Genomic DNA, 57671 nt, shown 5'->3' with positions numbered 1-57671 from the left:
CGGGAGGGGTCCTGCGCGAAATGGCGGGTCTCCGCCACTGCCCAGCCGTCCCAGAAGGCGGATTGCCCTGTTCCGTCCCGGTCTCGTCCCCGCGACCAGGACTCCTCGCGCCCCTTGTCCATCCACATCAGCCACGTCAGCCACGGCCGTAGTGCACGCCGGCCCGCACCCACGCCCTCGATGAGGACGACGGGCGCGGGCGGCAGCGGGCGCGCCGGACCGAAGCGGCGCGAAATCCAGTCGTACGGGTGAAACCGAGCCGTCCGGTCATGACTCAGCGGTTCGAGTACCTCGGCCCGCAGCCGGCCCGTCCAGTCGAAGAGCTCGTCGTGCGTCGCGATGTCGTCGAGATGGAGGACGGGGGCACCGCCGAGCGCGTCGGCGAGCCGCGCCGCGAAGGTCGACTTGCCCGACCCCGCGTGGCCGTCGACGGCGACCAGTCGCACGCGGCCGCAGGACGGGGGAAGGGTGCGCAGACGTGCGGCCAGGCGCTCGAGGTCGTCCATACGGCCACCCTACAGAGCCACTGGTCGAGACCAATATTGGTGCGACGACGCGCCCTGTTCGTTGCTGGCGATCGTGACGGCGCACCGGCGATAGTGGCCCAGCACCCACACCACACCACCCCACCTCACCCGACCCACCTCACCCGACCCACCTCACCCCACCGCACCCACCCCCACCACCCGACCCCACCTGACCACCCCACCACACCCCACCCCACCCACCTCGGACTGACGGGGGTCACCGAAATGACCAGCTCCACGCCGCGCAGAACCGTTCTGGCGGCGGCACTCGCCGTCGCGGGCACCGCCGCTTCCTCCGCCCCGGCCGCCGCCTCCACGGCCTCCACCGCACCCTCCGCCTCCACCGCACCCTCCGCCTCCACCGCACCCTCCGCCTCCCCGGCTCCCGGCGAGCGGCGGGGCGGGCACGCGCCCGAGGCCGGCTTCGTGGACAACCGGTTCTGGACCACCTACACCGACTGGCGCTCCGGTACGGCCGCCGGAGCCCGAGCTGTCGCCGGCCGGCGCGCCGGGCTGGTGATCGACGTCCCCGCCGGCCGTGTCGACCACACCGACCCGCACACGGGCGCGACCGCGACCTGGGAGTACGCGACCTGGGTCTCGCCGCACCACACCCCGGCCGTCCCGGCGACGGAGCTCGTCGCGTCCTGGAACGCCGACACGCCGCCCGGCACCTGGATCGCCGTCGAGCTGCGGGGCCGCTACTCGGACGGCACCGAGACCCCCTGGTACGTGCTCGGCCGCTGGGCGGCCGGGGACGGCGACATCCGCCGTACCTCGGTCGACGGCCAGCGCGACGGCAGGAGCAGCGTCTGGACGGACACGTTCTCCATCGACGCCCCGGCGAGCGGGCTGCGCCTGGAGTCGTACCAGCTGCGCCTGAGCCTGTACCGCAGGCCCGGCGGCGGGGTGACGCCGACGGTGTGGCGCGTCGGGGCGATGGCCTCGGACGTCCCCGACCGCTTCACCGTTCCCGCGTCGGAGCCCGGCCCCGGACACGAGCTGATCGTGCCGCGCTACTCCCAGAACACCCACATCGGCCAGTACCCGGAGTACGACAACGGCGGCGAGGCGTGGTGCAGCCCGACCTCATCGCAGATGGTCATCGAGTACTGGGGGCGCCGGCCCACCGCCGCCGACCTGGCCTGGGTGAACCCGGACTTCGCCGACCCGCAGGTCTGCCACGCCGCCCGGTCCACCTACGACCACGCCTACGAGGGCTGCGGCAACTGGCCCTTCAACGCGGCGTACGCCGCCACCTACGACGGCCTGGAGGCCGTCGTCACCCGGCTGCGGTCGCTGACCGAACTGGAGCACCTCGTCCGAGCGGGCATTCCCGCCATCACGTCCCAGTCCTTCCTGAAGGAGGAGCTGACGGGCGCCGGTTACGGCACGGCCGGCCATCTGATGACGGTGATCGGTTTCACCGACGCGGGCGACGTGATCGCCAACGATCCGGCCGCGCCGAGCAACGAGGCCGTCCGCCGGGTCTACCGCCGCCGCGAGTGGGAGAACATCTGGCTCCGGACGAAGCGCCGCGACGCCTCCGGGAAGGTCCTCTCCGGCACCGGCGGCGTCTGCTACCTGTACTGGCCGGTCGAGGCGACCGCCGAGCAGTGCCGTGCCCTGGAGTCCGTCGGCCTCTGCTGACCGGCAGAGCAACCTACCGGGATCCGGTCGGAGAGGTCCGCGGAACCCGCCGGAACCCGCCGGGGACCGCCCGGGGCCCCGGGGGCGTGACGAACGTCTCGTCCCCGGACGCCCTTCTCGCTGGCACTGTGGAACGCACGGGGTTTTTCCGCGGCCCCCCGGACCGCGACCGCACTGCATCGCGGTGCACCGCACTGCACCGCGATGCACCGCACAGCACCGCGACCGCACCGCGATGCGCCGCACCGCGATGCACCGCACCGCGCCGGGGCGTCACCCACCGAGCGACACCAGAGCGAGACGCCATGACGACGACCACCGCAACCGCCACCGCTGCCCGGGTCCGTACCGGAGGCCCCACGGACGACGGCCCGAAGATGCTGGAGCACCTGCTCGGCTGGGTGCTCGTGGTCGTCCTCGCCATGTTCGTCACCCAGATCGGTCTGCTCTGACCCCGCACCGCCGGGCGAAGTGAACGAGCGTTATCGAAGGGTGTCCTTCCTCCAGTGACGCACGCCCGCCGATCGGGCATACTCAAGCCGCCACAGCCGCTGGTCAGCCATTTCCGTGATCCGGAGAGGCAGCATCGGTGAGGCAGTGAGACCCCGGCGGCGCCGCCCAACCCTTCGCGCGCGACCGTCGTAGCGCCCGACAGGGAGGAGAGCGCCGCAATGCCCGACCGCGCCCCGCAGCCGGTGGAACGTCAGCTGCCCACGGAGGAGTCCAGGGATCTGATCGCCCTGGTGCGCGACATCGTCCAGCGCGAGATCGCACCGCGCGCGGCCGAGGAGGAGGACACGGGCCGCTTTCCGCGCGAGATCTTCGGGCTGCTCTCCGAGTCCGGTCTGCTCGGACTTCCGTACGACTCCGCTCTCGGCGGCGGTGACCAGCCGTACGAGGTGTACCTCCAGGTCCTGGAGGAGCTTGCCGCCGCCCGGCTCACCGTGGGCCTCGGCGTCAGCGTCCACTCCCTGGCCTGCCACGCCCTCGCCGGGTTCGGCACCAAGGAGCAGCAGGCGGACCACCTGCCCGCCATGCTCGGCGGCGGGCTGCTCGGCGGGTACTGCCTGTCCGAACCGTCCTCCGGTTCCGACGCCGCGTCGCTGCGCACGAAGGCCGTCCGCGACGGTGACGACTGGGTCATCACCGGCACCAAGGCGTGGATCACGCACGGCGGCATCGCCGACTTCTACACCGTGTTCGCCCGCACCGGCGGCGAGGGCCCGCGCGGCATCACCGCCTTCCTGGTCCCCGGTGACGCCGACGGCCTCTCGGCGGCCGCGCCGGAGAAGAAGATGGGCATGAAGGGCTCGCCCACGGCGCAGCTGCACTTCGACGGCGTACGCGTCCCCGACGCCCGCCGCATCGGTGACGAGGGCCAGGGCTTCACCATCGCCCTGTCGGCCCTGGATTCGGGGCGCCTCGGCATCGCGGCGTGCGCCATCGGTGTCGCCCAGGCCGCCCTGGACGAGGCCGCGTCGTACGCGACAGGCCGGCAGCAGTTCGGCCGTCCCATCGCCGACTTCCAGGGGCTGCGGTTCATGCTGGCCGACATGGCCACGCAGATCGAGGCGGGCCGCTCGCTCTACCTCGCGGCGGCGCGCCTGCGCGACGCCGGTCGCCCGTTCTCGCGCGAGGCGGCGATGGCCAAGCTGTTCTGCACGGACGCGGCGATGAAGGTGACCGTCGACGCGGTACAGGTGCTCGGCGGCTACGGCTACACCGCGGACTTCCCGGTCGAGCGTTACATGCGGGAGGCGAAGGTGCTCCAGATCGTGGAGGGCACCAACCAGATCCAGCGCATGGTCATCGCCCGTCACCTCGTGGGCCCCGAGAGCCGCTGATCTCACCGGGGAGTGCCCATGCCGGGGCCGCCGTGAGCCGGGTCCACTCCTGGTCGCGGCGGCCCGGCAGGGTCCTGCCGCTGTTCGCCCAATGGCGCAGCAGGGCGCGGTAGATGGGCGGATCGGCGGGACGGGGAACCGATTCTTCGTAGGGTCTCGGCACACCCGGCACACCCGGCGTACCCGGCACACCTGGTGCCGCCAGGCCGCCCCGTGCGTAGCCACTCGTCGTGTAGAGCGAGGTCATACCAGGGCAACGCCCGCCGCCGCGAGCGGGTCACCGCCGGGCGCATTCGGGCGCCAGTTCGTGCCCTCCCCCGCGCGCCGCCCCCGCCCCCCGTACGCCCCACACCCGCCCCGCCGCACTCACCCGCGCCGCCCGCACTGGCCGCCGTGCGCCGGGCGGCGCGTCCACCCTCGCTGTCCCTGTCACACCCGCCCCGGCGGGGGATATGCGTCGGCCGTGTCGGCACTCGCGCCGACACGGCCGGGAAGTCGTCGTGAACCGTTCGCGAACCCCTTCGCGAACCCGTTCGTGGAGTGGTCCTGGAATATGGTCGTGATGTCGTCGTCAGGCCGCCGTGGGCCGGCTCAGGCCGCCCGTCGCATCTGCGGCACCTTGATGGGGCGCGAGCCGGGCCCGCCCACGTGCGAGAACGGCTGCGTCCGCCAGTCGAGCCCCTGAGGGAGCGTCAACAGCAGTCCCATGTCCTGCTCCTGGGGCTCCAGGGACTCGTCGGCCGGACGGGCGTCCGACGCCGGGCGGCCCGTACCGCCGCACACCGACAGCACGAACGGGTTCCACGGAGTGGGGCACAGTGCGTGCTCGGGCAGGACGTCCTCGTCCGCGAGCAGCGCGATCGGCTGTGCGCAGTCCGGGCAGACGACCCGGAACATCTCGAAGGTGTCGTAGGTGTCGAGCTCTTCGGTCTCGACGGAATCAACAGGCTCCTGCATGGAGAATCTCCCCCTCAGGCGGGCCGACCAGGCATGCGGCCCCGACCACAGCAAGCAATTCCCTTCCGCCCGGTCGGGTAACCGTCCGGTATCGAACGACCCGGTCGGCAAACCTGTGGTCTTCGTCACATGCCGCTCGCAGGTGCCTGTACGAGGTGCCGCCGACTGTCCAGTGGGGTGTCCTGGGCAATAGGTTGATCGCATGGAGGAGCTGGATCGTCAGATCGTGGAATTGCTCGTCAAGGACGGGCGGATGAGCTACACCGACCTGGGCAAGGCCACGGGCCTGTCCACCTCGGCCGTGCACCAGCGGGTGCGCCGCCTCGAACAGCGTGGCGTGATCCGCGGTTACGCCGCCGTGGTGGACCCCGAAGCGGTCGGCCTGCCGCTGACCGCCTTCATCTCGGTGAAGCCGTTCGATCCCAGCGCCCCCGACGACATCGCGGACCGGCTCGCCGACATCGCGGAGATCGAGGCGTGCCACAGCGTGGCAGGCGAGGAGAACTACATCCTGAAGGTGCGGGTGGCCACCCCCCTCGAACTGGAGCACCTGCTCACCCGGATCCGCTCGCAGTCCGGCGTCTCCACCCGGACGACGGTGGTCCTGTCCACCCCGTACGAGGCGCGGCCCCCGCGCGTCTGAGCCGGCCTCGGGGCGCGTAGGGCGCGCGCGGGCGTGTGCGGGCGCTGTCTACGCTGGTCACCATGACCGAGCGCGAACACCGCCCCCAGGCTCTCGACCCCGTCGGCGCGGGGGCGACCCCCACCGTGCTGCTGCGCGGTGGAGAGGTCCACAGCCCCGCCGATCCCTTCGCCACCGCGATGGTCGTCGAACGGGGGCACGTCGCCTGGGTGGGTTCCGAAGGCGCCGCCGACGCCTTCGTCTCCGGCGTCGACGAGGTGATCGACCTCGAAGGGGCCCTCGTGACGCCCGCGTTCACGGACGCCCATGTGCACACCACCGCCACCGGGCTTGCCCTCACCGGCCTCGACCTGTCCGGCGCCGGCACGCTGGCGGAGGCCCTGGAGCTCGTACGGGCGCACAGCGCCGCCCGGCCCGCCGACCGGGTCCTCCTGGGCCACGGCTGGGACGCCACGCGCTGGCCCGAGCGGCGCCCTCCGACCCGTACCGAACTCGACGCGGCCACCGGCGGACGCCCGTTGTACCTGCCGCGCGTCGACGTCCACTCCGCCGTCGTCACGACCGCGCTGCTCGACCTCGTTCCCGGCGTCACCGCCCTCGACGGCTACCGGCCGGACGAGCCGCTCACCGGCGCCGCCCACCACGCCGTCCGCGCCGCCGCCCATGACGCCGTCACCCCGGGCCAGCGCGCCGAGGCGCAGCGCGCGGCGCTGCGGCGCGCCGCCTCCCTCGGGATCGGCACCGTCCACGAGTGCGCGGGCCCCGAGATCAGCGACGAGAACGACTTCACCGCCCTGCTCGCGCTCGCAGGCGAGGAGGCGGGGCCCCGGGTCGTCGGCTACTGGGCGGAGCGCGTCGAGGGGGAGAAGGACGCCCGGCGCGTCCGTGAACTCGGTGCGATCGGCGCCGCCGGCGATCTGTTCGTCGACGGCTCGCTGGGCTCCCACACGGCCTGCCTCCACGCTCCGTACGCGGACGCGGCCCACACGGGCGCCGCCCACCTCGACGCGGCCGCCGTCGCCGCCCATGTCACGGCCTGCACCGAGGCGGGCCTCCAGGCCGGGTTCCACGCCATCGGCGACGCGGCGGTCGCCGCGGTCGTGGAGGGGGTACGGGTCGCCGCCGACACGGTCGGCCTGCAGCGGATCCGCGCCGCCCGGCACCGGGTCGAGCACGCCGAGATGCTCACCCCCGAGACCATCGCCGCCTTCGCCGAACTGGGCCTCACCGCCTCGGTGCAGCCCGCGTTCGACGCGGCCTGGGGCGGCGACGACGGCATGTACGCCGAGCGCCTCGGTGTGGAGCGGGCCCGCACCCTCAATCCGTACGCGGCGCTCCTGCGCGCCGGTGTGCCGCTCGCCTTCGGCTCGGACAGCCCTGTCACCCCGCTCGACCCGTGGGGCACGGTGAGGGCGGCGGCGTTCCACCGGACGCCCGAGCACCGGATCTCCGTCCGTGCCGCCTTCACCGCCCACACGCGCGGCGGCTGGCGGGCCACCGGCCGGGACGACGCGGGCGTCCTGGTCCCCGGCGCCCCGGCCGACTACGCGATCTGGCGCGCCGCGGAACTGGTGGTCCAGGCCCCCGACGACCGGGTGGCCCGCTGGTCCACCGACCCCCGCTCCGGCACCCCCGGTCTGCCGGATCTGACGCCGGGCGCGGACCTTCCCGTCTGCCTGCGGACGGTCGTCGCCGGGCACACGGTCTTCGTACGACCGAACGAGTGACATAGAGGTGTTCCGTGCCCGGACGCCGGGCCCCGGCCTTCGTCCGTCACCTGCGGATCTCCGTCGTGACCTGGCGGTTTACCACAGAGGCGCTGGTGGCGGGGGTGTTGACAGCGAGCGGTCGGCGGCCGGTAGGTTCGGCCGGGTCCACCACGGACGTCCGACCGGCCGAGCTGCCCGCAGTCGCCGAACGCTCGCTGGACCATGGGGTGGTGTGCCGCACCGGCGCCCCACCACTGGGAGCCAGGTTCAGCGCCCGTGCCCTGCGGCGAGGGAAGGTTTTTCCGGAAGGGTGTCCCTCCCGCTCGTCATGAGCCCGGGGGACGGTGCGACCCGGGTGGGGCCCGGACGTTCAGTAGACAACGGCTCTCGGTCGACCCGCAGCCAGCGGGCCCCAGGTCGGCCCGAAGGACGCCGGGCCCCAGGCCGCGGCCCCTTTCCTGCCCTGTTCCCGGCATCTCATGCCCCTGCCGCCGATCTTCCCGGTCGGTGGCTCGCTATGGTGGGAATCTGCGTACAGGACGTAAGGGGCAGCAGTGAACGACGGTGGCCAGAGGCGATACGGCCCGCTCGGCAGAGCCTTGGTGATCATTCCGACCTACAACGAGGCGGAGAACATCAAGCCGATCGTCGAGCGGGTGCGGGCCGCCGTGCCCGACGCGGACGTTCTCGTCGCCGACGACAACAGCCCCGACGGCACGGGCAAGCTCGCCGACGAGCTGGCCGCCACGGACGACCACGTCCATGTGCTGCACCGCAAGGGCAAGGAGGGCCTCGGCGCGGCCTACCTGGCGGGCTTCCGGTGGGGCATGGAACACGGCTACGGCGTCCTGGTCGAGATGGACGCCGACGGCTCCCACCAGCCCGAGGAGCTGCCCCGGCTGCTGACCGCCCTCAAGGGCGCCGATCTGGTGCTCGGCTCGCGCTGGGTGCCGGGCGGGCGGATCGTGAACTGGCCCAAGTCCCGCGAGATCATCTCGCGCGGCGGCAGCCTCTACTCCCGTCTGCTGCTCGACGTGCCGATCCGTGACGTCACCGGCGGCTACCGGGCCTTCCGCAAGGAGACCCTGGAGGGCATCGGCCTGGACGAGGTGGCCTCCGCCGGCTACTGCTTCCAGGTCGATCTGGCCCGCCGGGCCGTCGCCGCCGGCTTCCATGTCGTGGAGGTCCCGATCACCTTCGTCGAGCGTGAGCACGGCGACTCCAAGATGAGCAAGGACATCCTCGTCGAGGCGCTGTGGCGGGTCACCGCGTGGGGCGTCGGGTCACGGGCGGGCCGTCTGATGGGCCGCAAGCGCCGCTGAGGACCGGCCGCCGACCCGGGCGGGGCCGACGATCCGGGCGGGGCCGACGATCCGGGCGGGGCCGCCGATCCGGGCGGGGCCGTCGAGCGGACCCCTGACCTCTGGGTCCCGAGTCCGGGGCCGTGTTCGTACGCCGTACGCCTTTACGCCGTCCTGTCATGCGCCCAGGCACACTGGGAGCATGACGACCGGCGCACCGCCCCCTCTCGCCCGTAAGCGCTCGCGCGCCCGCACCTTCGCCCCGCTCGCCGTCGCCGCCTGGCTGGTGCTGGAGATCTGGCTGCTGACCGTCGTGGCCGACACGGCCGGCGGTCTCACCCTGCTGGCCCTGCTGGTCGGCGGCGCCGTCCTCGGCGGCGCCGTCATCAAGCGGGCCGGGCGCCGCGCCTTCCGCACGCTCACCGAGACCCTCCAGCAGCAGCAGTCGGGCGCCGCGCCGCCCCCCACCGGGCGGGGGAGCACCGGCAACGGCTTCCTCATGCTGGCCGGCCTGCTGCTGATGCTGCCGGGCCTGGTGTCGGACGCGGCCGGCCTGCTCCTGCTCGTACCGCCCGTACGGTCGGCCATCGGCCGGTACGCGGAGAGGTCGCTGGAGCGGCGGATGCGCGCCGCGACGCCCGGGTCGCTGGGCGACGCCTTCCAGCAGGCGCGCATGCACCGGCCCGACGGAAAGGTCGTGCAGGGTGAGGTCATCCGTGACGGCGCCCCGGGAGAGCCGCGCCACCACGAGAACGAGACCGACCGGCCGCCGCTGACCTCCTGAGACCCGCACCTTTCCCTGGCCCCCGGCCCCCGCCCCCCGGCCGGGGGCCGTCGCGTCCCCGTACGCGGGAACCCGGGGCGTGAGCCCGGGGCGGGCCGCCAGGACCGGGGGCCGACGCGGAAAGCCGCAGGGCGCGGTACACACGAGGTGTACCGCGCCCTGCGGCTGTTCGGCGTGCGCGCTGTCAGACAGTGGTCACGCGGACTTCCTGCTGTCGCGCGGGTGCACGGCGATGTTCATGGCGCCGGAACGCAGGACCGCCAGCCGTTCGGCCAGCACCTCCTCCAGTTCCTCGCGGGTGCGCCGCTCCATGAGCATGTCCCAGTGCGTACGCGCGGGCTTGCCCTTCTTCTCCTCGGGGCCGTCTCCGTCCACCAGAAGCGCCTGGCTTCCGCAGACCTTGCACTCCCACTCCGGCGGGATCTCCGCCTCGACCGAGAAGGGCATCTCGAAACGATGGCCCTTCTCGCATGCGTACTCCACCGCCTGGCGCGGGGCCAGATCGATGCCGCGGTCGGTCTCGTAGCTGGTCACCACGAGGCGCGTGCCGCGAAGAGCTCGCTCACTCATGAATCGTGCCTCCCGGGCTTGTCGCCCACAGGACAGGTGTCGCTGTCGTCGTCATCCGGTCAACGTCCGGTCGGCGGTAAAGATTCCCGTTCCGGGTCATGCGTCGCCCGTCGTGCCGCCCCTTTTTGTACCCACCAGTGCCCGGTTTGTCACATCTGACAGCAGATGTCACCCAGCGTTTTCGCTGTGAGAACACGCAGTAACGGTCCGCCTGGCAGGCCAAAGGCGTACACTACCGGCCTTTCAGTTCGACGTCTAAACCCGACCCCCGCTCGGCCCGGTCGGGAGGGCTAGATCCGGTCCGGAACCGGGTTCCCGGCGGCCGCCACGGCGCGTCGCACCGGGACCCGCGCGAGCAGGACGAACCCCACCGCGAAGAAGACCACCAGCGAGATGATCGCATCCCGGTAGCTGCCCGTCAGCTGGTAGGCGAGCCCGAACACCAGCGGCCCCAGCCAGCTCAGACCCCGGTCGCTCATCTCGTACGCCGAGAAGTACTCGGCCTCCTTGCCGCGCGGCACCATGTGCGAGAACAGCGACCGGGACAGCGCCTGGCTGCCGCCCAGCACCAGCCCGATCGCCCCGGCCAGTGCGAAGAACCACACCGGCGCCCCGGCGGGCAGGAAGTACCCGGCGCCCAGGATCAGCGTCCAGACCGCCAGCGAGCCCAGCACCGTGCGCTTCGCCCCGTAGACCCGCGCGAGCCGCCCCATCCCGAGCGCACCCGCGACCGCCAGCACCTGCACCAGCAGCACGGCCGTGATCAGTGTCGTCTGATCCAGGCCCAGCTCCTCCGAGCCGTAGATCGACGCCTGGGAGATCACCGTCTGCACCCCGTCGTTGTAGACGAGGTACGCGAGGAGGAACGACAGCGTCAGAGGGTGGCGGCGCATGTCGCGCAGCGTGGACACCAGTTGCCGCCACCCCGACCCGACAGCGCCCTCGCCGCTCGGGGGCACCTTCCGGTCGCGCAGGCGCCGCAGCGGTACCAGCGTGAAGGCGCCCCACCACACGCCGGCCGAGGCCAGGCAGATCCGCACCGCGGCCGACTCGGTGAGCCCGAAGGACTCGTGACCGGAGTACAGGACCAGGTTCAGGACCAGGACGAGCGCCCCCGACGTGTAGCCGAACGCCCAGCCGCGCGAGGAGACCGCGTCCCGCTCGTCGGGCCGGGCGATCTGCGGCAGGTAGGCGTTGTACAGCACCATCGACACGGCCAGCGAGGCGTTCGCCACGATGAGCAGGAACGCGCCCAGCAGGTAGCGGTCACCGTCCAGCAGGAACATGCCGGCCGTCGCGCCCGCCCCCAGGTACGCGGCGGCGGCCAGCAGCGGCTTCTTGCGTCCCGTACGGTCCGCGACCGCGCCCGCGAGCGGCATCACCAGCACCGCGACCACGATCGACAGGGACACCGAGTACGCGAAGACCGACCCCGCGCGGACGGGGATGCCCAGCGGATGGACGAAGCCCTCCGCGTCGGCCGCCGTTTTCGCGACCGCCGTCAGGTACGGGCCGAGGAACACGGTCAGCACGCTCGTGGAGTACACCGAGCACGCGAAGTCGTAGAAGTACCAGCCCCGTTGTTCACGTCTGCGGTCGTCGTCCGACCTGTCGTCGGTTGCCCGGCCGGCGGTTTCGGCGGTCACGCACGTCCCCCTCGTTCGCTCCCGTGGCGAGTCCGCGCGGTCAGGACCAGGCCCCTCGTTCGGTCAGCACCGTGCGCAGCGTCTCCAGATGATCGGTCATGATGCCATCCACCCCCAGGTCCAGGAGAGCCCTCATCCGCTCCGGATCGTTGACCGTCCACACGTGCACCTGGAGCCCCCGCGCGTGCGCGGCCCGGACGAACCGACGGTCCACCACGCGGATCCCGCCCTGGCTCTCGGGCACCTGCGCCGCCACCGCACCCGACCGGAGGGCCGCCGGGATCCCGAGCGAGCGCAGCCGCAGACCCAGCACACCCCGCACGCCGTACGAGGTGGCGAGGCGTGGCCCGGCGGCCCGCAGCGCCCGTGCCACCCGCCCCTCGTCGAACGAACCCACGCACACGCGGTCCCAGGCGTTCGTCCGGCGGACCAGGTCGACCAGCGGGACGAGCGCCGACTCGGCCTTGAGGTCCACGTTCCAGCGGGCGTCGGGGAACTCCTCCAGCAGCTCCTCGAAGAGCGGCAGCGGCTCCTTGCCCGCCACCCGTGCCTCGCGGACCGCGCTCCACGGCAGCGCGCCGATCCGGCCCCGGGCGTCGGTGACCCGGTCCAGGGTCGCGTCGTGGAACGCGACGAGCCGTCCGTCGGCGGTGGTGTGCACATCGGTCTCGAAGTACCGGTAGCCGAACGCGGCCGCGCGCCGGAACGCGGCCGTGGTGTTCTCCAGCCCGTCCGCCGTCCCGCCCCGGTGGGCGAACGGTATGGGTGAGGGGTGGTCCAGATAGGGGTGGCGTCGCTGAGTCACCGCCGCAGTATGGCCTGCCGCGGTGTCCCCGAAGCGACCACGGTGCCTCCTTCGCCCTGCCCCGGGATGGCGAAGCGGCGCAGGAAGAACTGGGCGAGGGGGCCGATCGTCAGCGCGTACAGCACGGTGCCGACACCCAGTGACCCGCCGAGCAGGAAACCGGTGACGACGACCGCGACCTCGACCAGCGTGCGCACCAGGCGGATCGAACGGCCGGTGACCCGGTGCAGCCCCGTCATCAGTCCGTCGCGCGGGCCTGGGCCGAACCGGGCGGCGATGTAGAGGCCGGTGGCCACGCCGTTGAGGACGATCCCGGCCGCCAGCAGCGGAACCTGGACGAGCAGCCCGCGCGCGTCCGGCACGACGGCGAGCGCACCGTCCATGGCGGCGCCGATGACGAGGACGTTCGACACGGTGCCGAGGCCCGGCTTCTGGCGGAGCGGGATCCAGAGCAGGAGCACCGCCGCGCCCACGACCGTCAGGACGACACCCATGGAGAGGCCGGTCAGCTTCGCCAGGCCCTGGTGCAGGACGTTCCAGGGCTCCAGCCCGAGACCGCTGCGGACGAGGAGGGCGGAGCTCGCGCCGTACAGGGCGAGCCCGGCGTAGAGCTGGAAGAGCCGGCGGGCCAGCCGCCGCTCCGGCGGCCGGGCGCCGCGCGGGGCGTGCGGGGCGTCGGTCGCGGTGACGGACGGGACGTCGAGCGTGCCCGTGGACGAGGCGCCGGATGTGCCGCCGGGCGTACCGCCGGGTGTGCCCCCGGCGGTGCCCGTGGGCGAGGCGCCGGATGCGCCGCCGGGCGTACCCCTCGATGTGCCGCCGGGCGTACGCGCCGATGTGCCGCCGGACGTGTCCGTGGCGGTGTCGGTGGAAGTGCCGCTGGACAACTTGTGCCCCCCAGGTGGTGGTGTTGGACTGACTCATGACACTCTGAGGCGGGGAATTGGATGCCAACCATGGCCAATCCGAGGAAGGTGGACTGAGTTCCATGGCTTCGTGGACTTCGGCGGTGGGCGCCGCCCAACTCGCCCGGCAGCTGAACGCCCAGCAGACCCGCCCGGCGGGGCCCGGCACCCGCAGGCCGCCCGCGTACCGGGCGCTCGCCGACGGCATCCGGCTGCTCGTCCTGGAGGGGCGCGTCCCCGTCGCCGCCCGCCTGCCCGCCGAACGCGAACTGGCCCTCGCGCTCTCCGTCAGCAGGACCACCGTGGCGGCGGCCTACGAGGCGCTGCGCACCGAGGGGTTCCTGGAGTCCCGCAGGGGCGCCGGCAGCTGGACCGCCGTCCCGGCGGGCAACCCGCTGCCCGCCCGCGGCCTCGAACCCCTGCCGCCGGAGGCGCTCGGCTCGATGATCGACCTGGGCTGCGCCGCCCTGCCCGCCCCCGAGCCGTACCTGACGCGGGGCTTCCAGGGCGCGCTGGAGGAGCTGCCGCCCTACGCCCACACGCACGGCGACTACCCGGCCGGGCTGCCCGCCCTGCGCCAGACGCTCGCCGACCGGTACACCGCGCGCGGCATCCCGACCATGCCCGAACAGATCATGGTCACGACCGGTGCGATGGGCGCCATCGACGCCATCTGCCACCTCTTCGCGGGCCGTGGCGAGCGCATCGCCGTCGAGTCCCCCTCGTACGCCAACATCCTGCAGCTGATGCGCGAGGCCGGCGCCCGGCTGGTGCCCGTGGCCATGGCGGAAGGGCTGACCGGCTGGGACCTGCCGCGCTGGCGGCAGGTGCTGCGCGATGCCGCGCCCCGCCTCGCGTACGTGGTCGCCGACTTCCACAACCCGACCGGTGCCCTCGCCGACGAGGACCAGCGGCGCGCCCTCGTGGACGCCGCGCGCTCCGCCGGGACGGTCCTCGTGGTGGACGAGACCATGTCGGAGCTGTACCTGGACGACGACCTGGAGATGCCCCGGCCCGTGTGCGCCTTCGACCCGGCGGGCAGCACCGTGCTCACGGTCGGCTCCGCCAGCAAGGCGTTCTGGGCCGGCATGCGCATCGGATGGGTGCGCGCGGCACCGGATGTGATCCGCTCGCTCGTCGCCGCCCGCGCCTACGCCGACCTCGGCACGCCCGTTCTGGAGCAGCTCGCCGTCAACTGGCTGATGGGCAGCGGCGAATGGGAGCGGGCGGTCGCCCACCGCAGGGAGCAGGCCCGCGAGAACCGGGACGCGCTCGTGGCCGCCGTGCGCGGGGAGCTGCCCCGCTGGGAGTTCGAGGTGCCGCGGGGCGGGCTGACCCTGTGGGTGCGCACCGGCGGCCTGTCCGGTTCACGGCTCGCGGAGGCGGGCGAGCGGGTGGGTGTCCGGGTGCCGTCGGGGCCGCGCTTCGGCGTGGACGGGGCGTTCGAGGGGTACGTACGGCTGCCGTTCACCGTGGGCGGCCCGGTCGCCGAAGAGGCCGCCGCGCGGCTCGCGGCGGCGGCCCGCCTGGTCGAGTCCGGCGCGAGCACGGGCGCGGTGGCCGACGAGCCCCGCACCTTCGTGGCCTGACGGAACCCGGAAGCGGCCGCCTGCCGCGGCCCGGGTGCGGCCTGTGGTCTGACGGGACCCGGGTGCGGCCGTCTGGCGGGACTCGGGAGCGGCTGCCTGGTGGAACCCGGGTGTGGCCGTGTGACGGGGCCGGGAGCGGCCGCCCGGCGGGGCTCGGGAGCGCCGTCGGCGGGAGCGGGCAGACAGGTCCGCGTATCGGCCGCTCGCCGGGAGGGCCCGTGCCCGCGCGGCGAGCGGCGCCCGGTCAGCCCGGGGCCATCCCGGGGGCGAGGGGCTCGCCCGCCGAGGGGAGCTGCTGGGTCGTCACCGCGTCGGCGGGCGGCCGGGCCGCGGTGTCCTGCCGTTCGGGCAGCAGCTCCAGCACGGCCTGCCGGTGCGCCTCGGACGTCGCGTCGTCGTACGGGTCGGGGGTCGCCGGGACCTGGAGCCTCAGCACCGGCCCCGTACCGAGCCGGGCGTAGCCCCGACCGGGCGGGACGTCCGGCGGGGGAGTGGTGTGCGGGGCCGTGCCCAGGACGGCCGCCACCTGCTCCGGCGAGACCTGGCCGAGCACCACGCGGGCCCTGGTGTGCGACCGTACCGTCGCGCTCAGCGCCTCCAGGCAGTCGACGCTGTCCAGGCCGTCGAACTGCTCGGCCACGACCACCGTCACATGGGCGGCCCTGCCGTGCCGCAGCGGCACCTGGAGCAGCTCCTGCGGGTCCTGGCGGCCGCCCGCGGAGGCCAGGTGGCCGAACACGCTCGGCCGGTCCAGCAGGATCCACAAGGGGCGCTTCGTGTCGTCCGGCGGCGGGTGCCCGGCCTGCCGGGAGCGGTTCGCGGCGATCAGCCGCCGTTCCGTCTCGTGTGCCGCCCACTCCAGGCTCGCCAGCGCGCCGGCGAGGCCGCATTCGACGCCCAGCACCCCGGCCCGTCCGGCCAGACAGGCGTACTCGCCGGTGCCGCCGCCCTCGACGATCAGCACGTCACCGTGCTGGAGCGCCTGGAGCGCGATGGAGCGGAGCAGCGTCGTGGTGCCGCTGCCGGGCCTGCCCACCGCCAGCAGATGGGGTTCCGTGGAGCGCGGTCCGGTGCGCCAGACGACCGGCGGCGCGTCCCGTGACGCGTCGCCGTCCCGTACGGGTACGGTCCGCCGCACCGCGTCGGCGTCCGTGAACCCGAGCACGGTCTCACCGGGGACGGTGACGAAGCGCTGCGCGGCGATGGACGTCGGCAGGGCGGACAGCACGCTCATGACGAGCTGGTTGCCCTCCTCGTCCCAGTCGAAGCGGTACTCGCGGCCACGCCCCGACTTGGCGTGCAGCAGCTGCTCGATCCGGGCCCGCGACGCGGCCTCTCCGTCGGTGAAGTAGGCGGGGTACGTCACCCGCAGCCGGACGAGCCGGCCGTCGCCGTCGAACACGAAGTCGCTCAGCGCCTTGCCCCACTCCCCGCCGTGCGCGAAGAGCGGATCGGGATCGTCGGGCACCGAGAAGTAGGGGACGAGCGCTTCGTACAGCGCGCGGAGCCGCTCGGTCTCCGCGTCGTCCGGCCCGGTCCTCACGACCGGGCGCTCCCGCCCCTTCCACGCGGCGGCGCCCATCACCGAGATGAGGGCCAGGAGCGGCCCGTACGGGACGAGGACGACCACCAGGACGCAGGCCGCGGCCAGGAACAGCGTGGGACCGCGCCGTTCCTTGGGGGTCGCGGCCCACTTGGCCCGCCCGGTCGCCGCCAGTCTCCGCAGACCACGCGTGATGGTGATCAGCGGATGGAGGACGTCCGTGGCACCGTCGGCCGCCGTGCGCGCGATCTCTCGACCACGAGCGATCCGGTCACTGCCGCTGCTGAGAACGCGGGGAAGAGGTCGCCGGGCCACGTCGTAACTCCTGCTCCTGAAGTCGTGGAAGGGGACGGAGGGGCGGCGTCAGAAGTTGATGCCGCCGAGCAGGCTGGCGAGACTCTGGCCGCCCGCCGTGATGCTCGGGGCGATGGCCGTCCCGGCGAGGTAGAAGCCGAAGAGGGCGCAGACGAGGGCGTGGGAGGCCTTGAGCCCGTCCTTCTTGAAGAAGAGAAAGACGATGATGCCGAGCAGTACCACGCCTGAGATGGACAGGATCATGTGGATTCTCCTGGTTGAAGGGACAGTCACCATGAGTCATTCCAGGCTCACAGTAAGCATCTATGCGACAAAAGGTGCGAATGGGTGAATCCCTGGCGTTTTCACTTGACCGGCGCACGTCGGGCCCTGCCCGGGTGGCGCCGTCGATCGAGGCGGGGTTCTGTCCGCGTCAGGGCAGTACCCTGTCGGTTCACTCGTACGGCTGACCTTGTCGTGCGGGCGTGTGGAACGAGCAGCAGCAGTCAGGAAGGCGGTCCGTCCGATGAGTGAGACTCCGGACTCCGAAGTGGTCGAGCTGGCGTCGAGGATCTTCGACCTGGCGCGACAGGGGGACGCCGAGGCGCTCGCCGCCTACATCGACGCGGGCGCCCCCGTGAACCTCACCAACGACAAGGGCGACTCCCTCGTGATGCTCGCCGCGTACCACGGCCACGCCGCCGCCGTGGCGGCACTCGTCGACCGGGGCGCCGACCCGAACCGGCCCAACGACCGGGGGCAGACCCCGCTCGCCGGTGCCGTCTTCAAGGGCGAGGACGCCGTCATCCGCGCACTGCTCGCCGCCGGCGCCGATCCGGAAGCCGGGACTCCGAGCGCCGTGGATACCGCGCGGATGTTTGGGAAGGCAGACCTCCTGGAGCTCTTCGGCTCCCGGTGAACGTCCCCGGAACGGGGATCGCACGGGGACTGGACGGGGACCGAACGCCAAGGGGGAACCGCGTCGTAAATGTGGTCGCGGTGGCGAAATGGCTGGGTCATCATGACGTCGGGCCCGCAGGGGGCCACCGACGAGAGGCAGAGGAAGATGGTCGACACCGAGCGAATGACGACGACGGGCGGCTTCACATGGTGCTGCGCGGCCTAGGCGATCACCGGCAATCACCCCACCCGGTCACCCCGGCCGGCCCGGTCACTCCGGGCACCACCGGGGCGCGTCGACAGCTTGATGTGAGGCAACTTCCATGTTCGAACCAGTCATAGCGCCGAGCGGCACCCTGCTCGGCCTGCTCCAGAGGGGCCGCGGCGACGGCACGCTGCACGCCCTCGCGGCGCCCCGCGCGGAGGCCCTCGCGGCCCTCGACCACTGCGTGCTCAACGACCCCCGCCATGACTGGCAGGTCGAGAACCGCTCCCTCTACTACGCACGCCTCTACCTCGACCTGCACGGCGGGCTCCGGGCCATCGAGGAGCACCTCTTCGGCCCCGACGACCACCTCGACACCGACGAGGCGCGGACCGGGCTCGCGCTCGCCGTACTCGGCCACCTCGCCTCGTACGGTCGCGACGACGCCCTCGCGCTGCTGCGCCGGTACGCCGCCACCGGGTCCAACTGGCCCTGGGCCCTGGACGAGCTCGCCCTGCGCGACGACGACTCAGGACTGCGCGGCCTCGCCGTGCCCGTCCTGTCCCGTTTCCCCGCCACACCCGAGGGCGATGCCCGCCTGGCCGCCGCCGTCCGCGACTCCTTCGAGCCCCGGCCCTGGCGGCTATGGGCGGAGGACCGGCGCCAGGCCATCGGCGCCCGCGTGCGCGCCGCATCCGAGCAGGGCTCCTTCGACCGCTGGCAGCGGCAGCTGCGCCCCACGGGGCCCCGGCCCGGCTGGAGCGTCCAGGCCGTCTTCGACTGGGCCCAGCAGGGCCTGGAGCGCGGCAGCGCCCTCCACGTCCCGGCCGCGCGCTGTCTCGCCGCCGTCGCGGGACCGGACGACCGGCCGCTGATCCTCGACGCCGCGCGCGGCGGCCCCGACGGTGCGCGCTGCGCCGCCCTCCACTACCTCGCCGAGGCCCGCGACCCGGCCGTCCTCGACCTGATCGAAGGCGCCGCCTCCGACCCCTCGCGCACCGTGGCCGAGGCCGCCGTCGCCGCGTTCGAGCGGATGTGCGGCGAGGCCGCGGTCGACCGGGCCCGCGCCTGGGTGCACCGGCCCGACGCCCTCGGCGCGTCGGCAGCGGGCGTGCTCGCCGCCCGGGGCGGCGCGCAGGACGCCCCTCTCGTGCTGGGCGCGCTGCGCGAGGCCGTCCGCTCCGACGGCCCCGACGCCCTGTCGCTCTACCCCCTCGTGGACGGCGCCGGCCGGCTGGGCATCGCCTGCGCCGCACCCGTCCTGCGGCACATCTACCGGGAGACCGCCGCCTCCCAGCTGCGCGGCCGCACGGCCCGCGCCCTCGCCGCCACCGACCCCTCCTTCGCCACCGGCTTCGCCGTCGAGTGCCTCTGGGACTGCGAGGAGACCACCCGCGAGATCGCCGCGCTGCACGCCGAGACCGGTGACGCCCGCGTGGCCGAACGACTGCGCAGGCTCGCCGCCGACCCCGCCGAGGAGGACGAGGTGCAGACGGCGGTACGGAGCAGGATCGGCCCCGACGCCCCCGCCGTCTGACGTCACGGCGATGACCGCCCGGGGCCGCCCCGGGGCCGCCCCGGGCGTACGCGGTCCGTGCGGGGCCGGGCCCGCGGTTCGCGCGAGGCGAGAAGTGCGGTCCGTGCGGGACCAGGCCCGCAGTCCGTGCGGATTACGAGGGCGCACACGCGGTGGCCGGGAGCGGCGTCGCCCCGGCGTACACGCGGCACGCCGTGTCCACGGAGGCACCCGAGCCGTACACGCGTCACGGAGACGTCCGGACGGAGGCGTCCACGGCGGCACCGGAGGCGTACACGCGGCACGGCGTGTCCACGCGGGACGGAGGCGTCCACGGCGGCACCGGAGGCGTACACGCGGCATGGGGTGTCCACGCGGGACGGAGGCGTCCACGGCGGCACCGGAGGCGTACACGCGGCACCAGAGGCTCCACCCGGCGCCCGAGGCGTACCGGCGGACGGGCGCCGACGGGCGTCCCGGGCGCGCGGGCAAACGCTCATGGGACGTTCCCCGCGGGGAAAGATCCAAGTCGGCCGGGCCACGCCGGACGGGACGACAACACCCGTATGCGAGCCAGCAGCCGTATACGTGTCGTCATCGTCACCGAGTCCTTCCCACCCGATGTCAACGGAGTCGCGCACTGCGCCCTCCAGACCGCCCGGCACCTCGTCGCGCGCGGCCACGAACCGCTCGTGATCGCTCCCGCCGCCGCAGGCACCCACGCCTCGCGGGACGCGCGCGACGCGAGCGGCGCGCCGGACACGGCGGCGCCCTGCCCCGTCGTACATGTCCCCTCCCTGCCCCTGCCCGGCTACCCGCAGGTCCGCGTCGCCCTGCCCAGCCGCCGGGTGGCCGCCGCCATCACCGCCCACCGCGCCGACCTCGTCCACCTGGCCGGCCCCTTCGTCCTCGGCGTACGCGGCATGGCGGCCGCCGCCAGGCTCGGTCTGCCCGCCGTCGCGGTCTACCAGACCGACCTGGCCGGCTATGCCCGCACCTACGTGGGCACGGGGGAAGGCACCGCCTGGCGCCGGCTCCGCGCCGTGCACAGCGCCGCCGACCGGACCCTCGCGCCCTCCACCGCCGCCCTCCACGACCTCCGGGCCCACGGCATCCCGCGCGTACGGCTGTGGCCCAGGGGCGTCGACACCGAGCGGTTCCGGCCGGAGCCACGGGACGAGACGCTGCGCCGGCGGCTGGCGCCCGGCGGCGAGGTGCTCGTCGGATACGTCGGACGGCTCGCCCCCGAGAAGCACGTCGAGCTGCTCGCCGGGGTGTCCGCCCTGCCCGGCGTACGCCTGGTCGTCGTCGGCGACGGGCCCAGCGAACCCGCGCTCAGATCCGTACTGCGGGGCGCCGCCTTCCTCGGCCGCCGCACCGGCGACGACCTCGCCCGGATCTTCGCGTCCCTCGACGTCTTCGCGCACACCGGCCCGTACGAGACGTTCTGCCAGACCGTCCAGGAGGCCATGGCCGCGGGCGTCCCCGTCGTCGCCCCCGCCGCCGGCGGCCCCCTCGACCTGGTCGACCACGGCCGCACCGGGCTCCTCGTCACCCCGCACGACGCGGACGCGATCCGCGCGGCCGTGGCGGCCCTGGCCGCCGACCCGGACCTGCGCACCGTGTACGGACGGGCCGGGCGGGCCACGGTGGAGGGCCGCACCTGGACCGCGATCGGCGACCTGCTGATCGGCCACTACACCGAGGTCCTCGGCGAACGCACGGCGGTGGCGGCGGCGTGAGCGGGCTCAGGATCGTCCGGCTGGCCAACTTCGTCACCCCCTCGTCCGGCGGGCTGCGCACCGCGCTCGACGAGCTCGGCCGGGGCTACGCCGCCGCCGGGCACGAACCCGTCCTGGTGCTCCCCGGCGACCACGCGTCCGGCCGGATCACCCCGCAGGGACGGGTGATCACCCTGCCGGGACCCGTCCTCCCCGGCACCGGCGGGTACTGGGCGCGCGGCACCGGCGTGCGGCTCGACGCGCGCGCCGAGCAGGCGCTGACGGCCGCCCTCGCCGCCCTCGCCCCGCCGAGCGCCCCGCCCCCGTCCGTCGGCCCCTCCGCGCCGGTCACCGCGTTCGCGTCCGTCACCCCGTCCCCGCCCGGGACGCCTTCCGTTCCCGTCGCGGCTGCGGGGGCAACAATGGGGGAATGACCGGGCGCTGGGAGTTCTGGATCGACCGTGGCGGCACCTTCACGGACGTCGTGGCCCGCCGGCCGGACGGCGGTCTGGTCACCCGCAAGCTCCTGTCGCACGACCCCGGGCGCTACCGGGACGCGGCCGTCGCCGGTATCCGGCTGCTCCTCGGGCTCCGGCCCGGCGAACCCGTCCCGGCCGAGCGCGTCGCCACCGTCAAGATGGGCACGACCGTCGCCACCAACGCCCTGCTGGAACGGCGGGGCGAACCGACCGTCCTCGTCATCACCGAGGGCTTCCGGGACGCGCTGCGCATCGCCTACCAGAACCGCCCCCGGATCTTCGACCGCCGGATCCTGCTGCCCGAGGCGGTCTACGACCGGGTCATCGAGGTGCCGGAGCGGATCGACGCGCACGGCGCCGTCGTCCGCCCCCTCGACCTGGACACGGTCACCGCCCGGCTGCGGGACGCGAGCGGTGACGGCTTCGCCTCCGCGGCCGTCGTCCTCCTGCACGGATACCGCCACCCCGGCAACGAACAACGGATCGCCGAGGCCGCCCGGTCACTCGGCTACACGCAGGTGAGCTGCTCCCACGAGGTCAGCCCGCTCATCAAGCTGGTCCCGCGCGGGGACACCACCGTCGTCGACGCGTACCTGTCGCCCATCCTGCGCCGGTACGTGGACGAGGTCGCCGCCGAACTCGCCGGCGTACGCCTGCTGTTCATGCAGTCCAACGGCGGCCTCAGGGAAGCCGCCCACTTCCGCGGCAAGGACGCCGTCCTGTCCGGTCCGGCGGGCGGCGTCGTGGGCATGGCCCGTACGTCCGGGCAGGCCGGTCTCGACCGGGTCATCGGCTTCGACATGGGCGGCACGTCCACCGACGTGTCCCACTACGCGGGCGAGTTCGAGCGGGAGCTCGGCACACAGGTGGCCGGGGTGCGGATGCGGGCGCCGATGATGAACATCCACACCGTCGCGGCGGGCGGCGGATCGGTGCTGCACTTCGACGGGCAGCGCTACCGTGTCGGCCCCGACTCGGCCGGCGCCGTCCCCGGACCCGCCTGCTACCGGCGCGGCGGCCCGCTCACCGTGACCGACGCCAACGTGATGCTCGGCCGGATCCAGCCCGCCCACTTCCCCGCTGTCTTCGGGCCCGGCGGCGACCGGCCCCTGGACGCCGGCGTCGTCCGCGAACGGTTCACGGAACTGGCCGATGAGGTACGGCGCCATACCGGCGTCCGCCGTACGCCCGAGGAGGTCGCCGCCGGCTTCCTGGAGATCGCCGTCCTCAACATGGCGAACGCCGTCAAGAAGATCTCCGTGCAACGCGGCCACGACGTCACCCGCTACGCCCTGACCAGCTTCGGCGGCGCGGGAGGCCAGCACGCGTGCGCGGTCGCCGACGCGCTCGGCGTCGACACCGTCCTCGTACCGCCGCTCGCCGGCGTGCTCTCCGCGTACGGCATCGGCCTCGCCGACGCGACCGCGATGCGGGAGCGGTCCGTCGAAGCGGAACTGGGCGACGCCACGCACGCGCGCGTGGCGGAGGTCCGCGCCGAACTCGCCGAACGCACCAGGGGCGAGCTGCGCGCCGACGGCATCCCCGACGACGCGATCACCACGCACGCGCGCGTGCTCGTCCGGTACGCGGGCACGGACGCGAGCCTGCCCGTACCGTTCGGCCCCGCCGGTGCCGTGGCCGAGGCGTTCACCGCGGCGCACCGCGCGCGGTACGGGTTCACCATGGACAAGCCGCTCGTCGTGGAGGCCGTCTCGGTCGAAGCGGTCGGACGGGCCGGGCCGCACGAGCCGGTGGCCGTGGAGCGGCCGCCCAGGGAGGGCGAGCTCCGGCCCCTGGCGACCGTACGGATGTACGCGCGCGAACACCCCCACGGGCCACACCGTCCGGACGGGCCGGACCGTCCGCAGGGACCACACCGTCTGGACCGGCCGCCCGACCCTGACGGCCCCGATGCCCGTGCGGCCGCACCTGAGGGGGCCGCCGGCGCCGACGGCCCCTTCGCTCCCGCGTACCGCGAAACGCCCCTGTACCGGCGTGCGGACCTGCGCCCGTCCGACACGGTCCACGGCCCCGCCGTCATCGCCGAGGCCGACGCCACGACCGTCGTCGACGACGGCTGGCAGGCGTCCGTGGCCCGCACGGGCCACCTCCTCCTCACTCGCGCGGTGCCCCGGCCCGGGCGAACCGCCGTCGGCACCGACGTCGATCCCGTCCTGCTGGAGGTGTTCAACAACCTCTTCATGGCCATCGCCGAGCAGATGGGGGTGCGCCTGGAGAACACCGCCCACTCCGTCAACATCAAGGAACGCCTCGACTTCTCCTGCGCCCTGTTCGACGCCGAGGGCAACCTCATCGCGAACGCGCCCCACATCCCGGTGCACCTGGGCTCGATGGGGGAGTCCATCAAGGAGGTCCTGCGCCGCGACCGAGGCACGATGCGGCCCGGCGACGTGTACGCGATCAACGACCCGTACCACGGCGGCACGCACCTGCCGGACGTGACCGTCGTGACGCCGGTCTTCGGCCCGTCCGGCGGACCACTGCGCTTCCTCGTCGCCTCGCGCGGCCACCATGCCGAGATCGGCGGCATCACCCCCGGCTCCATGCCCGCGTTCAGCCGGACCGTGCACGAGGAGGGCGTGCTCTTCGACAACTGGCTGCTGGTGCGGGACGGCCGTCTCCGCGCGGAGGAGACCCGCAGGCTGCTGACCACCGCCCCGTACCCGTCCCGCGACCCCGACACCAACCTCGCCGACCTGCGCGCCCAGATCGCCGCCAACGAGAAGGGCGTCGAGGAGCTGCGCCGCGTGGTGGACGAGTTCGGGCTCGACGTCGTCCACGCCTACATGCGGCACGTACGGAACAACGCCGAGGAGTCCGTACGCCGGATCGTCGCCGGTCTCCGCGACGGCGACTGCCGCTACGAGACGGACGGCGGCGCCGTCATCCAGGTCTCCCTGCGCGTCGACCGCGAACGGCGCTGTGCCGTCATCGACTTCACCGGCACCTCACCGCAGCGGCCGGGGAACACCAACGCGCCCAGGTCGGTCGTCCTGGCGGCGGTCCTGTACGTGTTCCGCACGCTCGTCGCCGACGACATCCCGCTCAACAGCGGCTGCCTCGAACCGCTCCGGGTCGTCGTACCCGACGGCTCGATGCTCGCGCCGACGTACCCGGCGGCGACCGTCGCCGGCAACGTCGAGACCTCGCAGGCCGTCACCGGCGCCCTGTACGCGGCCCTCGGCGTACAGGCGGAGGGCTCCGGCACGATGAACAACGTCACCTTCGGCAACGACCGCGTGCAGTACTACGAGACGGTGGCGAGCGGCTCAGGCGCGGGCGACGGCTTCGACGGCGCCGACGCCGTGCAGACCCATATGACCAACTCCCGGCTCACCGACCCGGAAGTGCTGGAGTGGCGCTACCCGGTGCGTGTGGAGTCCTTCGCCGTACGGCGGGGCAGCGGAGGCCGGGGCCGGTGGCGGGGCGGCGACGGCGTCGTACGGCGCATCCGGTTCCTGGAGCCGATGACGGTGGCGCTGCTCACCGGACACCGGCGCGTGCCGCCCTACGGGATGGCGGGCGGCGAGCCGGGAGCGCTCGGTGTCAACGCCGTGGAGCGCGCCGACGGCACCGTCCAGCCCCTCGACGGTGTCGACGTGGTGGAGGTCGCCCCAGGTGACGTCCTGGCCGTCAGCACACCGGGAGGCGGCGGCTACGGGCCTCCCGGACCCTGACCGCGACAGCCCCCTCCACCCGGCCGTACCCCTTCCGCCCCGCCCGGCCGTATCCCCTCCGCCCGGCCGTATCCCTTCCGCCCCGCCCGGCCGTATCCCCTCCGCCCGGCCGTATCCCTTCCGGCCCGCCGTATCCCTTCCGCCCCGCCCCGCTCGCTCTGGTCCCGGTCATCCCACCGGCACGAACCGCACCACGGTGCCCGGCACCGCCTGCGCGGCCGCCGCGAGGTCCCGTTCCCGTACCACGGCCACCACCGGGTAGCCGCCCGTCGTCGGATGGTCCGCCAGGAACACCACAGGGCGTCCGTCCGGCGGGACCTGCACGGCGCCCAGCACCATGCCCTCGCTGGGCAGCTCGCCCGGCACGGCACGTTCCAGCGGCGGCCCGTCCGTCCGCAGCCCGATGCGGTTGCTCGCCGCCGACACCCGGTACGCGCGCGTGGCCAGGGTCCGCAGCGCCGCGTCCGTGAACCAGTCGTCGCGCGGCCCGAGCCGCACGCGCAGCACCAGTTCGTCGGGCACACCCGGCCAGGGCGCGCCCTCGTAGCGTGGCGCACCGGCCGGGGGAGCGCCCAGGGCCAGGACCATGCCGTCCGCGAGCGGCGCGGGGCCGAGCCCCGACAGCAGGTCCGTCGAGCGGCTGCCCAGCACCGGCTCGGCGGCGATGCCCCCGGCGAACGACACGTACGACCGCAGCCCCCGCACCGGGGCGCCCACGTCGAGCACGCCGCCCGCCGGGACCCGCACGGCGCCGCCCCACGCCACGGGACGCCCGTCCACGGCGACCGGGCACGGCGCGCCGCCCACGGCGACGGTCACCGCGCCCCGGGGCCGTACGGCGCAGCCGGTGAGCGTGGTCTCCAGGACGGCGGCGTCCTGCGCGTTGCCGACCAGCCGGTTCACCAGCGCGGCGGCGTACGGGTCGAGGGCGCCCGACCGGGGGACGCCCAGGTGGGCATGGCCGTACCGCCCCCGGTCCTGCACGGTGGTCAGCGCCCCGGCCCGTACGACGGCGAAGGCCCGGTCCGTCACGCGGCCTCCCGCACGAACCGCACCCGCGCGCCCGGCGACAGCAGTGCCGCCGGTTCCCGCGCCACGTCCCACAGCGGCGCGTCCGTCGTTCCGATCAGCTGCCATCCGCCGGGCGACGAGCGGGGATAGACGCCCGTGTACGGGCCGGCGAGCGCGACCGAGCCCGCCGGGACTGCTGTGCGGGGCGTGGCCCTGCGTGACACCTCGTACCCTTCCGGCAGCCCCGTGAGGTAGGCGAAGCCGGGCGCGAACCCGCAGAACGCGACCCGGTGGTCGGCCGCCGCGTGGATCCGGCCCACCTCGCCCGCCGCCACTCCCCACGCCGCCGCGACCTCCGCCAGATCGGGCCCGTCGTACCGGACCGGCACCTCGATCACCGGCTCCACGCGCGCGTGCGCGGGCGGGACGTCCCAGCGGGCGAGGCGCGCGGCGAGTTCACGGGGCCGGTCGACCCCGTCGATGAGCACCGTCAGCGCCGCGGGCACGATCTCCCGTACGGTGCCCAGGGTCCCGGCGGCGCGGCGGCGCAGCAGCTCCGCGTGGAAGGCCGCCGTCTCGTCCGCGTCGCCGAACTCGACGAGCAGGGCACGCTCGCCGACCTCCCGCGTCCTCCGGTTCCTCATGCGAAGGCCTCCACCCGCACCCCGGCGGTCTCCAGTCCGCCGCGCACCCGGCGCGCCAGGTCCACCGCGCCTGGGGTGTCGCCGTGCAGGCACAGGGAGCGGGCCCGTACGGATACGGACCGTCCGCAGAGCGAGGTCACCACTCCGAAGCGGGCCATCGCGACGGAACGCTCGACCACCTCGGCCGGGTCGTGGACGACGGCACCCTCGCGTCCCCGTGGCACGAGGGTGCCGTCCGCCGTGTACGCGCGGTCGGCGAACGCCTCCGTCACGACGGGGAGTCCCGCCTTGTCCGCCCTCTCGTGGAGCCGTGAGCCGGGCAGGCCGAGCAGCGGCAGCCGTTCCCCGGTCAGCAGCACGCCGTCCACGACGGCCTGCGCCTGCTCCTCGTCGTGGACGACCCGGTTGTAGAGCGCGCCGTGCGGTTTGACGTACGACACGCGTGTCCCGGCCGCCCGCGCGAACACCTCCAGGGCGCCGATCTGGTACGCCACCTCGGCGGCCAGTTCGTCGGCCGGGACGTCCATGGAGCGCCGTCCGAACCCGGCCAGGTCGCGGTAGGACACCTGGGCGCCGATCCGTACCCTCCGTTCGGCCGCGAGGGCGCAGACCCGCCGCATGGTGGCCGCGTCCCCGGCGTGGAAGCCGCAGGCGACATTGGCGCTGGTGACGACGGACAGGAGTTGCTCGTCGTCGGTCAGCCGCCAGCGCCCGAACCCTTCGCCGAGGTCGGCGTTGAGGTCGATCGAGGCCCAGGTCATGTCATCTCCTCACATGGTCACAGCAGTTCGCGGCCGCGTGTCTCCGGCAGGCCGAACAGGGCGACCACGGCGATGCCGTAGCCCACGGCGCCGAAGACCAGCGCCCCGCCGACGCCCCAGCTGCCGGCCAGGAAGCCGACCAGCGTCGGGAAGAACGCCCCCACCGCGCGGCCCGTGTTGTAGGTGAAACCCTGTCCCGTGCCGCGTACCGCCGTCGGGTACAGCTCGGCCAGGAACGAGCCGAAGCCGCTGAAGATGGCCGACATGCAGAAGCCGAGCGGGAAGCCGAGGAACAGGACCAGGCTGTTGGCCCCGGCGGGGATGTTGGTGTACGCGAGGATGCACAGCGCGGACAGGACGGCGAACAGGGCGATGTTGCGTTTCCTGCCGAGCCGGTCCGTGAGGTAGCCGCCCGTCAGATAGCCGATGAAGGCGCCCGATATCAGGAAGGTGAGATAGCCGCCCGTACCGACGACGGTCAGTCCCCGCTCGGTCTTGAGGTACGTCGGCACCCAGGTGGCGAGCGTGTAGTAGCCGCCCTGGACGCCGGTGGACAGCAGCACCGCGAACAGTGTCGTCCGCGCGAGGCCCGGTCGGAAGATCGCGGTGAACGAGCCCCGGTCGGCGCTCGCCCGGCGCACCTCCGCGGCCTGCGGCGCGTCCTGGACGTTGCGCCGTACGTACACCACCAGCAGCGCGGGCAGGGCGCCCGTCCAGAACATCACGCGCCAGGCCGTGTCCGCGTCGAGGAAGTGGAAGACCAGGGTGTAGACGATCACGGCGAGCGCCCAGCCGGCCGCCCAGGCGCTCTGGATACCGCCGAGCGTACGGCCGCGGTGCTTGGCGGAGGCGTACTCGGCGACCAGGATCGCGCCGACCGCCCACTCGCCGCCGAAGCCGAGCCCCTGGAGGGCGCGGAAGACGAGGAGCGTCTGGTAGTTGGGAGCGAAGCCGCACAGGACGGTGAAGAGCGCGTACGTGATGATGGTGATCATCAGGGCCTTCACCCGGCCGATCCGGTCGGCCAGGACGCCGGCGAGCGCACCGCCGACCGCCGACACCACCAGGGTGACCGTGGTGAGCAGCCCCGTCTGGCCGCTGTTCAGGCCGAAATAGGCGGCGATCGCCACCATGCTCAGCGGCAGCGTGAAGAAGTCATAGGAATCCAGGGCGTATCCGCCGAAAGCGCCGCCGAAGGCGCGCCGCCCCCGGGGGCCGAGCGCGCGCAACCAGGCGAACGCGCCGGTGTCGTCCGCCGGTCGGCGCTCGGTGGATTCGGTCCGGGTCGTACTCATCTGCACCTCGCAGAGGGGTGAGCGGAGGGATGAGTGGAGCCGTGCGGTGTCCCACAAGGTAGGGGATTGTTGAACGATCCGACAAGAGGCGCGTCCGCCCGCACCTCCGTACCTCCTCTGCACCTCCGTACCTCCTCCGTACCTCCGCACCTCCGTACCTCCGCACCTCCGCACCTCTTCGACGGGGTCGGGGGCGGATCTACGATGGCCTCGCGGGCGGCGACGACGAGGAGAGGGGCGCCGGTGGGAACGACGGGCGGGCTGGCCGACGACCGTGCACTGCTGGGGCGTACGAGCACGGCCGAGCGGGTCGCGGACATCCTGCGCACCCGCATCGCCGACGGCTTCTTCCCGCCGGGCACCCGGCTGTCGGAGGAGAGCATCGGCGGCGCGCTCGGGGTCTCGCGCAACACGCTGCGCGAGGCGTTCCGGTTGCTCACCCATGAACGGCTGCTCGTCCACGAGCTCAACCGGGGCGTGTTCGTCCGGGTGCTGGCCGTCGAGGACGTCATGGACATCTACCGCACCCGGCGCCTCGTCGAGTGCGCCGTCGTGCACGGCCTCGGCAGGCCGCCGTTCGCCCTCGAAGGACCGGCCCGGGCGGTCGCCGACGGCGAGCGGGCCGCACGCGACGGCGACTGGACCGGCGTCTCCACCGCGAACATCCACTTCCACCGCGAACTGGTGGCCCTCGCCGGGAGCGAGCGCACCGACGAGCTGATGCGCGGCGTCCTCGCCGAACTCCGGCTGGTCTTCCACCTGGTCGACGACGCCCGCGCCCTCCATGAGCCCTACCTCCTGCGAAACCGGGAGATTCTGGACGCCCTGCGGGTGGGGGAGCGGGCCACGGCGGAGCGACTGCTGGCCGACTACCTGGACGACTCCCGCGCCCAGCTCGTGGACGTCTACGCACGGCTCGTCGCCCCCGACGCGGCCGACCCCGGCGACCCGCCGGAAGGCGCGGACGCGGGCTGAGGGGGAACCGGGGCGGGCGGGCCCGAAGCGGATCGCGGGGCGGCGCCCTGGCGGATCGCGGGGCGAGGCCGCGGTGGACCGAGCCGCGGTGGACCGAGGTGTGAGCCCGTGGCGGTCCCCCGGGCGAGGGGCCGCGACGGACCGTACACCGGAGAGGCTCACGGCCGGCCCGTCGCCTTCTGCGCCGTTTCGACCGTTGTCAGTGTGAGGACCTAATCTGTGCAGCGTGACTTCGCCTGCCTCGACGGAAAAGGTTCCGCCCCAGCTCAGCGCGGGGCCGAGGCCCGCCCAGGGCCCGGCCGCCGACGAAGGGCTGGCGCGGCGGCTGCGCGCGCTCGCGTGCACGGCGCCGCTGCACGACCTGGACGTCCGCAAGGCGAACCTCGCCGGCGAGTACGCGGTCTACGCGATGGCCGAGGTCGCCCTCGCCGCCATCGACCTCGTCACGCTCCACATGGACTTCGACACCGGCGCCGACCATGAGCAGATCGTCGCCAGGCTGCTGCCCCGGGTCGCCGCCCAGGCCCCGCGCCGCCCCGCCGCCGAGCACGAACGGGTCGCCCGCTGGGTCCTGGAGAACCTGATCAACGTCGGCAGCGTCGACCGCGGCTTCCGGGCCGTGTACGGCACGTTCGGCCCCGACGGGGTCTACGTCCGCCGGGACTACGACTTCAAACTCATCGAGGAGGTCCCCGGATACGGCGGCGGCATCTACCTGCGCACCACCGACGAAGCGGTCAACGTCCTCGTCGGCGCCCTGGACACCGACGTCACGAGCGCCCAGATCGCCGCCGAGGTCAAGCTGGAGGTGCTGATCAGCCGGGGCCGCCTCGCCGACGCGCAGCTCGCCGCCGAACAGGCCCGGTACCGCACCGTGCAGTACGCCGAGACGCTCCGCAGGACCCTGGAGGCCACCCGGCGCAACGTCCGCTCCGTGGACTGGCTGAACTCGGTCCCCGACATGATCGACGAGGCGCTCGACCACGTCGCCGACCGCTACCGCCACGAGAACGCGATCCTGACCAACATCCGCAAGGCCCGCGACGAAGCCGAGGACCAGGAGCACAAGCGGCGCGCCGCCGAGCTGGTCGACATCGTCAAGGACTGCATCCGCCGCCACACCCAGCTCCAGTCGCGACTGCTGGAGGCGGGGCCCCTGTTCCGCGCCGAACAGGACCGGCAGGCGTTCGCACAGCCCGCCGCCCGCGCGGGCCTCGACCTGTACGGGCAGCTCGTCGCCCCGCTGCTGCCACTCCCGCTGGAACGGGCCACGCGCGTCACGGACGTGTACTTCGCGCACGGCACCGGCCTGCGCACACCCGGCGCCGTACGGATGGGCGACCTGGTCGACCTGCTGCTCACCCCGCCGGCGGAGCGCGAGCACCTGGGCGCCGAGATGCCCGAACCGGACCTGATCGCGACCCCGGACGACAGCCGCTTCAGCGAGGAGCAGCTCGCGAGCGCCATGGAGCTGCTCGACCTGGAGCACGACGCGCCGCGCAGGCTCTCCGGACTGCTCGCCGAGGCCCGCCGCCGCGACCCCGACCTCCCGTACCTCGTCGCCCTCCTCGCGGTACACGCCGCGAGTCCTCCGGTCGGCACGGCCTACCGGCAGGGGGAGGAGCGCCTGCTGTTCGCCGTGGACGACGGCACCCCGCTGGACGACCCCGAGTTCGGCGGGGCCGACCTGATCGTCGGCACCGCCCTGCTCGATGCGGCGGGCATGGCCGCGGACCGTACGGACGCCGCATGACCCCGGCCGCAGCGACGACGTCCGCCGCACCGCCGGGAACACCGCCGGTCCGCCCCGCCGCCGCACCGACCCGCGGCCGTGCCTGCGCGCCGAGTCCCGCCGCCGCACCGACCCGCGGCCGTGCCTGCGCGCCGAGCCCCGCCGCCAGACCGATCCCCGCCCCCGCCGCCAGACCGATCCCCGCCCCCGCCGCCACACCGACCCGCAGCCGCACCGAGGAGCACCAGCCGTGAGCGACCACCACGCCGAGCACACCGACGCGTGGAGCGAGCCGGACGCCACCCAGGCGGCCGAGCCCGCCGCGCCGCACGGCGGCGTCACCCCCGCCGACGCGGCCGACGCCGCCCGGCTCGTCTCCTTCGGGCTCCAGCCCAAGCTGCTCCCCGCCCGCGACGCCGAATACGCCGACCTGCTCCGCCGCTACCGCGAGGACCCCGCCTTCGCGCGCCTCGCCGACGCCGTCGCCACCGGACTCGGGCTGATCGTCCTGGAGGTCTCGCCCCGGGCGGGCATGGCCGTCACCGCCGCCGAGGACTCCGTCTTCGCCGTCCGCATGGGCGACTACGCCCGCCGCGCCTCCACCGACTCGGGCGACCGTTTCCTGCACGGTCTCGCCCATCTCGCCATCGCCGCGCTGGCGTTCCCCCGCCCCGAGGACCTCGCCGACGACGGCTACATCGGCCGCATCACCGTCAACGGCGTCGACGCGTTCGTACGGCAGGCATGCCGGCGTCTGGAGGAGCGCGCCGAGCAGGACGGCGAGAACACCGACCCCGCCACCGACGCCCCCGGCCTCGAAGCGGCCTGGCGGATCTACGCCCGCCGCAGCGCGACCGGCGCCACCAAGGACGCCCGGCGCCTCGCCGGCTCCACCACCGGCATCATCGGCAAGGCCGTCGCGTTCCTCACCGACTCCGGCTTCCTCCAGCGCACGGGCGACGACGCGGGCGGCGCCTACCGCACCACCGCCCGCTACCAGCTCCAGGTGCGCGACATGGCGGGCAGCGCCGCCATGGCCGAACTGCTGGAGCTGGGTGTCGTCCCCGTCACCGACGGCTCCGCCACCCTGCTGCCGCCGCCGGACACCGACGACCTGGAGCTGGTCGGCGACGCCGGCCTGCCCTTCCACGCCTGACCCCCCGGCCACCGACACCACCGCCCCGTCACCGACACCACCGCCCCGCCCCCGCACCCACCGCCCACCGCACCACCGCCCACCGCACCACCGCCCCGCACCTGCGAACCACCTACGAGAGTCCGCCGCCATGTACGAGCTGTCCCGGGTCCGTCTCTACTCCATCGGGCCCGCCGGTGCGCGCTACGCCGACACCGTGCTGGACCTGCGCGGAGTGGGCGAGCCCGTGCCCCACCCGGCCCCCGCGCAGGCGGAGTTCTTCGAGGACGAACCGGTCGGCCCGCCCCGCCGCCCCGCCCCGGCCGGCGTGCTCTTCCTGGAGAACGGCGGCGGCAAGTCCGTACTCCTGAAGCTGATCTTCTCCGTGATGCTGCCCGGCCACCGGAACACACTCGGCGGCGCCAGCTCCGGCGTACTGCGCAAGTTCCTCCTCGCCGACGACTGCGGCCATGTCGCCCTGGAGTGGCAGCACACCCTCACCGGTGAACTCGTCGTCGTCGGCAAGGTCAGCGAATGGCGCGGACGCCAGGTGTCCAACGACCCGCGCAAGTTCGCCGAGGCCTGGTACTCCTTCCGCCCGGGGCCCGGCCTCAGCCTCGACAACCTGCCCGTGGCCGAGGCCACGTCCCTGCGGCCCGCCGCCGAGGGCGCCTCCGGCGCCCAGGGCCGCCGCCGCACCATGAAGGGCTTCCGGGACGCCGTCACCGACGCAGGCAAGGCGTACCCGCACCTGGAGGTGTACTGGGAGGAGATCCACGACCGCTGGAACGAACACCTCGGCGACCTGGGCCTCGACCCTGAACTCTTCCGCTACCAGCGGGAGATGAACGCCGACGAGGGCGAGGCCGCCGGCCTCTTCGCGGTCAAGAAGGACTCCGACTTCACCGACCTGCTGTTGCGCGCGGTCACCGACACCCGGGACACCGACGGCCTCGCCGACCTCGTCAGCGGCTTCGGCAACAAGCTCGGCCGCCGCGCCGAGCTGACCGCCGAGCGCGACTTCACCGCCGGTTCCGTCGACCTGCTCGGCCGGATCGTCGAGGCGGCCGACACCCGCGCCCGTGCCCGCGACATCCACGCCGGCGCCGAGCGCCGCACCCGCACGCTGGCCCGCCGCCTGTCCGCCCGCGCCGCCGACGAACGCGGCCGCGCCGCCGCACTCGCCCAGCAGGTCACGGCCGCCGCCCACACCGTCACCGAGGCCGAGCGGACCCGCGCCCACAGCTCACTCGTCGCGGCCGAACTGGCCTACCGCCACGCCTCGCACGCGCTCGCCGCCGCCGAGAAGGGCGCGGCCGCCCAACGCCGCGAACTCACCGACGCCCGCACCCTGCACGCCGCCTGGCAGGCAGCCGAAGCCGTCCTCCGCCACCGCGCGGCCGCCGACCGCTCCGCGCGCGTGGCCGCCGCCATCCGCGAGGCCGAGCGGGACGCCGCACCCGCGCTCGCCGCCCGCGCCAAGGCCGCCGCCGACCTCGTACGGGCGCTGCACAGCGCCGCCGAGGACGGCGAACGCCACGCCGACGAGGAGGAGGAGCGGTCCGCCGCCCTCCAGGAGGCCGCCGAGACCGCCCACCGCGACGCCACCGCCGCCGCGACCGAGGCGCAGCGCGCCCGCAGCGAGGCCGGCCACCTGCGCCAGCGCCTCACCGAGGTCGAGCAGGAGACCGCCGAAGCGGTACGGGCCGGCTGGCTCGACGACACCGCCCCGGACGCCGACCCGGCGCGCGCCGCGCTCGCGGCGAGCGACGCGGAGAAGACCACCGTCGCCGCCTGGGACGCCGCCCGCGACGCGGCCCGCACCGCCGCCGACAGGGCCCGCGAGGCCGCCGCCGCCGAGAGCCGCGCCGAACTGGCAGCCGCCCGCGCCGCCGACGCCGCGCAGGCGGCCGACCACGCCTACCAGGCCGAGCGCCGCGCCGCCGAGTCCATCGCCGCGGACGAGCGGCTCGGCGAGCTGCTCAGCCTGCCGCCGAACCGGACCGGCGGGGTGCCCGGCCAGCGCCAGGGCACCGGCGCCGACACCGAGCCCGCCGATCCCGCGCCGCCCCGCCGTACGGCCGGGGGACCGCTCACCGCCGAGGAACTCGACCGGTACGCCGACGACCTCCGCCACGTCCTCGACCAGAACGTCGCCGCCGCCGAACGCAAGCTGTTCGACCTGCGCACCGCCGCCGCCGACGACTCCCGCATCCTCGGCGCCCTCGGTGACGGCGGCCTGCTGCCGCCCGGCCCCGACGTCATCGCCACCGTCGAGTTCCTCGGCGAGCAGGGCATCCCGGCCCTGCCCGGCTGGCGCTACCTCGCCCAGGCCGTCGACCCCGTCGACCACGCCGCCGTGCTCGCCGCCCGCCCCGAGCTGGTCGACGGCGTCGTGATCACCGATCCGGTCTCGTACGCCAGGGCCCGCGAGGTCCTGGCCGGCGCCGCCCTGCTGCCCCGCTCGGCCGTCGCCGTCGGCACCGCCGCCGCGCTCCTCGCTCCCGTGCCCCGCGCGGACGGGGACGGTACGGACACCGACGTGTTCCTGGTGCCGCCGAACCCGGCCATGCACGACGAGCACGCCGCCGACGAGGAGCGCCAGGCGCTCCGGGCCCGCGCCGCCGCCCGCGACGAGGAGATCCGCGCGCTGGCCGCCCGGCTCGCGGGCGACCGCGCGCTCGCCGCCCGGATCGGCTCCTGGCGCGCCGACTGCCCGCCCGGCATGCTCGCCGAACTCGCGGCCGCCGCCGGTACCGCCCGCGAGGCCGCCGAGGCCGCGGAGGCCGCGCTCACCGAGGCCCGTGCCGTACGGGCCGACGCGGACGCGGCCGCCGCCGAGACCGCCCGCGTACGCGACGAACGGCAGGAGGCCGCCCAGCGCGCCCGCCGCGCCGCCGACGCACTCGCCGGGCTGGCGTTCCGGCTCCGCGAGCGCGCGGGCTGGCAGGTCCGCCTCCGCGAACTCGCCGACGAGGCCGCCGAAGCCGAGGCCAAGGCACAGACCTGCCTGGACCGGGCCCGCGCCGCCGACGAGGACCGCCGCGCCGCCCAGCGCACCGCCGACGACGCCCACCGCACCGCCCGCGCCCTGCGCGCCGAGCGAGCCGAGATCGCCGGAGCCCCCGAGAACCTGCCCGAGGAGGCGCCGGACGGCACGGCCCTGCTCGACGGCGGGGTCCGCCGCCCGTCGCTGCCCGCACTCCGGGAGGCCTACCGCGCCGCCTCACAGCTGTACGAGAAGGTCGGCGTCGGCGCCGACCTGCGCGCCGAGCAGGCGCGTGCCGAGAGCGACGAGAGCGCCGCCCTCGCCGAACTGGACCGGCTCACCAACAAGGTCCGCACCCGCGCCGCCCAGCTCCTGGAGAGCCCCGACGGCGCCGACGGCCCGTCCCGGCAGGCCGCCGCCGCCCGCGCCGAGTCCCTCGTCCAGCTGCTGGAGACCAGGGCGTCCGAGGCCAGCGAGAAGCTCGGCCGACTGCGTGGCGAGGCCGAACGCCTCGCCCCCGCCGACGGCGACGCGCACACCCCGCTGCCCGACGAACTGATCCCCACCGACGCCGAGCACGCCCAGACCCTGCTGCGCACCGCCACCGGCGAACTCGCGGCCCGCACCGACGACCTGGAGACCGCCCGCGCGAACCACGCCCGGCTGCTCCAGGCGCACCGCGCCGCCGAGGACGCGGCGGGCGGCTTCGACGAGACGGCGGCGCTCCTGCGCGACCTGCTCAGGGAGCACACCGACGAGGATCCGCACGAGCCGGAGCCGTACCCGGGCACCCTGGAGGAGGCCCGGACGTCCGCCGCCGAGGCCCGGCGCTCCCTGCGCGGCTGCGCGGCCGACCTGTCGGCCGCCGACGCCGCCGTACGCGAGGCCTGCGACATCCTGGTACGGCACGCCAACTCCACGCGCTACGAGCAGGTCCGTACCCCGGCCAGGCAGCAGATCCGAGAACTGCCCGCGGCGGCCCTGCCCGAGCACGCCGCCAAGTGGGCCGACGCCTTCGCGCCCCGGCTGCGGGTGCTCACCGACGAGCTGGCGCAGCTGGAGCGCAACCGCGACTCGATCGTGGACCGGCTGCGCGGCCTCGTGGAGTCGGCGCTCACCACGCTCCGCTCCGCACAGCGCCTGTCCCGGCTGCCCGAGGGCCTCGGCGAATGGTCCGGCCAGGAGTTCCTGCGGATCCGGTTCGACGAGCCGGACCAGGCCACGCTCGTGGAACGGCTCGGCGAGGTCATCGACGAGGCCACCCGCGCCGCCGTGAAGAAGAACTCCGACCTGCGCCGCGACGGCATGTCCCTGCTGCTGCGCGGTGTGCACGCGGCCCTCCAGCCCAGGGGCGTCGCCGTGGAGATCCTCAAGCCGGACGCCGTGCTGCGCGCCGAGCGGGTCCCCGTCGGACAGATGGGCGACGTGTTCTCCGGCGGCCAGCTGCTCACCGCCGCCATCGCCCTCTACTGCACGATGGCCGCCCTGCGCAGCAACGACCGGGGCCGGGACAAGCACCGGCACGCGGGCACGCTGTTCCTCGACAACCCGATCGGCCGCGCCAACGCCACGTATCTGCTGGAGCTCCAGCGGGCGGTGTCGGACGCGCTCGGCGTCCAGCTGCTGTACACGACGGGTCTGTTCGACACGACCGCGCTCGCCGAGTTCCCGCTGGTCATCCGGTTGCGCAACGACGCCGACCTGCGGGCGGGGCTGAAGTACATCAGCGTCGAGGAGCACCTGCGCCCCGGCCTGCCGCAGCAGAGGCCGGAGGGCGAGACGATTCACGGCGAGATCACCGCGACGCGGATGTTCCGCCGGAGCACCGCCGAGCCGGACCGGACGACGCCGGGCTGGACGACGTCCGCGTCCCCGGCCCCCGTACCGGCCAAGGGGCCCGCTCAGCAGACGGAGCCGCCCGTGGAACCGTCAGGGGAGTCGCCCGTGGAACCGTCCGGGGACGCGGGCGCTGTGAACCGCCGCGCCCAGGCCGCCCCGCCGGAGCCCGCGTAGCCGGATCCCGGGTAACCGCGCCGGCGCCCGCCGGGCCATCCGCCCTCGTGCCCATGCCCGGGCGCGAGGGCCCGCGGGCCCCCCTCCGGCCCACGGTCCGAACCTCGCGGGTCGGCGGCGTCACGCTCGCCTCAGGCCGCCCGGTTCCTGCTGCCGTATCCGTATGCGGTCGGCCTCCCGGGCCGCCTGCCGTGCCCGGCGCCGCTCACGCCGCAGTTGACGTGCCGTACTGCTCGGTGTGGACACCACACCGTGCCGCTGCTTCCAGACCTGCCGGGTCACCCACACATCGAGGACCGACCACGTCGCGACCACCGTGCTGACGACGCTGCTGACCACCAGCGGGAACGCCAGCCACGAGCTCGTGACGGTGAGCAGGTAGGCCACCATCGCCTGTATCAGCGTGACCGACGCGAGCAGGACGGCACGCACCGCCGCCGTCCGCACCGGATCGGGCATCCTGCGCCGCCCGACCGGAGCCTCCACCCACAGTTCACGCCGACCAGTCTCCATCGAACCGTCTCACTCCCCACCGCTGACCGTCTTCAGGGTGGCTGCCCGTCTTGAGTCGATTTATGCCGACAGTTCCCGCCGCCCCCCGTATCAGGTAGACGCACCAACCCGCAGGAAGATTCCCGGAACGCCCAATTCCAGCCATCCGGCACACGCGACGCACTTGTCCCGGAAAGTGATGGCTCGCCAGGTGTCCTCTGCCACAGTCCGTATTGTCAACTCCCCGAATACCAGGACAACTCACGATCAAGCGGTTGAGCAGCGGCTGAAAAACGTCCGGACGTCCCTTCGAGTTGTCCGTGTCTCAGTAGTAGGCTCACGCCGTTTGTTGCTGAGTTGATGTGTACACCCGCACCGGGCGGGGCGAGCTGGGGGAGGCCATGCGCTTTCGCGGGAAGTCGATCCGCAGGAAGATCGTGGCCTTGCTGCTCGTACCCCTCGTCTCCCTCACCGGGCTCTGGGTGTTCGCCACGTTCCTCACCGGCCGCGAAGCCAACCACCTCATGGACGTCGGATTCATCGTCCAGAAGGTCGGCTACCCCATCGAGGACACGGTCCGCGTCATCCAGCGGGAACGCCGCCAGAGCCTCGTCTACCTGGCCGACCCCCGTACCGCCGACGCCCTCGACACCCTGCGCCGCGACCGGGCCGCCACCGACCAGGCCCTCGCCCGCATCCGGGCCAACGCGAGCGACACCAAGGTCACCGGGGCCATGCACACCACGGCCGCGCACCGGCTGAACTCCCTCGTCACCGCACTCGACGGGCTGGAGGCGCTGCGCCGCTCCGTCGATACCGGCGCCGTGGGCCGCATGCAGGCCCTGGAGTTCTACAACCGGCTCGTCGACCCCTGCTACAGCTTCCTCATGACGCTCCACGCCCTCGACAACGTGGAGATGGACAAGCAGGGCCGCGCCCTCGTCGGCCTGGCCCGCGCCCGCGAGACCCTCGCCCGTGAGGACGCGCTCGTCGTCTCCTCGCTCATCAGCGGCAGGCTCACCGCCGCCGAGATCCGGCTGCTGTCCGACCTCGTCGCCCAGCGACGGCAGTTCTACGAGGTCAACCTCGAAGTCCTGCCCGCATCCGAGCGGGACGTCTTCCAGGCGTACTGGCGCAGCCCGGCGACGCAGCCGCTGCGCGACGTCGAGGAGGCGGTCATCACGGCGGGCCCGACCGACCGGCCCCGCACCATCGACGCCGCCCGCTGGGAGGAGCTGACCAGCCCCGTCCTGGCATCCCTCGCCACCGAGAACACCAAGGCCGGCGACCGCTACCAGGACCGCGTCGAACCGGCCGCCTACAGCGTCCTGCTGAAGGCCGGAGTGGCCGGCGTCCTCGGTTTCGTCGCCCTCCTCGGCTCCGTCGTCGTCTCCATACGCATCGGCCGCGATCTCGTCCGCGACCTCACGCGGCTCCGCAAGGAGGCCCAGGAGGTCTCCGGAGTGCGCCTCCCCAGCGTGATGCGCCGCCTCGCCGCCGGTGAACACATCGACGTCGAGACCGAGGTGCCGCACCTGCGGTACGACAAGGACGAGGTCGGCCAGGTCGGCCAGGCCCTCAACACCCTCCAGCGGGCCGCCGTCGAAGCCGCCGTGAAACAGGCCGACATGCGGCGCGGCGTCTCCGAGGTCTTCGTCAACCTGGCCCGCCGCAACCAGGTGCTCCTGCACCGCCAGCTGACCCTGCTGGACACCATGGAGCGGCGCACCGAGGACACGGACGAACTCGCCGACCTGTTCCGCCTCGACCACCTCACGACCCGTATGCGCCGCCACGCCGAGGGCCTGGTGATCCTCTCCGGGGCGGCCCCGTCCCGGCAGTGGCGCAAGCCCGTCCAGCTCATGGACGTCGTACGGGCCGCTGTCGCCGAGGTCGAGGACTACGAGCGCATCGAGGTGCGCCGGCTCCCCCGCATCGGTGTCGGCGGCCCCGCCGTCGCCGACCTCACCCACCTCATCGCCGAACTCCTCGAGAACGCCACCGTCTTCTCACCCCCGCACACGGCCGTCCACGTGCACGGCGAGCGGGTCGCCAACGGGTTCACGCTGGAGATCCACGACCGGGGCCTCGGCATGTCCGCCGACGATCTGCTCGACGCCAACCTGCGGCTGGCTGAGACCCCCGAGTTCGAACTGTCCGACACCGACAGGCTCGGCCTGTTCGTGGTCAGCAGGCTCGCCCAGCGCCAGAACGTCCGCGTCTCACTCCAGCCCTCCCCGTACGGCGGGACCACGGCCGTCGTGTTCATTCCGGCGGCGCTGCTGACCGAAGCGCCCGAGACGCAGGGCGCCGGTTTCCGGCTGGACCGCAAGACACCCGACCGCAAGACGCCCGACCGCAGGTCCGGCGACCGCAAGGCCGCCGAGCGCCGCGGCGTCCTCACCCAGATCCCGTCCGGCCTCGGCCCCTCCGTGCTCGACGGCCCGGTCGAGCTGGAGGAGCCGCTCGGCGTCCTGGGCGACATCGAGGACACCGAGAGCGAACGCGGCGGGTTGTTCCGCGCCCGCCCGCCGCTGCGCACCGCCCTCGGGCCCGCCGACGGTGACGAGCAGCACCAGCAGGCCGGCCCGGTGCCGCTGCCGCGCCGCCGCAAGGCGCCGACGCTGGTCGCCCACCACGGCAGGCGCCTGGACGAGCCCGGCCGTACGCACCCGGCGCCCGGCGCGGGCGACGAACCGCCCGCGACCCCGGCGGAACCGCCCGCGACCCCGGCGGAACCGGCCGCCGCCCCGACCGGCGGCTCCGGGATCGACCAGGCCACCCTGACGCTCGGCGGGCTTCCCCGCCGTGTCCGCCAGGCCAGCCTCGTACCGCAGCTCAAGGACGACCGGCTCCGCGACGACGCGCCGGGGGTCGGCCGGCTCCGGGACGACGCCACCGGGGACGAACCGTTCGCCTCCGCCACCGGCCGGCCGGGAACCCCGGCGGGCCCCACCACCGTTACGGAGGACGCGGAGCGCGACGCGCGAGAAGTACGCGACCGCATGGCCGCGATGCAGCGCGGCTGGCAGCGCGGGCGCCGGCGCAACGCCGATGGCACCGCACCGGCCGGCCGCGCCGGGACAGCACCAGGAACGACACCGGAGGGGGACGGTCGATGACCGCACCGAACGCCGCAGCACCCGACACCACAGGCTCGAACGGCGAGCTGAACTGGCTCCTCGACGAACTGGTCGACCGGGTCGGCTCCATCCGCAAGGCCCTGGTGCTGTCCAGCGACGGTCTGCCGACCGGCAGTTCCAAGGACCTCAGCCGCGAGGACAGCGAGCACATGGCCGCCGTCGCCTCCGGCTTCCACAGCCTCGCCAAGGGCGTGGGCCGCCACTTCGACGCGGGCAGGGTCCGCCAGACCGTCGTGGAGCTGGACGACGCCTTCCTCTTCGTCACGGCCGCGGGCGACGGCAGCTGCCTCGCCGTGCTGTCGGACGCCGACTCCGACGTCGGTCTCGTCGCGTACGAGATGACGCTGATGGTCAAGCGGGTCGGTGCCCACCTCGCGACAGCCCCGCGGACCGGCCTGCCCACCGGAGGGTGAGGGCGGATGCGATGAGTGACGCAGCGGGCAGACACGGACGACGGAGTCGGTACGGCCAGGATCCGCACCACTGGTTCGACGCCGACGCGGGACCTGTCGTCCGTCCGTACGCGATGACACGCGGCCGGACCAGCAGCGCCACCCGCCACCGCCTGGACCTGATCGCGGTGGTCGTCCCCGAACCCGCGGCCGACGATCCCGGCCGCGACCAGACCCTCTCCCCGGAACACGTCGAGATCGTCGAGCGGTGCGGCGACCTCCCGCAGTCGATCGCCGAGCTCGCCGCCGGTCTCGACCTGCCCGTCGGGGTGGTGCGGGTCCTGGTCGGCGACCTCGTCGAGGAGCAGCTCGTCCATGTAACCCGTCCCGTTCCGCCGGCCGAGCTGCCGGATGTGAGCATTCTGCGTGAGGTGATCAATGGCCTTCGGGCGCTCTAGCCGCAAGAGTCCGCCGGTCGAGCCGGTGACGCTGAAGATCCTCGTCGCGGGCGGGTTCGGCGTGGGCAAGACCACCCTGGTGGGAGCGGTCAGCGAGATCCGGCCGCTGCGCACCGAGGAGTCGCTCACCGAGGCCGGCCGGCCCGTGGACGACCTCCAGGGCGTCGAGGGCAAGTCGACCACCACGGTGGCCATGGACTTCGGGCGCATCACGCTCCGGGACGACCTGGTGCTGTACCTCTTCGGCACGCCGGGACAGGACCGCTTCTGGTTCCTGTGGGACGAGCTGGCCCAGGGCGCCCTCGGCGCGGTGGTGCTCGCCGACACCCGGCGCCTTGAGGACTGTTTCGCGGCGATCGACTACTTCGAGCGGCGGCGCATCCCGTTCACGGTCGCCGTGAACCGCTTCGAGGGCGCGGAACAGTATCCGGCCGAGACCGTACGGGCGGCGCTCGACCTCGACCCGGAGGTGCCGTTGCTCACGACGGACGCGCGGGACCGCGAGTCCGTCAAGGAGGTGCTGGTCGCGGTCGTCCGGCACGCCATGACGTTCGCGGAGCACCCCCCGGAGCCGGTCGTCGCGGGTTGAGCGGGCGTGACACGCCCCCGACCTCACCGGCCGACCACGTGGCGGTGGACACGGCCCGGCTCGTACCCCGCGGGCGGGGTACGAGCCGTCGGCGCGGACGACGGCACCCCGCCCCGGCGACCGCCGGCGCCTACGGGGTGTCCGGCGACGCGTCCTCCTCGTGCCAGCCCATGCTGCGTTCCACCGCCTTGCGCCAGTTGGCGTACTCGCGTTCACGGACCCCGGCGGCCATGGCGGGCCGCCATTCCGCCTCGCGCCGCCAGTGCGTCCTCAGCTCGTCCAGGTCCGACCACACGCCCGTCGCCAGGCCCGCCGCGTAGGCGGCGCCCAGGCAGGTCGTCTCCGACACCCTCGGCCGGATCACCGGCACGCCCAGCACGTCCGCCTGGTGCTGCATCAGCAGGTTGTTGCCGGTCATGCCGCCGTCGACCTTGAGCGTGGTGATGCGGACGCCCGAGTCCTGGTACATGGCGTCGACCACCTCGCGCGTCTGCCAGCTCGTGGCCTCCAGCACCGCCCGCGCGAGGTGCGCCTTGGTCACGTACCGGGTGAGGCCGGTGACCACCCCGCGCGCGTCGGACCGCCAGTACGGGGCGTAGAGCCCGGAGAACGCCGGCACGATGTACGCGCCGCCGTTGTCCGCCACGCTCGCCGCCAGCGTCTCGATCTCGCCCGCGCTGCGGATGATGCCGAGCTGGTCCCGGAACCACTGCACGAGGGCGCCGGTGATGGCGATCGAGCCCTCCAGGCAGTAGACCGGCGCCTGGTCGCCGATCCGGTAGCCGACGGTCGTGATGAGCCCGTTCTTCGACGGCACAGGCCGGTCCCCGGTGTTGAGCAGCAGGAAGCTGCCGGTGCCGTACGTGTTCTTCGCCGTGCCCGTGTCGTAGCAGGCCTGGCCGAACACGGCGGCCTGCTGGTCGCCGAGCGCCGACGCCACGGGGACGCCCTGGAGCTGTCCGGTGGCTGTGCCGTACACCTCCGCCGACGACACGATGCGCGGCAGCATCGCCTCGGGCAGGTCCATGGCGGTGAGGATCGACGGGTCCCACTGGAGGGTCTCCAGGTCCATCAGCATCGTCCGCGACGCGTTGGTCACATCGGTGACGTGGACGCCGCCCTCTGTACCGCCCGTGAGGTTCCAGATCAGCCAGGAGTCGATGGTGCCGAAGGCGATCTCGCCGCGTTCGGCGCGGGCCCGCAGTCCGGGCACGTGGTCCAGCAGCCACGCCGCCTTGGGTCCGGAGAAGTAGCTGGCCAGTGGGAGGCCCGTGGCGTCGCGGAACCGGTCCTGCCCGTCGGTGCCGCCGAGTTCGGCGCAGAGCGCCGAGGTGCGGGTGTCCTGCCAGACGATCGCGTTGTGCACGGGTTTCCCGGTGGTCCGGTCCCACAGCACGGTCGTCTCGCGCTGGTTGGTGATGCCGAGCGCCGTGAGCCGGTCGGCGCGCAGGCCGGCCTTGGCGAGGGCGCCGGCGACCACGGCCTGGACCTTGGACCAGATCTCGGTGGCGTCGTGCTCGACCCAGCCGGGCCGGGGGAAGATCTGGCGGTGCTCGCGCTGGTCGACCGCGACGACGGCACCGGCCCGGTCGAAGATGATGCAGCGGCTGGACGTGGTGCCCTGGTCGATCGCTGCGACGAACGTGTCCGTCATGACAACCCCTTCGGTGGATTCAGAAGGCCGCGGTGAAGACGAGTCCGGCGATCACGCCGCCGAGGAGCGGTCCGGCCACCGGCACCCAGGCGTAACCCCAGTCGGACGTCCCCTTGTGGGGAATCGGCAGCACCGCGTGGGCGATGCGCGGGCCCAGGTCGCGGGCCGGGTTGATGGCGTAGCCGGTCGGGCCGCCGAGGGACAGGCCGATACCGACGACCAGCAGCGACACCAGCAGGATGGAGATGCCCGAGCCGTAGATGCCGGCGGTCTGCCCCGGTACCTGCCCGATGCCGATGCCGTCGTTCCTGCCGAAGGCGAGGATCGGCAGGACCAGTGCGACCGTCGCGATGGTCTCGGTGGTGAGGTTGGCGACCGGGTGGCGTACCTCGGGTGCCGTCGCGAAGACGCCGAGCGTCGGCCGCGCGTTCTTCTCGTCCGCGTTCGCCCGGAACTGCGCGTAGTAGACGAGCCAGGCGAGTACGGCGCCGAGCATCGCGCCGATGAGCTGCGCGAGCACGTACAGGGGCACCTTGTCCCAGTCGCCGGTGTCGACGGCGATGCCGACGGTCACCGCGGGGTTGAGGTGTCCGCCCGACAGCGGGGCCGCCGTGTACGCCCCGGCGAGCACGCCGAAGCCCCAGCCGAACGCGATGGCCACCCAGCCGGCGGCTCTCGCCTTGGAGAAGTCGAGGGTGACGGCGGCGCAGACGCCCGCTCCGAAGAGGATGAGGATCGCGGTGCCGATGATCTCACCGGCGAGGATGTCTCCATTGCTCATGGCGGCTCCTAGGCTCTCGCCCGGGGTCCGGTCGAGCCCCGGTCCTGCGTGCAGGCATGCGTGACGAGCGTGACGAGCGTGGGGGAGCAAGACGGGTGTGACGGTCGACGGTGAACGCGACGAACGCGGCGACGCCGACGAAGAGGCAGTTTTCACCGGTCATGACAGCCCGTCAAGGTCGCCGCACACGGCGGCGGCACCCTTCAGCGGACGACCACCACGGCCGACCCGTGCCCGAAGAGGCCCTGGTTCGCGGTGATTCCGGCTCGGGCCCCCGCCACCTGCCGGTCTCCCGCCGCGCCGCGCAGCTGCCAGGTCAGCTCGCACACCTGGGCGATGGCCTGGGCGGGCACCGCCTCGCCGAAGGAGGCCAGCCCGCCGCCGGCGTTCACCGGGAGCCGGCCGCCGAGCGCCGTGACGCCGTCCCGGACCAGCTTCGCGCCCTCGCCCTCCCGGCACAGGCCGAGATCCTCGTACCAGTCGAGCTCCAGCGCGGTGGACAGGTCGTACACCTCGGCGAGCGACAGGTCCTCAGGGCCGATGCCCGCCTCCTCGTACGCGGCCCGTGCGATGGACGCCCGGAACGACACGGGCCCCGGCGCCACGGCCGATGCCGACCCCGGCGCCGCGCCCGCCGTCGGCTCCGGGTCCACGGCCGCCTCCCGTTCCCGCACCGCCGCCGCCGAATCCGTGGCGATGTCCGGCAGGTCGAGCACCGTCCGGGGATAGCGGGGGGTGACCGTCGAGACGGCCCGGACCCGCACCGGGTCCGGCGCGCCGTGCCGGCGCGCGTACGCCAGCGACGACAGCACCAGCGCAGCCCCGCCGTCCGACGTCGCGCAGATGTCGAGCAGCCGCAACGGATCGGCCACCACCGGCGAGGCGGCCACCTCGGCCGCGGTCACCGGCCTGCGGTAGCGGGCGTACGGGTTCAGCGCCCCGGCCGCCGCGTTCTTCACCTTGACGAGGGCGAAGTCCTCCGGGGTGTCCCCGTGGAGGGCCATGCGGCGGCGGGCGTACAGGCCGAAGTACGCCGGGTTGGTCGCTCCGAGCACCCGGAACCGCAGCCAGTCCGGGTCGTCCGGCCGCTCCCCTCCGGGCGGCGCGAAGAACCCCTTGGGGGCCGCGTCGGCGCCCACCACCAGGACGGTGTCGGCCTCGCCCGCCAGGATCTGTGCCCGTGCGGTGGCGATGGCCTGGGCCCCCGACGCGCACGCCGCGTACACGCTGGTCACCCGCGCGCCCTGCCAGCCCAGCGCCCGCGCGAACGTCGCCCCCGCCACGTACCCCGGGTAGCCTCCGCGTACGGTGTCGGCGCCGACCACCGACCGTACGTCCCGCCAGTCGACGCCCGCGTCGGCCAGCGCGGCGCGCGCGGCCGCCACCCCGTACGCGGTGAAACCCCGCCCCCACTTGCCCCACGGGTGCATTCCCGCGCCGAGCACGGCGATGTCGTCGCTCATGACGCCACCGGCCGCCAGTGCCAGGTGGTCCACACGGTGTCCCGGGCGGCGTCCACGCCGAGAACTCCCGGGACGACCTCCACCTCCATGCCGACGGCCAGGTCGGCGACCCGCACGCCCGGCGCGGCCTGCCCCAGCACCACCATCGCCTCGGCGGCCAGCTCCACGGCGACGAGCGTGTACGGCTCCCAGGGCTCGGCGGGATCGGAGACGTACGGCGGCGGGGGCCGGTAGCGCCCGTCGGTGTACGACCAGACGCGCCCCCGCTTGGACAGCGGCACCTCCACCAGCTCGCCGCCCCGACCGCAGGCGGGATCCCGGCAGAAGGCGTCCTCGCGGGGGAAGAAGACCGCCGAACAGGCCGAGCAGCGCGTGCCCAGCAGCCGGAAGTCCTCCTCACCGGCGTCCGGGGTGAACCACCCCGCGACCACGGGTATGCGCGTCCGAGCCACGAGTGCCCTCCCGCCGACCGCTGTCCGGCCGCTGCCCGGCCGAGCCGCCCCCTGTTCCTGACGGTTCGTCAGGAAGAGGGGAAGTGTGCCACGGTCAGCCGTTCTCGGCGAGCCACTTGGCGGCGATCTCGGCCAGCTCCCGGTCCCGCCCCGCCAGCATCATCCGGATCATCCGCGCGTCACCCCGCAACGACCAGGCAGGATGCCCGAACGTGGCCGGGTTGTTCTTCTCGATCAGGAAATGCGCGGGCCAGGCCGTCCCGTAGCCGATCAGCGGCAGGGCCGCCGCGTACCGCCCACGCCCCCGCGCGAGGCCGTAGGCGGTCACCGCGAGCCCCGTCAGCGTCCCCGCCAGATGCACCCACCGCGTCGCCGCCCGCGAGTGCATCGCCACGTAGTACGGCCAGAACTCCTCGTACGAATCGAACGTCCGCTGCTCCATACGGGCACCGTAGACCCGGGCGGCCCCCTGTCAACGCCCGGGCGCCGCCCCCTGTCGGCGCCCGGCGCTGCCGGCCGGCGGGCGCCCGGTGCCGTCGGCGGCGTCAGTGCCCGGCGACCGAGCGCCGCGCCACCGGGAAGTCGAAGTACGTGTCGGGGAAGACCTCCGGCCTGTACGTGAAGTGCCACCACTCCTCCGGCAGGTTCACGAACCCCTGCGCCGCCAGCGCGCCCTTCAGCAACTGCCGGTTGGCCCGCCGCACCCCCTGGATCCGGGGATCCTCCGTGTGCGACAGCGTGTCGAAGCAGTCGAAACCGGTCCCCATGTCCACGGAGTCGTCCGGGAAGCGCTCCTCCCGCGGCGCGAAGCACTCCACCAGCGGCTCACCCGGCACAGGAGCACGGACGGGCGCCCGGGGCAGCCTCACCAGCGTCAGATCGACCGTCGACCCCCGGCTGTGCCCCGACTTCTCCGCGATGTACCCGTCGTCGAACAGCCGGGACTTGTCGACCCTCGGATAGAACTCCGCCTTCATCCGCTGGTCCTGGAGGTCCTTCGCCCACCGCACGAAGTGATCGACGGCCCGCTGCGGCCGGTAGCAGTCGTACACCTTGAGCGAGTAGCCCTGGCGCAGCAGCCGCACCTGCGCCCGGTGCAGCGCCCGCGCGGCGGGCCGGGTCAGCAGGCACACCGGCTGCCGGTACCCGTCCACGGGCTCGCCCAGGAAATTGTGCGCCGTGGTGTAGCGCATCTCCTGAAGGATCGTCGGATCGACCGACCGCAGCGCCACGAACTCCTCGGGAGCCTTCGGCTCGGGACGGGCGTGCGCGGCCGGCGCGGCGGCCGGCACGGCGAGCAGACCGGCGGTCGCGGCCGCCGCGAGGGCACGGAGAGCGCAGGCAAGTCCTGTCATGCACACCGTCTACCAGGTGATCGCCTGTCGGTACAGTCCGCCACGTGACCGACACCTACTGCACCGCCTGCGGCGCCCCCCACCCCGCCGGCGCCGACTGGCCCCGCACCTGCCCCTCCTGCGGTACGACCGCCTACCGCAACCCCCTCCCCGTCGCCGTCGCCCTGCTCCCCGCGACCGACCCGCACGGCACCGGGCTGGTCGTCATCACCCGCACCATCGAACCGCGCCGGGGCGGCGTCGCGCTGCCCGGCGGGTTCATCGACCACGCCGAGGACTGGCGGGACGCGGTGGTACGCGAACTCCGCGAGGAGACCGGCATCGAGGCGTCCGCCCACGACGTACGCCTCGCCGACGCGATGAGCTCGCCCGCCGGCCACCTCCTGCTCTTCGGGCTCCTCCCCGGCCGCCCGGCCGCCGCGCTCCCGCCCACCACGCCCACCCCCGAGACGACCGGCTACCACCTGCTCCAGCACCCTGTCGAGCTCGCGTTCCCCCTGCACACGCGGGCGGTACGGAACTGGTTCGCGGGGGAGTACGACACGCACGGGCCCGCCCGTCGCCCCTGACGCCTGGCACGTCCGCCCGTCGCCCATGGGCAGGTGCCGTACGGCTCAGGCCGGGGCGCCGCCCGATCCCGATCCCCGCTCCGATCCCGATCCCCGCTCCGGCCCCGCCCCCCGCTCCGGCCCCGGCTCCAACCCCCGCACCCGTACGGGCACACCGCCCTGCCCCACCGCCTCCGTGCCCTCGTCCGTCACCCGCTCCACCACCACCCCGCCGTCCCCCCACCGCGACACATACCGCTCGATCCCCGCCCGCTCCCACCCGTCACCCGCGTCCCGCACGACCAGCCCGCCACCCGTCCGCCCGGGCGCCGGAGCCCACACCTCCAACTCGTCCGCCCCGTCCTCCCCCCGCACCGGAATCACCGCACCCGCCCGCGCGAGCACCGGAATACGCGACAGCGGCGCCTCCAGCAGCACCTGACCCGGCCCCTCGTACGCCCGGCCCGTCAGCGTGTCGTACCACCGCCCGCGCGGCAGCCGCACCGCCCGCCGATCCGTGCCCCGCGTGAGCACCGGCGCCACCAGCAGCGCGTCCCCCAGCAGGAAGGCGTCCTCACAGTCCCTCAGGGCCCGGTCCTCCGGCGCCCCCCACCACAGCGGCCGCACATAGGGGGCGCCCGTCAGCCGCGCCAACTGCGCGAGCGTCACGAAATACGGGCGCAGCCGCTCCCGCTCGGCCAGCGCCACGCGCGCGTACTCCAGGACCTTCGGCCCGAACTCCCACGGTTCCCGCCGCCCGGCGTCGATCGCCGCATGCGTACGGAACAGCGGCAGCCACGCCCCGAGCTGGAACCACCGAAGGAACAGCTCCGGCGACGGGTCCCCGTCGAAACCGCCCACATCCGGCCCCGAATACGGCACCCCGCACAGGCCGAGCCCCAGCACCAGCGACAGCGACGCCCGCAGCCCCGGCCAGCCGGTCGACACATCACCCGACCACGTCCCGCCGTACCGCTGCATCCCCGCCCATCCGGACCGCGAGAACAGGAACGGCCGCTCCTCCGGCCGCAGCCGCCGAAGCCCCTCGTACCCGGCCCGCGCCATCAGCAGCCCGTACACGTTGTGCGCCTCGCGGTGGTCACCGCCCCGGCCGTCCAGCGCGTGCCGCGCCGACCTGGGCAGCGTCATGTCACCGAACGGAGTGAACGACACCGGCTCGTTCATGTCGTGCCACACCCCCGAGAACCCCTGCGCGAGCCGCTCCGCGTACAGACCGCCCCACCACTCCCGTACCGCCGGATCCGTGAAATCCGGGTACGCGCACTCACCCGGCCACACCACCCCCCGCACCTCGCCGCCCCGCGCGTCCCGCACGAACGCCCCCCGCGCCCCCACCCCCAGCCCCGCCTCGTACACCGCGTCGCCGGGCTCCGCCTTCACCCCCGGATCGACGATCGACACCAGCCGCACCCCCCGCTCCCGCAGCTCCGCCGCCAGGCCCGGCAGATCCGGGAACCGCTCCAGGTCCACCGTGAACACCCGGTGCGCGTCGTAGTGGTCGATGTCCAGGTGCAGCACCGACAGCGGCAGGTCCCGCTCCTGGTACCCGGCCAGCACCCGCCGCACCTCCTTCTCCGTACCGAACCCCCACCGCGCGTGCTGCGGCCCCAGCGCCCACGAGGGCGGCAGCGCCGGCGCGCCCGTCAGCGCCGCCCACCCGTGCAGCACCCGCGCGGGCGTCCCCACCACCACCCAGCAGCGCAGCGGACCCCCGCCCATCCGCAGCTCGCTCGCACCCGGCCGGTCATGCCCCGACCCGGCCCCCTCCTCGCCCTCCCGCAACGTCACCTGGCCGTCCCAGGTGTTGTCGTGGAACGCCAGATGCGTGCCGGCGTCCGACACCACCAGCTGCACCGGCATCGTGATGTACAGCGGGTCGTCACCCGGCGCGAAACCGCCCCGCGGATCGGTGTTCCACAGCCGGTACACCCCGTCCCGCAGCCTCGGCCCCGACGCCCGGCCGCCCAGCCCGAAGAACCGCGCGTCCGCCGGCACCTCGGACCGCTGCACCCACCGCGCGGGACCGCCACCCTCCGGCTCCCACCACCGCGGCGGCAGATCCCGCCGCAACACCACCCCGCCCGGCGTACGCACCTCCACGGCACCGTTGCGCGACACCGCGACCGTCACCCGCTCGGCCACCACCCGCCAGCCGCCGTCCATGTCCGGCTCCAGCACCGCCCGCGGATCCGGCTCCGGCGGCTCACCCGCCAGCGCGTACGACGGCAGCGGCCCCGCACCGTCCCACCCCCAGAAGACCGTCCCCCCGCTCGACACGCACACCCGCAGCTCGGACCGGGCGTACCGCACGACACCCCCGCCCGGCATCGGCTCCACCCCCTGCACAGGGCCGGGCACCCGCGCCCGCTCCGCCCCCCGGGGCCGCAGCCCCCACGCGTCCGCCCGCCGCTGCCGCCACGCAGACCGCATGGCCCGCAGCCCCCGCACCCTGCCGAAGACCCACACCGAACGCACCAGCTCACGACCGTCCATGTCGATCACCCTGCCACCCGGCCGGGGGTGCACGGGAGGCGTTCAACCGGCGTTCACCCGTGGTGGGGCCACGTGTTCAACTGGCCGACCATGGGTGGGCAACCCTGGTGCGAACAACGATCACATGGCATCGTCCCTGTCAGCCGCGTCACGCGCACACCCCAGCCCGTGCGCGGGACACACGCAGATCCGCGTACAGCCAGGGAGCAACCCCATGACGCAAGCGACAGCGCACTCCGAGCAGCCCGAGCCGCTCTGGCAGCCGGACCAGGACCGCATCGCCTCCGCCGCGGTCACCCGCTTCCAGGCATGGGCCGCCGAGCGGCACGGCGCCCCCGCCACCGGCGGCTACCCGGCGCTCCACCGCTGGTCGACCGACCACCTCGACACCTTCTGGAAGGCCGTCGCCGAGTGGTTCGACATCCGCTTCGCCACCCCGTACGAACGCGTCATCGGCGACCGTGCCATGCCCGGCGCCCAGTGGTTCCCCGGCGCCACCCTCAACTACGCCGAACACGCGCTGCGGGCCGCCGCCGAGCGCCCCGACGCACCCGCGCTGCTCCACGTCGACGAGACCCACGAGCCGGCCCCCGTCACCTGGGCCGAGCTCCGCCGCCAGGTCGGCGCCCTCGCCGCCGAACTCCGCGCCCTCGGCGTACGCCCCGGCGACCGCGTCAGCGGCTACCTGCCCAACATCCCGCAAGCCGTCACCGCACTCCTCGCCACCGCCGCCGTCGGCGCCGTCTGGACCTCCTGCGCACCCGACTTCGGCGCCCGCAGCGTCCTGGACCGCTTCCAGCAGGTCGAACCCGTCGTCCTCTTCACCGTCGACGGCTACCGCTACGGCGGCAAGGAGCACGACCGCCGCGACACCGTCGCCGAACTCCGCCGCGAACTGCCCACCCTCCGCGCCGTCGTGCACATCCCGCTCCTCGGCACCGAGGCCCCCGAAGGGACCCTCGCCTGGTCCGACCTCACCGCCGGGCACGCCGAACCGCACTTCGAGCAGGTCCCCTTCGACCACCCCCTGTGGGTCCTGTACTCCTCCGGCACCACCGGCCTGCCCAAGGCGATCGTCCAGTCCCAGGGCGGCATCCTCGTGGAACACCTCAAGCAGCTGGGCCTGCACTGCGACCTCGGCCCCGACGACCGGTTCTTCTGGTACACCTCCACCGGCTGGATGATGTGGAACTTCCTCGTCTCCGGCCTCCTCACCGGCACCACCGTCGTCCTGTACGACGGCAGCCCCGGCCACCCCGACACCGGCGCCCAGTGGCGGGTCGCCGAACGCACCGGCGCCACCCTCTACGGCACCTCCGCCGCGTACGTCATGGCCTGCCGCAAAGCCGGCGTCCACCCGTCCCGCGACCACGACCTGTCGAAGATCAAATGCGTCGCCACCACGGGCTCCCCGCTCCCGCCCGACGGCTTCCGCTGGCTCCACGACGAGTTCGCCGAGAACGGCGCCGACCTCTGGATCGCCTCGGTCAGCGGCGGCACCGACGTCTGCAGCTGCTTCGCCGGAGCCGTACCCACCCTCCCCGTGCACATCGGCGAGCTCCAGGCCGCCTGCCTCGGCACCGACCTCCAGGCATGGGACCCGCACGGCAAGCCCGTCATCGGCGAGGTCGGCGAACTCGTCGTCACCAACCCCATGCCGTCCATGCCGATCCACTTCTGGAACGACCCCGACGGCAGCCGCTACCGCGACAGCTACTTCGAGATGTACCCCGGCGTCTGGCGCCACGGGGACTGGATCACCATCACCGACCACGGCTCCGTCGTCATCCACGGCCGCTCCGACTCCACCCTCAACCGCCAGGGCGTCCGCATGGGCAGCGCCGACATCTACGAGGCGGTCGAGCGCCTCCCCGAGATCCGCGAATCCCTCGTCATCGGCCTGGAGGAACCCGACGGCGGCTACTGGATGCCGCTCTTCGTCCACCTCGCCGAAGGAGCCACCCTCGACGACGACCTGATCGCCCGACTCAAGCGGACGATCCGCAGCGAGCTCTCGCCGCGCCACGTCCCCGACGAGATCATCGAAGTCCCCGGCGTCCCCCACACCCTCACCGGCAAGCGCATCGAGGTCCCCGTCAAACGACTCCTCCAGGGCACCGCCCTCGCCAAGGCCGTCAACCCGGGATCCGTCGACAACCTCGACCTGCTCCGGTTCTACGAGGACCTCGCCCGCCAGCGCGCCAAAGCCCGGCAGTAGACCGCGGCGGACCACCGACCGCCACGGCCGAACCGCCACTGTCAGTCCCCCTGATTACTCTGAGTGAACATCGATCGACTCAGGGGGACACATGGCGCACACCGAGAACACCACATCCCTGCGGCGGGCGCTGCGCCGCGAGGTTCCGTGCACCGTCGGCCTGCTCGCCGACGAACAGGACTTCGCGGCCATGCGCCGCTACCGCTCCTTCACCTTCGACGACCACACGACCTATCTCCACCACGTCGAGGCCCTGCTCAAGACCCTCGCCTCCCAGGGCGGCCACACCACCGTCGCCCTCTTCGACCCGGAGGACTACGCCGCGTACTGCACCGAGACGGGCCTCGACCCCGACCACCCCGGCAGCCGCAGCCGCTACACCGCCGAGATCGCCGCCACCGGAGCCTGCGTCCCCTATACGGGCCAGCCCATCGACCGACTCGTCCCGCTCCTCGTCAACCACACCGTCCGCCACACCACCTGCGCGTACGCGACGATGCTGCTCGCCGACGCCGGCGAGTGCGCCGACTGCGGCCAGGACATCGGCCGGGCCGCCTTCGACCAGGCGTCCCGGGCGCTGCTCGCCCTCCTCGACAAGGCGGGACCCGGCTCCCACCACCTGGTGTGCAGCATCCCCGCCGCCGACCAGCAGCTCCTGGCGGTCCTCCACACCGACCGCGACACGGCGGGCCCCGCGCGGCTGGACTCCACCGAAGCCACCCAGTTCGTCACCGTCCTCGCGGCGGGAATCGCCCTGGCCACCCCCGGAGGACTCGTCCTGCGCACCAGCGCCCCCGCGGCACCCGACCGGCTCCACGGCTGGCGCCTCGACCGAGGCCGGCTCGTCCCCCTCGGCGAAGCCGAGGTCTTCAGCGCCTACTGCACCGACGCCGACACCGGCGAACCCCTCTCCCCGGAGCCCGGCGTCGAATACCGCGCGGGCTTCGACCTCGCCCCCGACGACGGCCGTCCGACCCACCACTGAGAGCCGACCGGCCCACCGGTTCCGAGGACCGACCGGGCACTGCACCGACCGGGCACGAGGACGACCGGGCCAAAGGAGGAGGGGCCCTCCCGCGTCAACGGAAGGGCCCCTCCACACTCATCACTCAGGTGACACCCGGATGCCACCGACGTGGCTCACTCGCCGGACAGCACCGCCTGCGCGGCGAGCCGCGCCTCCTCGGCCGAGTCCGCCGCACGCGCGGCCGCCGCGGCGCGCTCGCACTGCGCCAGCGTGTACTTGGCCAGCGTCGCCCGCACATACGGAAGAGACGCCGCACCCATCGACAGCGAGGTCACACCCAGACCCGTCAGCACACAGGCCAGCAGCGGATCGGAGGCCGCCTCACCACAGACACCGCAGCTCTTGCCCTCGGCCCGCGCGGCATCCGCCGACAGCGCGACCAGGTCCAGCAGCGCCGGCTGCCACGGATCCTGCAGCCGGGACACCGCGCCCACCTGCCGGTCCGCAGCGAACGTGTACTGCGCCAGGTCGTTCGTGCCCAGCGACAGGAACTCCACCTCCTGGAGGATGGAGCGCGCCCGCAGCGCGGCGGACGGGATCTCCACCATCGCCCCGAACTTCGCCCGCAGCCCCGCCTCACGGCACGCGTCCGCGAACGCCTTCGCGTCCAGCCGGTCCGCCACCATCGGCGCCATGACCTCGAGGTACACGGGCAGCCCCTCGGCCGCCTTCGCCAGCGCGGTCAGCTGCGTCCGCAGGACCTCCGGGTGGTCGAGCAGCGTCCGCAGCCCCCGCACACCGAGCGCCGGGTTCGGCTCGTCCGCCGGCGTCAGGAAGTCGAGCGGCTTGTCCGCGCCCGCGTCCAGCACCCGCACGACGACACGACCCTCGGGGAAGGCCTCCAGCACCTTCCGGTACGCCTCGACCTGCTTCTCCTCCGACGGCGCCTGCTTGCTGTCGTCCAGGAACAGGAACTCCGTACGGAACAGCCCGACGCCCTCGGCACCCGCCTCCACCGCGGCGGCCACGTCGCCGGGACCGCCCACGTTCGCGAGCAGCGGCATCCTGTGCCCGTCCGACGTCGCACCCGGCCCGGTCGAAGCGGCCAGCACGGCCTTCCGCTCGGCCGCCGCACGCTCCAGCTCCGCGCGCTTCTCGTCGCTCGGCTCCACGAAGATTTCACCGGTGCTGCCGTCCACCGCGATCACGGTGCCCTCGGCGATCTCACCCGCGCCCGGCAGCGCCACCACGGCCGGCACTCCCAGCGCACGCGCCAGGATGGCGCTGTGGCTGGTCGGCCCACCCTCCTCGGTCACGAAACCCAGCACCAGCGTCGGGTCGAGCAGCGCCGTGTCGGCCGGCGCCAGATCCCGCGCGATCAGTACGTACGGCTCGTCACTGTCCGGCACACCCGGCATCGGCACGCCCAGCAGCCGCGCCACGATCCGGTTCCGTACGTCGTCCAGGTCCGCGACCCGCCCGGCCAGGTACTCCCCGGCACCGGCCAGCAGCGCCCGGTAGGCGGCGAACGCGTCGTACACGGCACGCTCCGCCGTACTGCCCACCACGATGCGCCGTTCGACGTCGGCCATCAGCTCCGGGTCCTGGGCCATCATGGCCTGGGCCTCCAGCACGGCCTGCGCCTCGCCGCCCGCGAGATTGCCCCGCGCTATCAGGTCGGCCGCCACGGCCTCGACCGCCTGGCGGGCGCGCCCCTGTTCGCGCTCCGCCTCCTCGGCCGGAATCTGCTTGGCGGGCGGCTCCAGCACGGCCGTACCCATGTGCCGTACCTCGCCGATCGCCACGCCGTGACTCACACCGACGCCTCGCAGCGTTGTCTCCATCTCACCGTCTCCGATTGAGCGGCGGCCCGAGCCGCCGCATGCGAATGTCGAGCCCGCTGCTGCCCCCGTCGGGCAGCAGTGACGTTACTGCCAGCTGAAGAGGGCGTCGCCCGCCTTGACGTCGCCCTCCTCGACCAGGGCGGCCAGCGTGTCCGGGGTGGCTTCCAGGGCGACGATCGGGCAGATCGGGGACTTGCCCGCGGCCTCGACCTCGGCCGGGTTCCAGCGGACGATCTCCTGACCGCGCGTGACGGTGTCGCCCTTGGCGATGAGCAGCTCGAAGCCCTCACCGTTCAGCTGGACGGTGTCGATACCGAGGTGGGTCAGCACTCCGTGGCCTTCGGCGTCGACGACGACGAAGGCGTGCGGGTGCAGAGAGACCACGACCCCGTCGACCGGCGCGACAGCGGCGGACGGCTCGCGCACGGGATCGATGGCGGTACCGGGGCCGACCATCGACCCGGAGAACACGGGATCCGGCACAGCGGCGAGCCCGATGGCACGTCCAGTCAGCGGTGACGTCACGGTCGTCATGGGGAGCCTCCCAGGGGGGCGGAGATACGGTGTCGCCGTCACTACCTGTCCCGGACGGCGTACTTTCAGAAGCCTAAGTCATAGGAAGTCCCAGTTCCGCACGAGAGGTACTACTTGGCGGGCCTCGGGACTACCAGAAACGGTTTGCCTCGACTACCGGCGGCATGTACTGTCGTACCCCTGCTTGACCCCGACGCGACTCTGAGTCGGAGGCCGGCAGCGTCTGTGAGCCGAGATCCTAACTGGTCTACACCACTTCTGGTCTACACCTCTGTGCAGTCATGCGTCGAGGGCGTGGTCAGGAGGACGGAAAAGGCCTGATAGAGTCGGCACCGCCGGAAAGGGAAACGCGAAAGCGAAGAACAGCCCGGCAGCCCGCTCCAGCGGGTGGCGGAAACGGAAAACGGATCTGCTAAGCTGGAAACA

At 73.7% G+C, this 57671-nt stretch carries 45 protein-coding genes and 1 pseudogene (1 of these 46 running past the window's edge); 24 read left to right on the top strand and 22 right to left on the bottom strand.

Annotated features, from left to right (window positions below; translation table 11 throughout):
• Positions 1-506, bottom strand: partial view of a uridine kinase gene (locus tag ACGF5U_RS29525; protein WP_392717569.1) — the 5' portion only. It extends 103 nt beyond the left edge of the window; 506 of the gene's 609 nt are visible here — the first part of the coding sequence; it begins with the start codon at positions 504-506; the stop codon falls past the left edge of the window.
• 246 nt (positions 507-752) lie between these two features.
• On the opposite strand from ACGF5U_RS29525, the gene ACGF5U_RS29520 reads away from it, so the two are divergent.
• The 3 genes from ACGF5U_RS29520 to ACGF5U_RS29510 all read left to right on the top strand — a co-directional run bounded on the left by ACGF5U_RS29520 (position 753) and on the right by ACGF5U_RS29510 (position 4021).
• Positions 753-2177, top strand: coding sequence for a peptidase C39 family protein (locus ACGF5U_RS29520; RefSeq protein WP_392717567.1), 1425 nt, complete (start codon positions 753-755; stop codon positions 2175-2177).
• A gap of 305 nt (positions 2178-2482) precedes the next feature.
• Entirely contained in the window at positions 2483-2629 is a 147-nt protein-coding gene (locus ACGF5U_RS29515; RefSeq protein ID WP_392717565.1) for an SCO1431 family membrane protein, read from the top strand.
• Between the two features lie 219 nt (positions 2630-2848).
• Positions 2849-4021 carry an acyl-CoA dehydrogenase family protein gene (locus ACGF5U_RS29510; RefSeq protein WP_392717563.1) on the top strand — a complete coding sequence of 391 codons (1173 nt, stop codon included), beginning with the start codon at positions 2849-2851 and terminating at the stop codon, positions 4019-4021.
• Positions 4022-4612: 591 nt separating this feature from the next.
• Here the strand turns inward: ACGF5U_RS29510 and ACGF5U_RS29505 are convergent.
• The gene (locus tag ACGF5U_RS29505) at positions 4613-4978 is read right to left on the bottom strand and encodes a hypothetical protein (RefSeq protein WP_392717561.1); all 366 of its coding nucleotides are present in this window, start codon (positions 4976-4978) and stop codon (positions 4613-4615) included.
• 202 nt (positions 4979-5180) lie between these two features.
• Here ACGF5U_RS29505 and ACGF5U_RS29500 point away from each other — a divergent pair, with 202 nt between their 5' ends.
• The 4 genes from ACGF5U_RS29500 to fxsA all read left to right on the top strand — a co-directional run bounded on the left by ACGF5U_RS29500 (position 5181) and on the right by fxsA (position 9415).
• Positions 5181-5621, top strand: a complete 441-nt coding sequence (locus ACGF5U_RS29500; RefSeq protein ID WP_084905876.1) for an Lrp/AsnC family transcriptional regulator — start codon at positions 5181-5183, stop codon at positions 5619-5621.
• A gap of 62 nt (positions 5622-5683) precedes the next feature.
• Positions 5684-7348 (top strand): amidohydrolase, encoded by a 1665-nt coding sequence (locus tag ACGF5U_RS29495; RefSeq protein ID WP_392717559.1) that lies wholly within the window; start codon positions 5684-5686, stop codon positions 7346-7348.
• A gap of 536 nt (positions 7349-7884) precedes the next feature.
• Positions 7885-8652: a polyprenol monophosphomannose synthase gene (locus tag ACGF5U_RS29490; protein WP_392717557.1), complete on the top strand. Its 768-nt coding sequence runs from the start codon at positions 7885-7887 to the stop codon at positions 8650-8652.
• A gap of 181 nt (positions 8653-8833) precedes the next feature.
• A complete protein-coding gene (fxsA, locus tag ACGF5U_RS29485) occupies positions 8834-9415 on the top strand; it encodes an FxsA family membrane protein (protein WP_392717555.1) in 582 nt (193 codons plus the stop codon).
• Positions 9416-9610: 195 nt separating this feature from the next.
• On the opposite strand, the gene ACGF5U_RS29480 is transcribed toward fxsA, so the two are convergent.
• The 4 genes from ACGF5U_RS29480 to ACGF5U_RS29465 form a co-directional block, all read right to left on the bottom strand.
• Positions 9611-9985, bottom strand: coding sequence for an RNA polymerase-binding protein RbpA (locus ACGF5U_RS29480; protein ID WP_026278069.1), 375 nt, complete (start codon positions 9983-9985; stop codon positions 9611-9613).
• 290 nt (positions 9986-10275) lie between these two features.
• Complete coding sequence (locus tag ACGF5U_RS29475) at positions 10276-11631, bottom strand: MFS transporter (protein ID WP_392717552.1); 1356 nt, start codon at positions 11629-11631, stop codon at positions 10276-10278.
• 40 nt (positions 11632-11671) lie between these two features.
• On the bottom strand, positions 11672-12436 hold the full coding sequence (locus ACGF5U_RS29470) for a glycerophosphodiester phosphodiesterase family protein (RefSeq protein ID WP_392717550.1): 765 nt from the start codon (positions 12434-12436) through the stop codon (positions 11672-11674).
• Positions 12433-13068 (bottom strand): YitT family protein, encoded by a 636-nt coding sequence (locus ACGF5U_RS29465; RefSeq protein WP_392717705.1) that lies wholly within the window; start codon positions 13066-13068, stop codon positions 12433-12435. Before ACGF5U_RS29465 ends, ACGF5U_RS29470 begins: the two co-directional genes overlap by 4 nt.
• A gap of 356 nt (positions 13069-13424) precedes the next feature.
• Here ACGF5U_RS29465 and ACGF5U_RS29460 point away from each other — a divergent pair, with 356 nt between their 5' ends.
• Positions 13425-14930, top strand: coding sequence for a PLP-dependent aminotransferase family protein (locus ACGF5U_RS29460; protein ID WP_392717548.1), 1506 nt, complete (start codon positions 13425-13427; stop codon positions 14928-14930).
• Between the two features lie 244 nt (positions 14931-15174).
• Here the strand turns inward: ACGF5U_RS29460 and ACGF5U_RS29455 are convergent, their stop codons facing one another.
• Both ACGF5U_RS29455 and ACGF5U_RS29450 read right to left on the bottom strand, forming a co-directional pair.
• Positions 15175-16788, bottom strand: a complete 1614-nt coding sequence (locus ACGF5U_RS29455; RefSeq protein ID WP_392717546.1) for a hypothetical protein — start codon at positions 16786-16788, stop codon at positions 15175-15177.
• Between the two features lie 48 nt (positions 16789-16836).
• Positions 16837-17031, bottom strand: coding sequence for a hypothetical protein (locus ACGF5U_RS29450; protein WP_023589716.1), 195 nt, complete (start codon positions 17029-17031; stop codon positions 16837-16839).
• Positions 17032-17293: 262 nt separating this feature from the next.
• Here ACGF5U_RS29450 and ACGF5U_RS29445 point away from each other — a divergent pair, with 262 nt between their 5' ends.
• The 5 genes and pseudogenes from ACGF5U_RS29445 to ACGF5U_RS29425 all read left to right on the top strand — a co-directional run bounded on the left by ACGF5U_RS29445 (position 17294) and on the right by ACGF5U_RS29425 (position 25286).
• On the top strand, positions 17294-17686 hold the full coding sequence (locus ACGF5U_RS29445; protein WP_392818937.1) for an ankyrin repeat domain-containing protein: 393 nt from the start codon (positions 17294-17296) through the stop codon (positions 17684-17686).
• A gap of 304 nt (positions 17687-17990) precedes the next feature.
• The gene (locus ACGF5U_RS29440; RefSeq protein WP_392717542.1) at positions 17991-19409 is read left to right on the top strand and encodes a HEAT repeat domain-containing protein; all 1419 of its coding nucleotides are present in this window, start codon (positions 17991-17993) and stop codon (positions 19407-19409) included.
• A gap of 563 nt (positions 19410-19972) precedes the next feature.
• On the top strand, positions 19973-21130 hold the full coding sequence (locus tag ACGF5U_RS29435) for a glycosyltransferase family 4 protein (RefSeq protein ID WP_392717703.1): 1158 nt from the start codon (positions 19973-19975) through the stop codon (positions 21128-21130).
• A pseudogene (locus tag ACGF5U_RS29430) lies at positions 21127-21339 on the top strand (glycosyltransferase family 1 protein); the annotation flags it as partial. The gene ACGF5U_RS29435 and the pseudogene ACGF5U_RS29430, both read left to right, overlap by 4 nt.
• Positions 21340-21539: 200 nt before the next feature.
• Positions 21540-25286 (top strand): hydantoinase B/oxoprolinase family protein, encoded by a 3747-nt coding sequence (locus tag ACGF5U_RS29425; protein WP_392717540.1) that lies wholly within the window; start codon positions 21540-21542, stop codon positions 25284-25286.
• 168 nt (positions 25287-25454) lie between these two features.
• Here ACGF5U_RS29425 and ACGF5U_RS29420 read toward each other — a convergent pair whose 3' ends face one another.
• The 4 genes from ACGF5U_RS29420 to ACGF5U_RS29405 are packed head-to-tail and all read right to left on the bottom strand — an operon-like array spanning position 25455 to position 28997.
• Positions 25455-26318, bottom strand: a complete 864-nt coding sequence (locus ACGF5U_RS29420; protein WP_392717538.1) for a biotin-dependent carboxyltransferase family protein — start codon at positions 26316-26318, stop codon at positions 25455-25457.
• Complete coding sequence (locus ACGF5U_RS29415; RefSeq protein WP_392717536.1) at positions 26315-26941, bottom strand: allophanate hydrolase subunit 1; 627 nt, start codon at positions 26939-26941, stop codon at positions 26315-26317. The genes ACGF5U_RS29420 and ACGF5U_RS29415 overlap by 4 nt, the downstream gene beginning before the upstream one ends.
• Complete coding sequence (locus tag ACGF5U_RS29410; protein WP_392717534.1) at positions 26938-27702, bottom strand: LamB/YcsF family protein; 765 nt, start codon at positions 27700-27702, stop codon at positions 26938-26940. The genes ACGF5U_RS29415 and ACGF5U_RS29410 overlap by 4 nt, the downstream gene beginning before the upstream one ends.
• A gap of 17 nt (positions 27703-27719) precedes the next feature.
• Positions 27720-28997 carry an MFS transporter gene (locus ACGF5U_RS29405; protein WP_392717532.1) on the bottom strand — a complete coding sequence of 426 codons (1278 nt, stop codon included), beginning with the start codon at positions 28995-28997 and terminating at the stop codon, positions 27720-27722.
• A 243-nt stretch (positions 28998-29240) separates the two neighbouring features.
• On the opposite strand from ACGF5U_RS29405, the gene ACGF5U_RS29400 reads away from it, so the two are divergent.
• From ACGF5U_RS29400 to ACGF5U_RS29385, 4 genes are all read left to right on the top strand, one after another.
• On the top strand, positions 29241-29972 hold the full coding sequence (locus tag ACGF5U_RS29400; RefSeq protein WP_392717530.1) for a GntR family transcriptional regulator: 732 nt from the start codon (positions 29241-29243) through the stop codon (positions 29970-29972).
• Between the two features lie 226 nt (positions 29973-30198).
• On the top strand, positions 30199-31725 hold the full coding sequence (locus ACGF5U_RS29395; RefSeq protein ID WP_392717528.1) for a hypothetical protein: 1527 nt from the start codon (positions 30199-30201) through the stop codon (positions 31723-31725).
• Positions 31726-31954: 229 nt separating this feature from the next.
• A complete protein-coding gene (locus ACGF5U_RS29390; RefSeq protein WP_392717526.1) occupies positions 31955-32860 on the top strand; it encodes a hypothetical protein in 906 nt (301 codons plus the stop codon).
• 130 nt (positions 32861-32990) lie between these two features.
• The gene (locus tag ACGF5U_RS29385) at positions 32991-37841 is read left to right on the top strand and encodes a hypothetical protein (protein WP_392717524.1); all 4851 of its coding nucleotides are present in this window, start codon (positions 32991-32993) and stop codon (positions 37839-37841) included.
• Between the two features lie 120 nt (positions 37842-37961).
• Here the strand turns inward: ACGF5U_RS29385 and ACGF5U_RS29380 are convergent, their stop codons facing one another.
• Positions 37962-38354, bottom strand: coding sequence for a hypothetical protein (locus ACGF5U_RS29380; RefSeq protein ID WP_392717522.1), 393 nt, complete (start codon positions 38352-38354; stop codon positions 37962-37964).
• A gap of 380 nt (positions 38355-38734) precedes the next feature.
• On the opposite strand from ACGF5U_RS29380, the gene ACGF5U_RS29375 reads away from it, so the two are divergent.
• Genes ACGF5U_RS29375 through ACGF5U_RS29360 form a run of 4 tightly spaced genes read left to right on the top strand, consistent with a single transcriptional unit; the run spans position 38735 to position 42915 of the window.
• Positions 38735-41455, top strand: a complete 2721-nt coding sequence (locus ACGF5U_RS29375; RefSeq protein WP_392717520.1) for a nitrate- and nitrite sensing domain-containing protein — start codon at positions 38735-38737, stop codon at positions 41453-41455.
• The gene (locus ACGF5U_RS29370) at positions 41452-41889 is read left to right on the top strand and encodes a roadblock/LC7 domain-containing protein (RefSeq protein ID WP_392717518.1); all 438 of its coding nucleotides are present in this window, start codon (positions 41452-41454) and stop codon (positions 41887-41889) included. The genes ACGF5U_RS29375 and ACGF5U_RS29370 overlap by 4 nt, the downstream gene beginning before the upstream one ends.
• A gap of 11 nt (positions 41890-41900) precedes the next feature.
• Positions 41901-42326, top strand: coding sequence for a DUF742 domain-containing protein (locus tag ACGF5U_RS29365; protein WP_392717516.1), 426 nt, complete (start codon positions 41901-41903; stop codon positions 42324-42326).
• On the top strand, positions 42307-42915 hold the full coding sequence (locus tag ACGF5U_RS29360; protein WP_392717514.1) for an ATP/GTP-binding protein: 609 nt from the start codon (positions 42307-42309) through the stop codon (positions 42913-42915). Before ACGF5U_RS29365 ends, ACGF5U_RS29360 begins: the two co-directional genes overlap by 20 nt.
• A 130-nt stretch (positions 42916-43045) precedes the next feature.
• Here ACGF5U_RS29360 and glpK read toward each other — a convergent pair whose 3' ends face one another.
• The 6 genes from glpK to ACGF5U_RS29330 form a co-directional block, all read right to left on the bottom strand.
• Positions 43046-44569: a glycerol kinase GlpK gene (gene glpK, locus ACGF5U_RS29355; RefSeq protein WP_392717512.1), complete on the bottom strand. Its 1524-nt coding sequence runs from the start codon at positions 44567-44569 to the stop codon at positions 43046-43048.
• 19 nt (positions 44570-44588) lie between these two features.
• Positions 44589-45350 carry an MIP/aquaporin family protein gene (locus tag ACGF5U_RS29350; RefSeq protein WP_392717510.1) on the bottom strand — a complete coding sequence of 254 codons (762 nt, stop codon included), beginning with the start codon at positions 45348-45350 and terminating at the stop codon, positions 44589-44591.
• Between the two features lie 203 nt (positions 45351-45553).
• Positions 45554-46813: a lipid-transfer protein gene (locus tag ACGF5U_RS29345; protein ID WP_392717508.1), complete on the bottom strand. Its 1260-nt coding sequence runs from the start codon at positions 46811-46813 to the stop codon at positions 45554-45556.
• Positions 46810-47265: a Zn-ribbon domain-containing OB-fold protein gene (locus ACGF5U_RS29340; RefSeq protein ID WP_392717506.1), complete on the bottom strand. Its 456-nt coding sequence runs from the start codon at positions 47263-47265 to the stop codon at positions 46810-46812. The genes ACGF5U_RS29345 and ACGF5U_RS29340 overlap by 4 nt, the downstream gene beginning before the upstream one ends.
• 94 nt (positions 47266-47359) lie before the next feature.
• Positions 47360-47707 carry an Mpo1-like protein gene (locus ACGF5U_RS29335; protein ID WP_392717504.1) on the bottom strand — a complete coding sequence of 116 codons (348 nt, stop codon included), beginning with the start codon at positions 47705-47707 and terminating at the stop codon, positions 47360-47362.
• Between the two features lie 103 nt (positions 47708-47810).
• Entirely contained in the window at positions 47811-48620 is an 810-nt protein-coding gene (locus ACGF5U_RS29330; protein WP_392717502.1) for a M15 family metallopeptidase, read from the bottom strand.
• A 44-nt stretch (positions 48621-48664) separates the two neighbouring features.
• On the opposite strand from ACGF5U_RS29330, the gene ACGF5U_RS29325 reads away from it, so the two are divergent.
• Positions 48665-49189, top strand: a complete 525-nt coding sequence (locus ACGF5U_RS29325; RefSeq protein ID WP_392717500.1) for an NUDIX domain-containing protein — start codon at positions 48665-48667, stop codon at positions 49187-49189.
• Between the two features lie 45 nt (positions 49190-49234).
• Here ACGF5U_RS29325 and ACGF5U_RS29320 read toward each other — a convergent pair whose 3' ends face one another.
• Positions 49235-51682, bottom strand: coding sequence for a glycoside hydrolase family 31 protein (locus ACGF5U_RS29320; protein WP_392717498.1), 2448 nt, complete (start codon positions 51680-51682; stop codon positions 49235-49237).
• A 214-nt stretch (positions 51683-51896) separates the two neighbouring features.
• Here ACGF5U_RS29320 and ACGF5U_RS29315 point away from each other — a divergent pair, with 214 nt between their 5' ends.
• Together ACGF5U_RS29315 and ACGF5U_RS29310 are read left to right on the top strand one after the other, a co-directional pair.
• Positions 51897-53900: an acetoacetate--CoA ligase gene (locus tag ACGF5U_RS29315; protein ID WP_392717496.1), complete on the top strand. Its 2004-nt coding sequence runs from the start codon at positions 51897-51899 to the stop codon at positions 53898-53900.
• Positions 53901-53991: 91 nt separating this feature from the next.
• Positions 53992-54885 carry a hypothetical protein gene (locus ACGF5U_RS29310; RefSeq protein WP_392717494.1) on the top strand — a complete coding sequence of 298 codons (894 nt, stop codon included), beginning with the start codon at positions 53992-53994 and terminating at the stop codon, positions 54883-54885.
• Between the two features lie 155 nt (positions 54886-55040).
• Here the strand turns inward: ACGF5U_RS29310 and ptsP are convergent, their stop codons facing one another.
• The gene (gene ptsP, locus ACGF5U_RS29305) at positions 55041-56711 is read right to left on the bottom strand and encodes a phosphoenolpyruvate--protein phosphotransferase (protein WP_392717492.1); all 1671 of its coding nucleotides are present in this window, start codon (positions 56709-56711) and stop codon (positions 55041-55043) included.
• Positions 56712-56795: 84 nt separating this feature from the next.
• Entirely contained in the window at positions 56796-57245 is a 450-nt protein-coding gene (locus tag ACGF5U_RS29300; RefSeq protein WP_392717490.1) for a PTS glucose transporter subunit IIA, read from the bottom strand.
• Positions 57246-57671 lie beyond the last annotated feature (426 nt).

It is taken from the genome of Streptomyces sp. NPDC047886, from assembly GCF_043204435.1.
Lineage (GTDB): Bacteria > Actinomycetota > Actinomycetes > Streptomycetales > Streptomycetaceae > Streptomyces.
This window is presented reverse-complemented; position numbering and strand designations above follow the sequence as displayed.

Coding starts and splice junctions, on each gene's coding strand:
- ACGF5U_RS29365 (WP_392717516.1), top strand. CDS start 41,901: ATGAGTGACGCAGCGGGCAGACACGGACGACGGAGTCGGTACGGCCAG.
- ptsP (WP_392717492.1), bottom strand. CDS start 56,711: ATGGAGACAACGCTGCGAGGCGTCGGTGTGAGTCACGGCGTGGCGATC.
- ACGF5U_RS29415 (WP_392717536.1), bottom strand. CDS start 26,941: ATGAGGAACCGGAGGACGCGGGAGGTCGGCGAGCGTGCCCTGCTCGTC.
- ACGF5U_RS29300 (WP_392717490.1), bottom strand. CDS start 57,245: ATGACGACCGTGACGTCACCGCTGACTGGACGTGCCATCGGGCTCGCC.
- ACGF5U_RS29520 (WP_392717567.1), top strand. CDS start 753: ATGACCAGCTCCACGCCGCGCAGAACCGTTCTGGCGGCGGCACTCGCC.
- ACGF5U_RS29500 (WP_084905876.1), top strand. CDS start 5,181: ATGGAGGAGCTGGATCGTCAGATCGTGGAATTGCTCGTCAAGGACGGG.
- fxsA (WP_392717555.1), top strand. CDS start 8,834: ATGACGACCGGCGCACCGCCCCCTCTCGCCCGTAAGCGCTCGCGCGCC.
- ACGF5U_RS29505 (WP_392717561.1), bottom strand. CDS start 4,978: ATGCAGGAGCCTGTTGATTCCGTCGAGACCGAAGAGCTCGACACCTAC.
- ACGF5U_RS29405 (WP_392717532.1), bottom strand. CDS start 28,997: ATGAGTACGACCCGGACCGAATCCACCGAGCGCCGACCGGCGGACGAC.
- glpK (WP_392717512.1), bottom strand. CDS start 44,569: ATGACGGACACGTTCGTCGCAGCGATCGACCAGGGCACCACGTCCAGC.
- ACGF5U_RS29350 (WP_392717510.1), bottom strand. CDS start 45,350: ATGAGCAATGGAGACATCCTCGCCGGTGAGATCATCGGCACCGCGATC.
- ACGF5U_RS29380 (WP_392717522.1), bottom strand. CDS start 38,354: ATGGAGACTGGTCGGCGTGAACTGTGGGTGGAGGCTCCGGTCGGGCGG.
- ACGF5U_RS29335 (WP_392717504.1), bottom strand. CDS start 47,707: ATGGAGCAGCGGACGTTCGATTCGTACGAGGAGTTCTGGCCGTACTAC.
- ACGF5U_RS29345 (WP_392717508.1), bottom strand. CDS start 46,813: ATGAGCGACGACATCGCCGTGCTCGGCGCGGGAATGCACCCGTGGGGC.
- ACGF5U_RS29385 (WP_392717524.1), top strand. CDS start 32,991: ATGTACGAGCTGTCCCGGGTCCGTCTCTACTCCATCGGGCCCGCCGGT.
- ACGF5U_RS29460 (WP_392717548.1), top strand. CDS start 13,425: ATGGCTTCGTGGACTTCGGCGGTGGGCGCCGCCCAACTCGCCCGGCAG.
- ACGF5U_RS29440 (WP_392717542.1), top strand. CDS start 17,991: ATGTTCGAACCAGTCATAGCGCCGAGCGGCACCCTGCTCGGCCTGCTC.
- ACGF5U_RS29375 (WP_392717520.1), top strand. CDS start 38,735: ATGCGCTTTCGCGGGAAGTCGATCCGCAGGAAGATCGTGGCCTTGCTG.
- ACGF5U_RS29315 (WP_392717496.1), top strand. CDS start 51,897: ATGACGCAAGCGACAGCGCACTCCGAGCAGCCCGAGCCGCTCTGGCAG.
- ACGF5U_RS29510 (WP_392717563.1), top strand. CDS start 2,849: ATGCCCGACCGCGCCCCGCAGCCGGTGGAACGTCAGCTGCCCACGGAG.
- ACGF5U_RS29310 (WP_392717494.1), top strand. CDS start 53,992: ATGGCGCACACCGAGAACACCACATCCCTGCGGCGGGCGCTGCGCCGC.
- ACGF5U_RS29370 (WP_392717518.1), top strand. CDS start 41,452: ATGACCGCACCGAACGCCGCAGCACCCGACACCACAGGCTCGAACGGC.
- ACGF5U_RS29495 (WP_392717559.1), top strand. CDS start 5,684: ATGACCGAGCGCGAACACCGCCCCCAGGCTCTCGACCCCGTCGGCGCG.
- ACGF5U_RS29360 (WP_392717514.1), top strand. CDS start 42,307: ATGGCCTTCGGGCGCTCTAGCCGCAAGAGTCCGCCGGTCGAGCCGGTG.
- ACGF5U_RS29425 (WP_392717540.1), top strand. CDS start 21,540: ATGACCGGGCGCTGGGAGTTCTGGATCGACCGTGGCGGCACCTTCACG.
- ACGF5U_RS29320 (WP_392717498.1), bottom strand. CDS start 51,682: ATGGACGGTCGTGAGCTGGTGCGTTCGGTGTGGGTCTTCGGCAGGGTG.
- ACGF5U_RS29480 (WP_026278069.1), bottom strand. CDS start 9,985: ATGAGTGAGCGAGCTCTTCGCGGCACGCGCCTCGTGGTGACCAGCTAC.
- ACGF5U_RS29445 (WP_392818937.1), top strand. CDS start 17,294: ATGAGTGAGACTCCGGACTCCGAAGTGGTCGAGCTGGCGTCGAGGATC.
- ACGF5U_RS29330 (WP_392717502.1), bottom strand. CDS start 48,620: ATGACAGGACTTGCCTGCGCTCTCCGTGCCCTCGCGGCGGCCGCGACC.
- ACGF5U_RS29515 (WP_392717565.1), top strand. CDS start 2,483: ATGACGACGACCACCGCAACCGCCACCGCTGCCCGGGTCCGTACCGGA.
- ACGF5U_RS29410 (WP_392717534.1), bottom strand. CDS start 27,702: ATGACCTGGGCCTCGATCGACCTCAACGCCGACCTCGGCGAAGGGTTC.
- ACGF5U_RS29450 (WP_023589716.1), bottom strand. CDS start 17,031: ATGATCCTGTCCATCTCAGGCGTGGTACTGCTCGGCATCATCGTCTTT.